Origin of the sequence: Agreia sp. PsM10 (assembly GCF_030433855.1) — a bacterium.
Taxonomy (GTDB): Bacteria; Actinomycetota; Actinomycetes; order Actinomycetales; family Microbacteriaceae; genus Agreia.
Genome location: NZ_JARUXC010000021.1, coordinates 1 through 45,777, shown reverse-complemented (window position 1 = coordinate 45,777; position 45,777 = coordinate 1). Strand labels below are relative to the sequence as shown.

Annotated in this window: 37 protein-coding genes and 1 tRNA gene; 26 read left to right on the top strand and 12 right to left on the bottom strand. The window is 68.0% G+C overall.

The window, feature by feature from the left end; all coding sequences use genetic code 11:
- Window positions 1-123: 123 nt before the first annotated feature.
- Window positions 124-540, top strand: a complete 417-nt coding sequence (locus QCD70_RS18230; RefSeq protein ID WP_301218913.1) for an SRPBCC domain-containing protein — start codon at window positions 124-126, stop codon at window positions 538-540.
- A 12-nt stretch (window positions 541-552) separates the two neighbouring features.
- Here QCD70_RS18230 and QCD70_RS18225 read toward each other — a convergent pair whose 3' ends face one another.
- Window positions 553-852 carry a DUF4229 domain-containing protein gene (locus tag QCD70_RS18225; RefSeq protein WP_301218911.1) on the bottom strand — a complete coding sequence of 100 codons (300 nt, stop codon included), beginning with the start codon at window positions 850-852 and terminating at the stop codon, window positions 553-555.
- A gap of 73 nt (window positions 853-925) precedes the next feature.
- On the opposite strand from QCD70_RS18225, the gene QCD70_RS18220 reads away from it, so the two are divergent.
- The 6 genes from QCD70_RS18220 (at window position 926) to QCD70_RS18195 (ending at window position 6,453) form a co-directional block, all read left to right on the top strand.
- Window positions 926-1,321, top strand: coding sequence for a PLDc N-terminal domain-containing protein (locus QCD70_RS18220; protein ID WP_301218910.1), 396 nt, complete (start codon window positions 926-928; stop codon window positions 1,319-1,321).
- Window positions 1,321-3,045: a 2-succinyl-5-enolpyruvyl-6-hydroxy-3-cyclohexene-1-carboxylic-acid synthase gene (menD, locus tag QCD70_RS18215; RefSeq protein ID WP_301218909.1), complete on the top strand. Its 1,725-nt coding sequence runs from the start codon at window positions 1,321-1,323 to the stop codon at window positions 3,043-3,045. Before QCD70_RS18220 ends, menD begins: the two co-directional genes overlap by 1 nt.
- A 221-nt stretch (window positions 3,046-3,266) precedes the next feature.
- Entirely contained in the window at window positions 3,267-4,364 is a 1,098-nt protein-coding gene (locus QCD70_RS18210) for an ImmA/IrrE family metallo-endopeptidase (RefSeq protein WP_301218908.1), read from the top strand.
- A complete protein-coding gene (locus QCD70_RS18205) occupies window positions 4,364-4,843 on the top strand; it encodes a DUF4411 family protein (RefSeq protein ID WP_301218906.1) in 480 nt (159 codons plus the stop codon). Before QCD70_RS18210 ends, QCD70_RS18205 begins: the two co-directional genes overlap by 1 nt.
- A gap of 44 nt (window positions 4,844-4,887) precedes the next feature.
- Window positions 4,888-5,550 (top strand): dihydrofolate reductase family protein, encoded by a 663-nt coding sequence (locus QCD70_RS18200; RefSeq protein WP_301218904.1) that lies wholly within the window; start codon window positions 4,888-4,890, stop codon window positions 5,548-5,550.
- 42 nt (window positions 5,551-5,592) lie between these two features.
- Window positions 5,593-6,453 (top strand): PPK2 family polyphosphate kinase, encoded by an 861-nt coding sequence (locus QCD70_RS18195; protein ID WP_301218903.1) that lies wholly within the window; start codon window positions 5,593-5,595, stop codon window positions 6,451-6,453.
- A gap of 3 nt (window positions 6,454-6,456) precedes the next feature.
- On the opposite strand, the gene QCD70_RS18190 is transcribed toward QCD70_RS18195, so the two are convergent.
- Together QCD70_RS18190 and QCD70_RS18185 are read right to left on the bottom strand one after the other, a co-directional pair.
- On the bottom strand, window positions 6,457-7,236 hold the full coding sequence (locus QCD70_RS18190) for a hypothetical protein (protein WP_301218902.1): 780 nt from the start codon (window positions 7,234-7,236) through the stop codon (window positions 6,457-6,459).
- Between the two features lie 10 nt (window positions 7,237-7,246).
- Window positions 7,247-8,509, bottom strand: coding sequence for an isochorismate synthase (locus QCD70_RS18185; RefSeq protein ID WP_301218901.1), 1,263 nt, complete (start codon window positions 8,507-8,509; stop codon window positions 7,247-7,249).
- 42 nt (window positions 8,510-8,551) lie between these two features.
- On the opposite strand from QCD70_RS18185, the gene QCD70_RS18180 reads away from it, so the two are divergent.
- The 12 genes from QCD70_RS18180 to QCD70_RS18125 all read left to right on the top strand — a co-directional run bounded on the left by QCD70_RS18180 (window position 8,552) and on the right by QCD70_RS18125 (window position 27,878).
- Window positions 8,552-9,271 (top strand): helix-turn-helix transcriptional regulator, encoded by a 720-nt coding sequence (locus QCD70_RS18180; protein ID WP_301218899.1) that lies wholly within the window; start codon window positions 8,552-8,554, stop codon window positions 9,269-9,271.
- Window positions 9,272-9,359: 88 nt separating this feature from the next.
- On the top strand, window positions 9,360-9,734 hold the full coding sequence (locus QCD70_RS18175) for a VOC family protein (RefSeq protein WP_301218897.1): 375 nt from the start codon (window positions 9,360-9,362) through the stop codon (window positions 9,732-9,734).
- Window positions 9,735-9,803: 69 nt separating this feature from the next.
- On the top strand, window positions 9,804-10,517 hold the full coding sequence (locus QCD70_RS18170; RefSeq protein WP_055924606.1) for a demethylmenaquinone methyltransferase: 714 nt from the start codon (window positions 9,804-9,806) through the stop codon (window positions 10,515-10,517).
- 9 nt (window positions 10,518-10,526) lie between these two features.
- Window positions 10,527-11,645 (top strand): polyprenyl synthetase family protein, encoded by a 1,119-nt coding sequence (locus QCD70_RS18165; RefSeq protein ID WP_301218896.1) that lies wholly within the window; start codon window positions 10,527-10,529, stop codon window positions 11,643-11,645.
- A 16-nt stretch (window positions 11,646-11,661) separates the two neighbouring features.
- Entirely contained in the window at window positions 11,662-13,014 is a 1,353-nt protein-coding gene (locus QCD70_RS18160) for an FAD-dependent oxidoreductase (protein ID WP_301218895.1), read from the top strand.
- A 77-nt stretch (window positions 13,015-13,091) separates the two neighbouring features.
- The gene (locus QCD70_RS18155; RefSeq protein WP_301218893.1) at window positions 13,092-14,618 is read left to right on the top strand and encodes a L,D-transpeptidase family protein; all 1,527 of its coding nucleotides are present in this window, start codon (window positions 13,092-13,094) and stop codon (window positions 14,616-14,618) included.
- A 270-nt stretch (window positions 14,619-14,888) separates the two neighbouring features.
- The gene (locus QCD70_RS18150; RefSeq protein ID WP_301218892.1) at window positions 14,889-22,472 is read left to right on the top strand and encodes a DUF5979 domain-containing protein; all 7,584 of its coding nucleotides are present in this window, start codon (window positions 14,889-14,891) and stop codon (window positions 22,470-22,472) included.
- 9 nt (window positions 22,473-22,481) lie between these two features.
- On the top strand, window positions 22,482-23,843 hold the full coding sequence (locus QCD70_RS18145; RefSeq protein ID WP_301218891.1) for an FAD-binding oxidoreductase: 1,362 nt from the start codon (window positions 22,482-22,484) through the stop codon (window positions 23,841-23,843).
- Window positions 23,844-23,910: 67 nt separating this feature from the next.
- Window positions 23,911-24,921 carry a FecCD family ABC transporter permease gene (locus QCD70_RS18140; RefSeq protein ID WP_301218889.1) on the top strand — a complete coding sequence of 337 codons (1,011 nt, stop codon included), beginning with the start codon at window positions 23,911-23,913 and terminating at the stop codon, window positions 24,919-24,921.
- Window positions 24,918-25,985, top strand: coding sequence for a FecCD family ABC transporter permease (locus QCD70_RS18135; RefSeq protein WP_301218888.1), 1,068 nt, complete (start codon window positions 24,918-24,920; stop codon window positions 25,983-25,985). The genes QCD70_RS18140 and QCD70_RS18135 overlap by 4 nt, the downstream gene beginning before the upstream one ends.
- On the top strand, window positions 25,982-26,782 hold the full coding sequence (locus QCD70_RS18130) for an ABC transporter ATP-binding protein (protein WP_301218887.1): 801 nt from the start codon (window positions 25,982-25,984) through the stop codon (window positions 26,780-26,782). The genes QCD70_RS18135 and QCD70_RS18130 overlap by 4 nt, the downstream gene beginning before the upstream one ends.
- Window positions 26,783-26,873: 91 nt before the next feature.
- Window positions 26,874-27,878 (top strand): iron-siderophore ABC transporter substrate-binding protein, encoded by a 1,005-nt coding sequence (locus QCD70_RS18125; protein ID WP_301218886.1) that lies wholly within the window; start codon window positions 26,874-26,876, stop codon window positions 27,876-27,878.
- Between the two features lie 79 nt (window positions 27,879-27,957).
- Here QCD70_RS18125 and QCD70_RS18120 read toward each other — a convergent pair whose 3' ends face one another.
- Window positions 27,958-28,647 (bottom strand): NUDIX domain-containing protein, encoded by a 690-nt coding sequence (locus tag QCD70_RS18120; RefSeq protein ID WP_301218885.1) that lies wholly within the window; start codon window positions 28,645-28,647, stop codon window positions 27,958-27,960.
- Window positions 28,644-29,132 carry a YajQ family cyclic di-GMP-binding protein gene (locus tag QCD70_RS18115; protein WP_055924583.1) on the bottom strand — a complete coding sequence of 163 codons (489 nt, stop codon included), beginning with the start codon at window positions 29,130-29,132 and terminating at the stop codon, window positions 28,644-28,646. Before QCD70_RS18115 ends, QCD70_RS18120 begins: the two co-directional genes overlap by 4 nt.
- Window positions 29,133-29,187: 55 nt before the next feature.
- Between QCD70_RS18115 and QCD70_RS18110 the strand changes: the two genes are divergently transcribed.
- The 3 genes from QCD70_RS18110 (at window position 29,188) to QCD70_RS18100 (ending at window position 30,928) form a co-directional block, all read left to right on the top strand.
- On the top strand, window positions 29,188-29,919 hold the full coding sequence (locus tag QCD70_RS18110; protein WP_301218883.1) for a lytic transglycosylase domain-containing protein: 732 nt from the start codon (window positions 29,188-29,190) through the stop codon (window positions 29,917-29,919).
- 76 nt (window positions 29,920-29,995) lie between these two features.
- Window positions 29,996-30,080: transfer RNA gene (locus QCD70_RS18105), tRNA-Tyr, on the top strand.
- A gap of 65 nt (window positions 30,081-30,145) precedes the next feature.
- Window positions 30,146-30,928, top strand: coding sequence for an alpha/beta fold hydrolase (locus QCD70_RS18100; protein ID WP_441004957.1), 783 nt, complete (start codon window positions 30,146-30,148; stop codon window positions 30,926-30,928).
- Window positions 30,929-31,037: 109 nt separating this feature from the next.
- Here QCD70_RS18100 and QCD70_RS18095 read toward each other — a convergent pair whose 3' ends face one another.
- Window positions 31,038-32,711, bottom strand: coding sequence for a 2-isopropylmalate synthase (locus tag QCD70_RS18095; RefSeq protein WP_301218882.1), 1,674 nt, complete (start codon window positions 32,709-32,711; stop codon window positions 31,038-31,040).
- 138 nt (window positions 32,712-32,849) lie between these two features.
- Between QCD70_RS18095 and QCD70_RS18090 the strand changes: the two genes are divergently transcribed.
- The gene (locus tag QCD70_RS18090) at window positions 32,850-33,530 is read left to right on the top strand and encodes a FadR/GntR family transcriptional regulator (protein ID WP_301218881.1); all 681 of its coding nucleotides are present in this window, start codon (window positions 32,850-32,852) and stop codon (window positions 33,528-33,530) included.
- A gap of 100 nt (window positions 33,531-33,630) precedes the next feature.
- Here QCD70_RS18090 and QCD70_RS18085 read toward each other — a convergent pair whose 3' ends face one another.
- The 6 genes from QCD70_RS18085 to QCD70_RS18060 all read right to left on the bottom strand — a co-directional run bounded on the left by QCD70_RS18085 (window position 33,631) and on the right by QCD70_RS18060 (window position 42,257).
- A complete protein-coding gene (locus QCD70_RS18085; RefSeq protein WP_301218879.1) occupies window positions 33,631-35,631 on the bottom strand; it encodes a beta-galactosidase in 2,001 nt (666 codons plus the stop codon).
- Entirely contained in the window at window positions 35,628-36,572 is a 945-nt protein-coding gene (locus QCD70_RS18080; RefSeq protein WP_301218878.1) for a carbohydrate ABC transporter permease, read from the bottom strand. The genes QCD70_RS18085 and QCD70_RS18080 overlap by 4 nt, the downstream gene beginning before the upstream one ends.
- Window positions 36,569-37,522 carry a carbohydrate ABC transporter permease gene (locus tag QCD70_RS18075; protein ID WP_301218876.1) on the bottom strand — a complete coding sequence of 318 codons (954 nt, stop codon included), beginning with the start codon at window positions 37,520-37,522 and terminating at the stop codon, window positions 36,569-36,571. The genes QCD70_RS18080 and QCD70_RS18075 overlap by 4 nt, the downstream gene beginning before the upstream one ends.
- Window positions 37,523-37,608: 86 nt before the next feature.
- Window positions 37,609-38,964: an ABC transporter substrate-binding protein gene (locus QCD70_RS18070; protein ID WP_301218874.1), complete on the bottom strand. Its 1,356-nt coding sequence runs from the start codon at window positions 38,962-38,964 to the stop codon at window positions 37,609-37,611.
- Between the two features lie 50 nt (window positions 38,965-39,014).
- Entirely contained in the window at window positions 39,015-41,111 is a 2,097-nt protein-coding gene (locus tag QCD70_RS18065) for a beta-galactosidase (protein WP_301218872.1), read from the bottom strand.
- 147 nt (window positions 41,112-41,258) lie between these two features.
- Window positions 41,259-42,257, bottom strand: coding sequence for a LacI family DNA-binding transcriptional regulator (locus QCD70_RS18060; protein WP_301218870.1), 999 nt, complete (start codon window positions 42,255-42,257; stop codon window positions 41,259-41,261).
- 94 nt (window positions 42,258-42,351) lie between these two features.
- Between QCD70_RS18060 and QCD70_RS18055 the strand changes: the two genes are divergently transcribed.
- The 3 genes from QCD70_RS18055 to QCD70_RS18045 all read left to right on the top strand — a co-directional run bounded on the left by QCD70_RS18055 (window position 42,352) and on the right by QCD70_RS18045 (window position 45,330).
- The gene (locus QCD70_RS18055) at window positions 42,352-42,642 is read left to right on the top strand and encodes a chorismate mutase (protein ID WP_301218868.1); all 291 of its coding nucleotides are present in this window, start codon (window positions 42,352-42,354) and stop codon (window positions 42,640-42,642) included.
- Between the two features lie 215 nt (window positions 42,643-42,857).
- Window positions 42,858-43,682: an inositol monophosphatase family protein gene (locus QCD70_RS18050; protein WP_301218866.1), complete on the top strand. Its 825-nt coding sequence runs from the start codon at window positions 42,858-42,860 to the stop codon at window positions 43,680-43,682.
- A gap of 214 nt (window positions 43,683-43,896) precedes the next feature.
- Window positions 43,897-45,330, top strand: a complete 1,434-nt coding sequence (locus QCD70_RS18045; protein ID WP_301218864.1) for a M23 family metallopeptidase — start codon at window positions 43,897-43,899, stop codon at window positions 45,328-45,330.
- The last annotated feature ends 447 nt before the right edge of the window (window positions 45,331-45,777 follow it).

Here is a 45,777-nt window from a genome sequence, read left to right as displayed (position 1 = left end):
CGCATCTTCCACGACCTCACCACCGACCTCCGAACACCCCACATCACCACTTGACATCCATAGGACCATCCGGCGCAACCGTGGGCGGCGCAGGGGAGGCCCCGCAGCGCCTAGAGTCGAGGGATGGCTGACTTCAGGGGACCGAACACATCCGCCGGCTGGGATGTCGGCGTCAAGCAGACGGTTCCCGGCAGCCGCAAGGCCGTCTGGGCTTTTCTGATGGGCGAGGGTCTGCCGCTGTGGCTGGGCAGGACGTCGAAGCTTCCGCTCGTGAAGGGCGCGGCCTACGAGACCGACGACGACATCACGGGTCGCGTGCTCAGCGTGCAGCCGGGAGTCGACCTGCGGGTGAGCTGGCGGCCGGGTGAGTGGAACCACGATTCCACCCTGCAGCTGAGCCTCAAAGAGGCCGACGGGGCCACGTTCATCTCATTCCATCAGCAGAAGCTCACCAGTCGCGACGAGCGCAAGATGATGCTCGGCCGTTGGAAGGGCGCCGCGAGCGACCTCGAGAAGGCCCTCAAGCGCCAGACGAAGTAGGAGCGCGCGCGGCTACTTCGCGGTCGTGGAGCCGTCGACGGCCGCGTCTTCGCTGTCTTCGTCGTCGCCCGACGCCGTCGACTGCGAGCGCTTCGTGCTGGCCCTCGCCTCGTAGAGGCTCTTCGCCGCCTCCTCGCGCTGCCTGCGAAGGAAGATGAACGAGAGGCAGAACGCGATGATCGCCGCGAGGAGCGCCGAGATCCATGCGGGCACCCCGCCCGGGGTCAGAAGCAGCAGGAGAATCGCGAGCACGACGGCAAACAGCCCGATTCGGATGAGCGAGAAGAGCAGCCAGGTTCGACGAGGATTCACGGCATTCAGTGTAAGCGCTGCACAGCAGGCAACCCCCGGGCAAACGTACGGTTAGCGCGCCTATCATGGGTGCATGGCCCGCTTGCTGTTCGTCCTCGGTATCGTCGCCGTGACGTTCATGATCTACTCGATCGTCGACGCCGCCCTTCGTCCTGTCCGTCTTATCCGCGGTCTTCCCAAATGGGCCTGGCTGCTCGTCATCATCGTGATCCCGATCATCGGTGGGGTCCTCTGGTTCGTGATCGGTCGCGGGCGCGAGCAGAACGCAGCCGTCTACCGCACCGTCGGGCCCGACGACGACCCCGACTTCCTGGGCAAGCTGGGCTACACCACGCCGCGCGACCCCGAGGCGGAGGCTCGCACCGACGAGCAGATCCGTGACCTCGAGAAGCGACTGGCCGAGCAGGCGGGCGACAAGCCGTCCGACGACCCGAAGTCAGGCCGCGGCGGAAAGCCCGGCCCGGCATAGTGAGTCCGGCAACGGACTTCTCCGTCGCCCTCCTCACGCACCTGGTGGCACGAGGGCTTGGCCACGTCGTACTCACCCCCGGCTCGCGCTCGCAGGCTCTCGCCCTGGCAGCCGCTGAGCTCGATCGTCGCGGCATCCTGAATCTGACCGTGCGCCTCGACGAGCGATCCGCGGCCTTCACCGCGCTCGGAATCGCGCGCGAGACCGGCCTGCCCGTGGCCGTCGTGACCACCTCGGGCACCGCTGTGGGCAACCTTCTCCCCGCTGTGATGGAGGCGCACCACAGTGGTGTTCCCCTCATCGTGCTCTCCGCCGACCGCCCCGCCGAGCTGCGCGGCACCGGCGCGAACCAGACCACCTGGCAGCCCGGCATCTTCGGCGCGTTCGTGCGGCTCGAGGTCGATGTGGATGCTCCGTCGAGCCCGGCAGACGAGCCGGTCGACGAGGTGCTCGGTCTGAGCCCAGACGCCGCAGAGCTGGCGGCGCAGGCGGCGGATGCGTCGCTCGGTGTCGCGGGCACGGACGGCATGCCCGGCCCCGTGCACCTCAACCTCCAGTTCCGAGAGCCCCTGTCAGGAGACGTCCCCGAGATCGCCGTACCGCACCTCGACGTCCCGGCCCCGTCGCATCCACTGCCCGCCCACCTGCTCGAACCCGGACTGCGCACCGTCGTCGTCGCCGGCGACGGTGCGGGCGCCGATGCCGAGGAGCTGGCCCACGCGGGCGGCTGGCCGCTGATCGCCGAGGTCTCGAGCGGCGCCCGATTCGGGCCGAACCTCATCGTGGCGTACCGCGCCCTGCTCGGGGGCGAACTGGCCCGGCACGTCGAGCGCGTGATCGTTTTCGGCCATCCGACGCTCAGCCGCGAGGTGCCCGCGCTGCTCGCGCGAGCAGACGTGCAGATCGTCGTCGTGGCATCCGGGGGCGAGCGCATCACGCCGGGTCACGAGGGCCGGATGCTGGTCGACCGCGTCGAGGTCGGCCCCGAGGCCGTCGCCGCGAGCCGCGAACCGGATGCCCGTGCCTGGCTCGGGCGCTGGGTCGTCGCGAGCCGCGCCCAGCTCGAACTCGACGATCCCGAGCTGCCCGCGCCCGACGTCGAGGCTCCGCGCTCTGGCGACCTGAAGCGTCGGCGCGAGTACGCCAAGGCCGAGCTCGCGGCCGCGCGCGCGTCGATCTCGCGGCCGATCCTCGCGCTGTCGGTGTGGCGCGCCACGTGGCCGCACGACCGGCTGGTGCTCGGTGCATCCCGTCTCATCCGCGAGGCCGACAAGGTCGTTCCGGGCAAGAAGATCACGGTGCACGCCAACCGCGGCCTCGCCGGAATCGACGGCACGATCTCGACCGCGATCGGCGTGGCCCTGGCCAGCCAGTCCGATGCGAAGGGCGGCATCACGCGCGTTCTGCTCGGAGACCTCACCCTGCTGCACGACGTGGGCGGGCTGTTGATCGGCGACGGCGAGACCCGCCCTCGGGTTCAGCTCATCGTGGGCAACGACGGCGGCGGCACGATCTTCGATTCGCTCGAGGTCGCGTTCTCGGCGGATCCGGATGCCTTCGCCCGGGTCATGCGCACCCCGCAGTCGGTCTCGGTCGAGCAGCTCGCCGCCGCCTACGGCTGGAGCTACACGCGGGCCACGACGCGCGCCGAGCTCGACCGTGTGCTCACGAGCCCGGAGGGGCCGCTGAGCATCGTCGAGGTTCCGCTCGTCGACGTGGACTGATCTGACGTCTCTGTCGCCAATTGGCCGAGCTAACGATTGAGACGAATCTCGACGGATGTCGGCAGCCGAGTGTAGAAGTGACTAGGTCACGATCAACGAAATGTCGGGGCGTAGGGGGCAGTCTTAGGCAATACTGAGTTGAATTGTTGAGAGGTATAACCGTGGTGGTACGTATACCTGTTGAGCCCGCTCTACTGGAATGGGCTGTTGATCGAGCTCAAATGAGCCCGGCGGACATTCACCGACGGTTCCCCAAGTTTGATGAATGGAATCGCGGCTCCGAGCAGCCGACGCTGAAGCAGCTTGAAAAGTTCGCCAATGCGACTCACGCGCCTTTGGGTTTCCTCTTCCTCGCTGATCCACCGGTCGAGGTGTTACCGATCCCCGACTATCGAACGATTGGCAACCTGCCGGTCCGCCGACCCAGTCCAGACCTGCTGGACACGATCTACATCTGCCAAGAGCGCCAGGATTGGTATCGCCAGTTCGCAATCAACCGAGGCTATGAGCCCTTGCCCTTTGTGGGTACCGTGCACGTCGGAGACCCGGTCGAAGTCACAGCAGACGAGATTCGTCGTGCGCTTGGCTTCACCATGCCTCAGCGCGGGGGCTTCCAGAATGGCGACGACGCATTTCGACGACTAATCGACATCGTCGAGGGTGTCGGCATCCTCGTGATGATCAGCGGGATTGTGGGCGGGAATACTCACCGAGTGCTTAATCGAGATGAATTCAGGGGGTTTGCGCTCGCAGATAGTGTCGCACCGCTCATTTTTGTGAACGGAAGCGATACTAAAGCCGCGCAGATGTTCACATTGGTCCATGAACTCGTGCATATATGGGTTGGTGAGACAGCTCTGAGCGACGCAGCAATGGCGCTGGATAGCTCGAACGCCAATGAGGTCTGGGCGAATCAAGTGGCTGCAGAAATTCTGGTACCAATCGCCAGCATAAGAACTGACTTCAACGGAACTGTCGACGCTGCTGAGCTTCGCAGGTTGGCCAACCGATATCGGGTTAGCACGCTCGTTATCCTCAAGAGACTTTTCGATGCAGGTTTTCTGCAGTGGGCGGCGTATCAAGATCTCTACGCGGATGAACTTGACCGCCTCACTGCAATTCTTGCGCGGCAGCGGCAAGGGCCCGGGGGCGGCGATTTCTACAACACCCAGCCGTTGCGAGTTAGCCAGCATTTCGCCCGAGCCGTCATCGTTGATGCGCTAGAGGGCGGAACCCTGTTTCGCGATGCGTATGGATTGGTTGGTGCGGCCAAGCATGAAACTTTTATAAAACTCGGCGAACATCTGGGGGTGACCTGATGTACCTCCTCGATGCAAATATTTTTATTCAGTCGAAGAATCTGCATTACGGGTTTGATTTTGTACCCGCGTTCTGGGATTGGATTGATCAAGGGCATGCGTCTGGCGTTCTGTGCAGCATCGACAAGGTCGCAGCAGAGTTGAGGGCGGTCGACGATGACCTAACGACGTGGGCTTCGACGCGCAGGACGCTTTTTCGGGCAGTGGATGCTGCCACTGCGCCCAGCCTCGGTGTCCTGGCAGCCTGGGCGGCGTCGGGTTCATACAGAGCGTCGGCCATCAGTGCCTTCCTCGGAGGTGCTGACTATCAGATCGTCGCGTATGCACATGCTCACGGACACACGGTCGTAACGCACGAGAAGTCGGCGCCTCTGTCTCTCACGAATATCAAAATGCCCGATGCTTGCCTAGCCTTGGGAGTGCCGTGCATGGACCCATTCACGATGCTCCGAAACGAACGCGCCCGGTTCGTTCTCTGACCGCTGCTTTCGGCCCGACCTCGCGCGGTTGCTATATTGCCCCCGTGACGAAACTTCGAGTGCACAACCTGGCCGTCTCGATCGACGGCTTCGCGACCGGTGAGGGCCAATCGTTCGAGACGCCGTTCGGCCATGCCGGGCAGAGGCTCATGAGCTGGTTCTTCCCGACTCACGCTTTCACGAGCATGACCGGGCACGACGCTGAAGCGATGGGCCGCGGAACCCGGGGCGTCGACGACGCGTTCGCTGCGACGACCAATGCGGGCATCGGCGTGGAGGTCATGGGCCGCCGCAAGTTCGGCCCGCAGCAGGGACCGTGGGAGGACGAGTCCTGGCGCGGCTGGTGGGGCGAGGAGCCCCCGTTCCACTCGCCGGTGATCGTTCTGACTCACCACGCGCGTCCTGATCTGCAGGTGGGAGAGACCTCGTTCCTGTTCCGGGATGCGTCCCCGCGCGAGGCCCTCGACCTCGCGACCGAGCTGGCGGGCGGCCTCGACGTGCGCCTCGGCGGCGGGCCGACGGTGGTGCGCGAGTTCCTCGAGGCCGACCTCGTGGATCACCTGCACATCGTCGTCGTGCCGATCGTGCTTGGTCGCGGAGTCCGTCTCTGGGACGGCCTGGAGAGCCTCGAGGAACGCTTCGACGTCGAGGTGACCGCGTCGCCGTCGGGCGCCGTGCACTACGTCTTCACCCGCAGGGCGCTGTAGCGCCGTCTACAGTGGGTTCACGCTCGGCGAAAGGGAACAATGATGGCCAAGAACGACGACTCCTTCTTCTCGGGCAGTGCCCGCGAGCTGCTCGCCGCACGCGAGGGCTTCGTGCTCGCCGATCTCGACCCCGAGAGCACACCCGGGGTCTCGGCCTCGAAGAAGCAGGGTGAGAAGGCGCTCGCCGCCGGCGCCCCGACCCTCGACGACCTGCAGATCAGACTCCACGCCAACAGCCTCTCCGGCGACAACCGCAGCGTGCTGCTCGTGCTGCAGGCCATGGACTCCGCGGGCAAGGGCGGCATCGTCAGTCACGTGATCGGCACCGTCGACCCCGAGGGCGTTGCGCACACCTCGTTCAAGAAGCCGACGCCCGAGGAGCTCAGCCACGACTTCCTCTGGCGCATCCGCAACGCCCTGCCGAAGGCCGGCCAGATCGGCGTGTTCGACCGCTCGCACTACGAGGACGTGCTCATCGCGAGGGTGCGCAACCTCGCCGCCCCCGACGTGATCGAGCACCGCTACGAGCTCATCAACGAATTCGAGCGCCAGGTCACCGAGTCGGGAACGGCCATCGTGAAGGTGATGCTGCACATCAGTTCCGATGAGCAGAAGGCGCGACTCGCTGCACGCCTCGAACGCGAGGACAAGCTGTGGAAGTACAACCCCGGCGACGTCGACGAACGCCTGCTCTGGCCCGCCTACCAGGAGGCGTACCAGCTCGCCATCCAGAACACGTCGACCGACGTCGCTCCGTGGTTCGTGGTGCCGGCCAACCACAAGTGGTACGCCCGGGCCGCCGTGCAGCAGCTCCTGATCGAGACGATGGCGGCGTTCGGCCAGGGCTGGCCCCCTGCCGACTACGACATCGAGGTCGAGAAGGCGCGGCTCGCGGCCAGCTAGGCGTCAGGGCACATCGTCAGACCGGGTCTCGAGGTCGAAGCCGTCCCAGAAGACCGTGAGCGATGTCGTGCCCGTCGTCGTCATCTCCAGTCCGGACGCCGTGAAATCGTCGGGAGTCGCGCAGCTGAAACCACCGACTCCGCTCGTCTCCTCGAACGCCAGCACGCACAGGTTGCCTTTCAGATCCTGTGCCACCCAGACCTTCCACCCTTCGACCGAGGAGCCGACGGCGCGCGTGGACGACAGATCGAGGTCTGGGGCCATCACGATCGCCATGTCCGCGTCGGTCTGTTCGGCGTCGAACCAACGTTGGGCCGACGCGGCGCTGCCCGTGGTCACCACCCCCGCCGGAACGCGGGTCGGCAGGGGAGCGACCTCGCGGTGGCCGAGCTCCATGGTGTCGACGAACGGCTCGCCGTCGCGCGACGCGGGAGGGGAGAGCAGCATTGAGGCGCCCGCCGCGACGAGGCCCAGCGCGGCCAGCACGCCCGACACCCGAACGACGCGAGACCGGATGCGATGGGCCCGGCGCTCGCGGGCATCCTCGGCATCGAGGGCGGCCCGGTAGAGGGCCGCGCGCTCGGCGGCCTCGCGGAGGTCGAGTTCGTGCAGCTCGAGTGCCGCGGCGGCGGCCCGCGTCTCGTCGTCGGGCGTCGACGTGCGCCCGTAGGCGGCACGCGCGAGGGCGAAGCGCTCGGCCGACGTTCCCTGAGCTTGTCGAAGGGATACCTTCGCGCGCGGCCCTTCGACGGGCTCAGGGAACGAGCTGGGAGAGCGACGCACGGTTCATCTCCTAGCCGAAGGCCTCGACGATGGGACGGAACTTCATCTTCGTCTCGATGAGCTCTCGGTCGGGGTCGGACTCGGCGACGATGCCCGCGCCGGCGTAGGCGGTGATGTCGCCGTTCTCGGCGATCTGGGCGCAGCGCAGCGCGACGGCCCACTCGCCGTCGCCATCCGCGCCCACCCACCCGACGGGGCCGGCGTAGCGACCCCGGTCGAACGGCTCGAGCTCGTCGATGACGGCCAGGGCGGTCGCCGTCGGCGCGCCGGCCACGGCGGCCGTCGGATGCAGGGCGGCGATCAGATCGAGCGACGTCGACCCGTCGGAGAGGATGCCCTCGACATCGGTTGCGAGGTGCCAGAGATTGGGCAGCTTCAGGGTGAAGGGGATCTCGGAGGTGATGAGCGTGCGTGTGTGCGGTTGCAGCGACTGCACCACGCTGGCAACGGCGAAGCGGTGCTCGTCGAGGTCTTTCGCGCTCGTGGCCAGCGCGATGGCCGCTTCGTGGTCGGCCTCCGCGTCGCGGCCGCGCGAGACCGTGCCGGCGAGCACTCGTGCGCTGACCGTTCCGTGGTCGACGCGCACCAGGGTCTCCGGGCTCGATCCGATGAGGCCGTCGACGGCGTAGGTCCAGCAGTCGGGGTAGCCCAGGGCGAGGTCGGTGAGGGTGCGGCGCAGATCGCTCTCCGCGGGCAGATGGCCGACCAGGTCACGAGCGAGCACGACCTTGTTCAGCTCGCCCGCCGAGATGCGTACCACGGCGGCCTCGACCGATGCCCGGTAGTCGTCGGGCTTCACCTGGCCGGGCAGCAGCGACAGCCGGTACTCGGCCCCGAGGGGGCGCGCCACCGGGGCGGGCAGGGGCGGCGCGATCGGATCGCCGGACTCGGAGAGCGCGGTGATGCGGGTGATCCAGTAGACGCCCGCGCGCTTGCCGATGACGATCTCGGGAACGATGAGCGTGGAGATGAGGGCCGAGGTGGCGGAGAAGGCGAATGCGCCGAACGCGACGAGTCCTGTGCCCGGCGACTGCAGAGGATCGGTCACCTGCGCGAGCCGGGCGACCTCTCGCCACGTCTGGCAGGCATCCACGAATCGGCTCTCGCCCGAGAACTCGAGCCGCAGCGCCACGCCCGCGCCGGCCATGCCCTCGCCCTTGCGCATCCAGAGCAGCGGATGCCGCGAGTCGAGCAGCGGCACCAGAAGTCGGATGTCGTCGACGCGGGTGGTCTCGACGACCAGACGGGGGAGGGTTCGTGACGTTTCGCTCACCTGTTCAGCCTAGTTCGGCCAGGGGCTGGCTAGGGTCGAGTTGTGAACCGCACCGATCGCCTCTACGCGCTCGTCGAGGAGCTTCGCGCGGTCGCGCCGCGGCCACGCAGCGCCCGGTGGCTCGCCGACCGGTTCGAGGTCAGTTCGCGAACCATCGAGAGAGACCTGTCGGCCCTGCAGCAGAGCGGCGTGCCGATCTGGGCGGAGCCCGGGCGCACCGGTGGCTACTGCCTCGACGCGTCGCACACCCTGTCGCCCCTCGGCTTCACCGTCGACGAGGCGCTCGCGGTCGCGATCTCCCTCGAGATGCTGGCGACCAGCCCGTTCCGGGCGGCGGCGAGCTCGGCGCTGCGGAAGGTGGTCGCGGTCATGGACGACCGGCACCTCGCCGAGACAGTGGAGCTGTCCGCTCGCGTGCACCTCCTGACCGACGGGCCTGTCGCCGAGTCGTCGGCGGAACATGCGCCGGAGCTTGCGCGGGCTCTTCGCACGGGGCAGGTGCTCCGCATCTCGTATGCCGACAAGAACGGGGCGCGCTCGACGCGGGAGATCGAACCCATGGGACGGGTGGGCCGGGGCCAGCACTGGTATCTCGTCGCCTGGTGCCGTGATCGCGAGGCGATTCGCGCATTCCGTGGAGACCGGATCGCCAGCGCGGAGCCCACCGGGGAGACTCCTGCCCGCCGCACTCTCGACGCCTCGGACCTCGACATCTCGTTCGGAGAGCTGCGCAAGGTCACGACGACCGGGACCGCATACTGAAAAGCGCCTGTAAACACCGACAGGACGGTGTCGCCGACGAGCCTCAGCATGGAGACGTCGAGCCGACCGGCCCGACGGAAAGGCCATCGTGAATCTCACATCCATCCGCCTCATCACCGACGACGTCGACCGTCTCGTCGAGTTCTACGAGACCGTCACGGGCGTGGTCGCCGCTCGGCCGGCGCCCGTGTTCGCCGAGTTCCGAACCGAGACGGGCACGTTCGCCATCGCGAGCAGCGCGACCGTCGCGATGCTCGGCGACGCGGCCCCGAAGCCCGGACCCGACGGCTCGATCGTCGTCGAGTTCATGGTCGCCGACGTCGATGCGGAGTTCGACCGGATTCGCCCTGCGATCGACGACGTCGTGCTGGCGCCGACGACGATGCCGTGGGGCAATCGCTCTGCGCTGTTCCGCGATCCGGACGGCACCCTCGTGAACCTGTTCTCGCGGCCGCTGTCCTGAACTCGAGGTGCGCTCTGCACAGCTGGTCAATCCCAGCCGCCATGCGGGCAGCGCAACTACACTGGACGAGTGAATAAGGCAGACCTTACTAAAAAGCCCCAGGCGGTCTCCGCGATGTTCGACCAGGTCTCCACGCACTACGACCGCACGAACGCGGTCCTCTCGGTGGGCAACGACCAGCTGTGGCGCGCGGCCACGGTTCGTGCCGTCGACCCCCGGCCAGGCGATCGCATCCTCGATCTCGCCGCGGGAACGGGAACGTCGAGCGCCGCCCTGGCGGCCAAGGGCGCACACGTGGTCGCAGCCGACTTCTCGCCCGGCATGATCGAGGTCGGCAAGCGGCAGCAGGCGGGCAACCGCAACGTCGAGTTCGTGCAGGCCGACGGCATGGACCTGCCGTTCGCCGACGACGAGTTCGACGCCGTCACCATCTCGTTCGGGCTGCGCAACATCGTCGATCCGCACGTGGCCTTGAAGGAGCTCTATCGGGTGACCAAGCCGGGCGGACGCATCGTCATCTGCGAGTTCTCCAAGCCGCCGGCCAAGCTCGTGCGATCGGGCTACTTCACCTACCTCAACAGGGTCATGCCCACCCTCGTGAAGCTCGCGTCGTCGAACGCCGAGGCCTACGACTACCTGGGCGACTCGATCAAGGCCTGGCCCGACCAGAAGACGCTCGCCGAATGGATGCGTGAGGCCGGGTTCTCGAGGGTCGCGTACAAGAACCTCAGCCTCGGCATCGTCGCCCTGCACCGGGGCATCAAGCCCCGTACGGGTCAGTAGGCTGAACCTGTGACCCCGAAAACACCCGCTGCAGGCACGCGCGCGCCCGCAGGCAAGGCCCGGCGCACCCAGAGTCTCTCGTCGTCGCTCAACCTGCACGACCGACTCTTCTCCACCAGTCGCGACCGCGAGGTGGCCCGTGCGGTCGACGACGGCATCGAGCGCCTCGAGGCCCGGCTGTTCGCCGAGGTCAAATTCAGCGACGAGCTCGCCGACGTGGCGGCCCGCTACCTGCTCGAGGCCGGCGGCAAGCGCGTGCGGCCCATTCTGGCCATGCTCACGGCCCAGCTCGGCGACGGCGTGACCGACCAGGTCATCATGGCCGGCGCATCCATCGAGCTCACCCACCTCGCGTCGCTCTACCACGACGACGTCATGGATTCCGCTCCGGTCAGGCGGGGCGTTCCGACCGCACAGAACGTGTGGGGCAACTCCATCGCCATCCTCGTGGGCGACCTGCTGTTCGCGCGGGCGTCGAAACTGCTGTCCATCCTGGGCGAGCGCGCGATCCAGCTCCAGGCCGACACGTTCGAGCGCCTGTGCCTCGGCCAGCTGCACGAGACGATCGGGCCCAAAGACAACGAGAACCCGATCGAGCACTACCTCCAGGTGCTCAGCGACAAGACCGGCTCCCTCATCTCGGCCTCTGCGCAGATGGGCGTCATCTTCTCGAACGCCCCCGCCGAGTACGAGCAGCCCGTGATCGAGTTCGGCGAGAAGATCGGCGTCGCGTTCCAGCTCATCGACGACGTGCTCGACATGTCGCCGCCCGTCGAAGACGGCAAGGCGCAGCCCACCGGCAAGAAGGCCGGAACCGACGTGCGCGCGGGCGTGGTCACCCTTCCCGTTCTCTATCTGCGCAAGCGCGCGAAGCGCAACCCCGAGGCCGCGGCGCTGCTCAAGCGCATCGACGCCGTCGCCACGGCGAAGCCGGGCGACACGGTCGACGAGGCCGCCGTCGATGCCGTCATCGCCGAGCTGCGCGCGCATCCGGTCACCAAAGCCACCATCGACGAAGCGCACCGCTGGGCCCGCGGCGCTGTCGAGGCCCTCGCTCCTCTTCCCGACGGAACCGTCAAGAAGACCCTCAGCCGATTCGCCGACACCGTGGTGGATCGAACAAATTAAGGAAACACCTCCCTCCATGACCACGTTGCGACTGGCCATCGTCGGAGCCGGCCCCGCCGGCATCTACGCTGCCGACCTTCTGATCAAGGCCGAGCGTCACTTCGACGTCTCGATCGACCTCTTCGAGCACCTGCCTGCTCCGTACGGGCTTGTGCGCTACGGCGTCGCTCCCGACCACCCGCGTATCAAGGGCATCATCACCGCGCTGCGCGAAGTCCTCGACCGCGGAGACATCCGCTTCTTCGGCAACGTGCGCTACGGCGTCGACGTGACGCTCGACGATCTCAAGAAGCACTACAACGCGGTGATCTTCGCCACCGGCGCCATCACCGACGCGCCGCTCGCCATCCCCGGCATCGAGCTCGAGGGTTCCTACGGTGCGGCCGACTTCGTGAGCTGGTTCGACGGCCACCCCGACGTGCCGCGCACCTGGCCGCTCGAGGCCGAGTCGGTGGCCGTGATCGGCAACGGCAACGTCGCTCTCGACGTGTCGCGCATCCTCGCCAAGCACGCCGACGACCTGCTGCCCACCGAGATCCCCGACAACGTCTACGAGATCCTCAACTCGTCGCCCGTCACCGACGTGCACGTCTTCGGCCGCCGCGGCCCCGCTCAGGTCAAGTTCACCCCCCTCGAGCTGCGCGAACTGGGCGAGATGCGCGACGTCGACATGATCGTCTACGACGAGGACTTCGAGCTCGACGAGGCGTCGAAGGCCGCCATCGCCAGCAACAAGCAGGTCTTCGTGATCAACAAGGTGCTCAACCAGTGGCGAGAGCGCCCGGTGGGCGAGGCGTCGCGCAGGCTGCACCTGCACTTCTACGCCAAGCCGCTCGAGATCACGGCGGATGCCGACGGCCGGGTCGCGTCGATCCGGTACGAACGCACGCGGCCCGACGGCGCCGGCAGCGTCGAGGGCACCGGCGAGATCCGCGAGATCGAGATCCAGGCCATCTACCGGGCGGTCGGCTACTTCGGATCGCCGCTCCCCGACATCCCGTTCGACGAGCGCCACGGCGTGATCCCCAACCACGAGGGCCAGGCACTGGCCGACGACAACTCGGTGCTTCCGGGTGTCTACGCCACCGGCTGGATCAAGCGCGGCCCGGTGGGCCTCATCGGCCACACCAAGTCCGACGCCATGGAGACCGTCCAGCACGTCGTGAACGACCAGGCCAGCTGGTGGACGCCGTCGCACCCCGACGAGCAGAGCATCATCGACCTGCTCACCTCGCGCGGCGTGGAGTTCACGACCATCGACGGCTGGCACCAGCTCGACCAGCACGAGCTCGCACTCGGCGAGGCCGAGGGCCGGCTGCGCAAGAAGGTCGTTCCTCGTGACGAGATGATCAGGGTTTCCAACGCCTGACCCAGATCGTTATCGGCCGTACCGATTTCGTGACATAGCATGTGTGGAGCGAGTTCTCTGCGACGGGAGGTGGTGGCATGACTGAGCTGGCTGCTCGACCGAGCGTGCCCGATGTCTCCGCCGACCCCTCCGCAGGCGGCGCAGATGCCCTGCCATCGACGAAGCGGTGGGTCCTCCCTGCGCCGGCGAAGAAGAAGCGTCACCTCGGTCGATGGATCGGCATTCCGGTTGCCGCGCTCGCTGTCTCGCTGGCCGTGGTCGCCTCGCTCGTCTTGATCGCACCGGGTACGACCGTGGCCGGCGTCGACGTCGGGGGAATGACCGAGGGCTCGGCGGCCGACGCCGTGAGCCAGAGACTCGCCGACACCACCGTCATCATCACGGGTGCCGACGGCACTGCGACCATCCGCGGCGGTCAGCTCGGCGCCAGCCTTGCGAGCGCGGCGGCGGATGGCGCCGAAGCCGAACTCAGCGGCGGCGACCTGGGCGCGTCGGTAGACGCGCAGGCGCTCGCAGAGCAGGCGCACGCGCAGAACCCCCTATGGAAGGTGACGGCGTGGAACGCGAAGGCGCCCGTCACGCCGACCGTCGCCCTCGACGAGAAGACGGCGACCGCGGCTCTGCGCTCCGTTGCTCCCGCTCTGTTCGTCGAGCCGGTGAATGCGACCATGGCGTTCGACTCCGGGTCGGGTTCCTACACGGTCACGCCCGCCGTCGACGGCGCCGGTGTCGACCTCGAGTCGATCCGCGATGCGCTGCAGGGCGCCCTCGTCTCGGGTGAGTCCAGCGTCGAGGTCGACGCGACGCCCACCGTGGTCCCCGCATCCGCCTCGACCGAAGCGGTCACCGCCACGGCCACCCAGCTGAACACGATCCTCGACGGTGCCGGCTTCTACGTCGGCGACGAGCGCACCGTGCCTGTCGATCGCGCCGTCGTGGCATCCTGGATCACCCTCTCCACGAACGATGACGGCACCTACAGTTACACCGCAGACAAGGCGGCGATCCAGAAGGTCGTCGACACGCTGCCGGCCGCGGTCAACCGCGACCCGGTCAACGGCGCCGTGATCACCGACACCGGGGGCGAGACGCTCGATACGATCGCAGCGGGCGTCGACGGCCGTGCGCTGGGCGATACCAGCGGAGTCGCCGCCGCCTTCGCGAGCCAGTTGACCGGAGGCGACCCCGCGTTCGTCCTCCCCGTGACCGTCACGCCCGCCCAGGTCACGAAGACGTCGCGCAACATCGTCGTCAACCTCAGCGAACAGCGCGAATACCTCTTCGAGAACGGCCAGGTCGTCGACAGCTTCCTGATCTCATCGGGTGTGTCCGGGCACGATTCGCACACGGGAAGCTTCCGCATCACGGCGAAGCTGACCTCGCAGAACATGGGCAATCCAGACCTCACGCAGGCGCCCAACTACTACACGAAGAACGTGCCCGACGTCATGTACTACAACGGCGACGAGGCTCTGCACGGTGCCTACTGGCACAACAACTTCGGCAACGTCATGAGCCACGGCTGCATCAACATGCCGCTCGACAAGGCCGCGAAGGTCTTCGACTGGGCCCCGATGGGTACCGAAGTCACCGTCACCTACTGACGCGCCGAGCGACCGCGAGGTCGGGGTGGCTGCGCTGTCGAGGTGGCTGTGCTGCCGAGGTGTCTGTGCTGTCGAGGTGGCTGCGCTGCCGAGGTGAATGTGAGGGTGAAAACCACTCTTCGCACCCCCCTCGAAATGAGAATTTCCCACTTCCCGTGAAAACATAACTGAGCTTCAGTTATTTACGTCGTAGAGTGATCTATCCCGACGATGGTGCTGAAAGCATCACCTGGCGTCTATGCGCCGATCCAACTTCGTGGGGAAATCACCATGGCATCGCTCCGTCTTCAGCCCGGCACCAGGCTGGCCGCCATCGCCGCGACTCTCGTCGCCATTCTCATCGGCTCGGTCGTGGTCGCGACTCCCGCCGTCGCCGCCCCGCAGGGCCTGTTGACGATCGCCAAGATCGTCAACGGCGAGCAGGCCGTCGAGCTGGCGCCAGGCGACGAGTTCGACTACACGATCACCGTCGGATGCGACGACAACGACTGCCTCGACGCGACGCTGGTCGACGCCATGCCCGCCCAGTTCGACGGGTTCGGGCTGCGCAGCACCACGGTGCAGCCGAGCTCGCAGGCGAGCTCCATCTCGTGGAACGGCTGCTCGACGGTCGTGACCGCCGCGTGCGAGCTCGACGTCGCGTTCGAGCAGGATCTGGGAGACGGAGCCGTCGGCATCAAGGCGGGCCTGACCTACCAGGTCGTCATCGGGCTCACGGTTCCCGAGAACCTCCAGCCGACCTGGCCGTCGAACGGAGTCGCCGTGACGAACACGGCAGAGGCCTCCTCTACCTCCGCCGACACGGTGAGCGATGGAGCCGACGTGACGGTGGTCATCCCCTCGGTCGTCGATGTCGCCGTCACGAAGACGTGGCAGCCTGGAAGCCAGCTCTTCACCCCGGGCTCGGAGTCGACGATCGTCCTGTCGGTTCAGAACACCTCGAACGTCGCCGCCGGCTCGATCGAACTCCTCGAGCCGAGCTCCGCCTCCGCGTCGTCGGCCGTGCTCGCCGCCGACAACCCGTACTCTCTGGTCGACTTCACCGGCTTCGGCGCGGTCACCCTGCCCGAGGGCGCGGACTCCGTGCGGGTCGACGCCTACGTCTTCGACACGGCATCGGGGAACTACGAGTGGGTTCCGGGATCGCCTCGCGCGCCCGGCGACATCGCCCTGCCCGACACCGTCGCGGCGGCCGACGTCGCCGGCCTGCGGATCGCCTTCCTCTCGGGCGACGGCGACGAGATCGTTCCCTCGGGCACCGCGGGCAGCGTCGCCCTCGCCGTGGCGCAGCGGGCCACCGACCGGCGCGACGATGCGCCGCTGTTCACCGGAGCATCCATCACCAACCAGGCCTCCGCCACGATCACGGTCGACGGAGCGGAGCCGGTCACCAGGCAGGCCTCCGCGCCGTTCGTCATCGATCCGCTCTCGGTCGCGGTGTCGGCAGGCAAGTCGATCACGCCGTCCCGCATCCCGGGAGGCACCAGCGCTGACGCCTCGATCTCCGCGAAGAACGAATCGTCCGGACCGGTGACGACGCTCACCCTCACCGACGACGACTTCTTCACCGAGGAGCTGACCTTCGACGGCTTCTCGTCGCCGATCTCGTACCCGACCGGGGCGACGGGCGCGACGATCACCTGGCTGTTCAGCGGCGGTTCGGGCAGTCCGACGCAGGTGGCCGAGGGCGCGACGCCGTCTGCGCCGACGCCGCCCGCCGGGCAGTTCATCACCGGTTTCGAACTCTCCTTCACGGGCAGCATCGCGTCGGGCGCCGTGGCGAGCGCCGCATTCGGCATCGCCGCGTCGGCCACGATCGTGACCGACGACGCGAGCCCCCTTCGCGTGACCAACACGGTCGACGTCGAGGCGCAGAACGCGCGCGGCTCCGCCACAGCCTCCGCATCGGCTCCGCTCGACATCTTCTACCCGCACATCGACGTCCAGCTCGAGAAGACGATCTCGCCGGCCGGCTCCGTCGCGGCCGGTGCCACCGTGGTGGTGCAGCTGCCGACCTCGACGACCGTCGACTCGGCCTACGTCGATCCGAACAAGGTCGTCGTCACCGACCTGTGGCGTGGCACCGTGAGCGACGATTTCTGGAACGCCTTCGATCCGATCGCCGTCGCGCCGACGCAGGTGCTCGCCGGGTCGACGTTGACCATCGACTACTCCATCGACGGAGGCGCGACCTGGACGCAGTTCCATGTCGTGGATGCGACCGCCAAGACCACGGTGTACTCCGGCAACCTGCCTGCCGGTCTCACCTCGACGATCACGGGCCTGCGGTACACCTTCGAGAATCCTGCCGGTTTCTCGCAGGGAACCGAGGTGACGCCCAACACGGTGTTCCAGGCCCGCGGGCAACTGCGCGACGGCAGCGGACCGACATCCGTCGCCGACGCCGGTGCAAGCACCTACACGAACGTCGGCACCGCTGTCGCCGAGGGTCAGGTCGAGGGCGTTCCCGTCGTTCGCAGCGAGACCGTCGATGCCACGGCCCCGGCGGCCATCCGATCGAACTCGGGTCCCGGCTCGTTGATGGCGTCCAAGGCGTGGCTCACCCCCGACTTCTCGGCCGATCTCTCGCTGCTGAGCTCCCAGTCGGGTGACCGCGCGGGCACCGTGCTCGGCTGGGGTGTGACCTCCACCGGGTACGACTCCGTGACGATCTCCGACCCGTCGAGCGATCCGGGCACCGTCGCCCAGACCGTCTTCCAGGCCTTCGACCTGCTGCAGATCGCCCCCGTGACCTTCGCCCAGGATCCGCTCCTCCGCTGGGACACCGTCTCGCAGGTCGAGCTCTACAGCGATGGCGACTGGCAGGTCGTGACGGCCCCGTCGGGCGGGTGGATGACGGCAGCGGGCTTCGCGGGCCACACCCTGACGCCGGCACAGGTGGCGTCGACGACCGGTGTGAGACTCACCGTCGTTCCCAACGATGCGGCCAGGGCCGCGAGCTCGAACCCCCTCGCGCCGCCGGTCGGCACGGGCGTCGCCAGCAGCGCGAACGATGCGACCCGCTCCATCGGGCTCGTCTGGCAGCTGCGCAACACGGTGCGCGACACGACCTCGAACCCGAACCGGTGGGTCACCGCCACGCACGGGTACAACGACGCGAACCCCAGCACCGTCATCAACACGGTCGACGTCTCGGGAATCCTGAACGGCGAGCCCGTCGGCCCGCGCAGTGCCCAGGACAACATCGCCCTCATCGACCAGCCGCCGGCCGTCACGGTCTCGAAGAAGTCGAGTCGGTCGAGCATCGTGGTTCCCCAGCCGGGCGACGTGCCCGCGACGGGCTACCCGCGCAACGACTTCACCATCACCGCGACGAACCAGTCGAGCTCGCGTGCCTCGTACATCAGGGTCTCCGACCCGATGACCTGCTCCGTCGAATCGATCGGAGACTGCGTCTCGCCCGCAGACGGGTGGGATGCGAACCCCTACGCGTCGGCGAGCTACGACCCGGCCACCAACCCGTTCGAACGCTTCGACCTGACGGGCGTCGCCTTCTCGGCTCCCGACGCCGGTATCGATCCGGTGGCCTCGACGGTCACCCTGTGGAAGCGCACCGACGCCGGTGTCCTCTCGTCGTCGACGGCCACCCTCCTGGCGACGCTCGCGATGCCGTCCTCCGCCCTCGTCGACGTCGTGGGGATCAGCGTGCTCTACCAGGGCGCAGACCCGGAGACGGACGGAGGATCGATCACGGTGGGCGACCCCATCGCGTTGACGCTGAAGACCCAGCTGCGCGTGTCGCTGCGGAGCGATGCGTCCGCCTTCGTCACACCGGTGACGGTCGACAACGACACCTTCACGCAGGGCTATGACCCCGTGCTGTATCCGACGGGCATGCAGAGCACGCCCAACGCCACCGCGCAGGCCGCCGTCGTGCTGCAGCAGGGGGCGCTCGACGTCACCGCCGCCAAGACCTTCTCGCCGAAGACCCTGATCGAGAAGGACCGCGCCAACCCGGTCACCGCGACGCTCCGCGCCACACAGGGCTCGGCCTCCGTCGCCTCCAATGAGGTGAGCATCGAAGACACCGACCAGGACTTCTGGAACGTCTTCCGGCTGACCGGTCTGTCGGCGAGCGACGTCACGCTTCCGGCCGGAGCCGACCGGGTGCGTGTCGATGTGCAGCTGAACGGTACGTCGGACTGGGTTCCGGGCGCGGCGGCAGCGACCGCCGCCCTCCCGGCCGTCGATCCGGCCTCGGTCACGGGCATCCGGTTCGTGTTCAGTCGCGCCGACGGCGCCCTGTTGTCGCGCACCGCGCCGCCGGCCAACTTCACGGCGACCGCCATCCTGCGTCTCGCGCTGCTGGATGCGGCCAGGGCGGACGGCTCGGCCGTCGTGTTCCCGAGCACCGTCTCGAACGACGTGACGACACGGTCGCACCGGACCGACGACCCGGTGATCTATGCGGATGCGACGGCCGTCGCGACCGACAGCATCCAGCTCGGCACCGGCTCGTACACGCTCGACGTGGCGAAGAGCCCGCAGAACGGTGCCCACTCCCTGACCCCGGGCGACCCCAACCAGTGGAGCCTCGTGTTCACGAACACCGGCTCCGGCTTCCTGACCGTGCCGAGCGTCGTGGACGTGCTCGACGACCACCTGAGCTGGGACGGCGAGACCCCGACGTTCACCACGTCGACGGGCGGACTCCTCTCCACCGACGTGCAGACCTCGTTCGACGCCGCCACCGGCACGATCTCGTTCGCGTGGCCCGAAGGCGGACAGCGCATGGCGCCGGGGGAGAAGTTCACGATCTCGCTCGGGATCGTTCTCGAGGCGGGTCTCGTCGGCGGACAGCGAGCGACGAACCGGTTCACCGTCGAGACAGCACAGACATTGACGGCCTGCACCAACACGTCGGGCAACGGGCAGGGCACGCTGTCGGGCCTCGCCGCGAACGAGTGCGGCACGAGCAACTACGTGCAGCCCGTTCTGGGCGCGTCGCTGCTGACCACGAAGGCGGTCAAGGGCGATGTCGTCGACCGCACGGTCTCCGGCGCCCGCAACATCACGACGCCCGGCGGCCCGTGCATCTCGGATGCCGACGGATACTACCGATCGCCGTGCGCCGCCAACACGATGGTGGGTGGCACCGACGAGTGGAAGCTGCGCGCCGTGAACAGCGGAACCGTGGCCTACACGAAGCTCACGTTCGTCGAGCCCCTCCCCGTGGCGGGAGACCGACTGCTCGCAACCGGCGGCAGCCGCGGGTCGACCTACCGGCCCGTGTTCGACGGCACGTTCCCGTTGGCCGTCGACGCTCCGGCCGGCACCACCATCACCTGGCAGTTCACCGCGGCGTCCGACGTCTGCGTCGGTACCGGAGCGACGGCCTGGCCGAGCGACCCGGGCTGCGCTAACCATCCCTCGGCATCCGCCTGGACCGACGGCGCCACCTTCGCCGGCGACTGGTCGACCGTCACGGGAATCCGCGTCGTGCTCGACTTCGCGTCGACGGCGGGTGCGGTCCTGGCGCCGGGCGGATCGGCCCAGGTCCTCTACCGCACGGTCAATGCTCCTGCCACCGAGGCCGAGCCGGATCGCGCGCCGGTGACCGTTCCGGTCGGCGACCCGATCGCCTGGAACCAGTTCGGCGCCCTGGCCTCGCTCAGCACGGGCGGAACCCTGTCGCGTGCGCCGATCAAGGCGGGCGTCGTGCTCGATTCCGGTTCGCTGCAGGTGACGAAGTCCGTCACCGGCGAGGGCGCGGCATTCGCGCCCGACACCTTCGAGGCCACGGTCTCGTGCACGGTGGCCGGTGCCCCGGTGCAGTTCGCCGGCGGTGGGGTCGTCACGCTCGACGCCGCCAACGGATACACGACCCGGGTCGACGGCATCCCCCTCGGCGCCGAATGCGGCATCACCGAGAACGGAGACGAGGGCGCGTACGGCGAGACCACGCGCACCGTCACGCCGTCGACGGTGACGATCGACGTCGCCTCGGATGCAGACGGTGAGGTGCCCGCCGAACAGCGCGTCGCCATCACCAACGACTACGCGGTCGGATCGCTCGTGGTCTCCAAGGCGGTCACGACGCAGGCCACGGTCGGCTCGTTCGGGCCGTTCGACTACACGGCTGTCTGCGCGGCCTACGACGGCGCTCCCGTGGCGCTCGCCGACGGTGACGCCGCCTTCTCGCTGGCCGCCGGAGAGTCGCACGCCATCGCCGGGCTTCCGGTGCGTGCCGACTGCACGATCACCGAGACCGACACCGATGGGGCCGACGCCTCGCCCAACTCGGTCACATCCAGCACCGACGGTGCACCGGCTGTCGCTGGCGCGTCGGTCGACGTCACCGTGGGAACCGACACGACCACCCTCGACTACACCAACGACTACGCCGCGGGCACGCTCTCGGTCACGAAGACGCTGGCCGGAGAGGGGCAGGAGGAGTACGGCGACGGACCGTTCACGATCGCGGTGCTCTGCACCTATGACGGCCAGCAGCTCTTCGACGGCTCGATCGAGCTGACCGGAGGCGAGACGAGGACTCTCGACGACATCTTCCCCGCCGGCACGGAGTGTGCCGTCTCGGAGACCGTCGCAGGGGGCGCCAACGAGACGACGATCGACTCGCCGACCGTCATCGTTCCCGGTCCGGCCGATGGGGCGACCCTCGGAGCGGTGACCGTCGACGTGACGAACACCTTCAACCTCGGCACCGTCGATGTCACCAAGGTGCGCGACGGAGCGGGGGCCGAAACCTACGGTGCCGGGCCCTTCACGGTGCAGGTCACCTGCACCTGGCAGAAGGACGGCGAGACCCTCACGATCCCGCTGCCCGACGGAGGCGTGCTGCAGCTCTCCGAGGAGAACGACTACCGTGCCACGGTGTCGGGCCTCATCGAGGGCGCTCTCTGCGACACCGTCGAGACCATCGACGGCGGAGCATCCTCCTCCGCCGTGACTCCGGCCGGCGGGGTGACGGTGCCGAACGGCGAGGCCGCCGAGGTGACCGTCACCAACACCTTCGATACGGGCGACCTCGTCGTGGTCAAGAACCGCGTCGGCGACGGAGTGGAGGCCTTCGGCACCGGTCCGTTCACGGTGCAGGTCACCTGCACCTGGGTGAAAGACGGAGTGATCACGGGCATCGATCTCGGTGACGACGCGAAGATCGAGCTCTCGGAGGCGAATGACTACACGGCCACGGTCACCGGCATCATCGCCGGCGCCGACTGCGAGGTCGTCGAGACCGACCGCGGCCTCGCCACGGCATCGGAGACCGACCCGGCCGACGGCCGCATCCGGATTCTGGCCGACGGCGACGACGCAGGACCGGCGACGGTCACGGTGACGAACACGTTCGACGTCGGGCAGCTGTCGGTGCACAAGACGGTCGACAAGGCAGCCGCCGTGGTGGGTGACACCGTGCAGTACACCATCGTTGTCCAGAACGTGGGCCAGATCGACGCGCAGGATGTGCTCGTCTCCGATCGACTGCCCGAGGGGCTGTCGTCGGTGGTCGCCGATCCCGCAGCGGATGCCTCGACTCCCGGCTTCCTGACCTGGACGGTCGCATCGTTGCCGGTGGGCGACTCCGCGACGTTCCATGTGAGCGCGATCGTGGATCGTGCGGGAACGATCGTGAACCGCGCCTCGGTCGAGACACCGGACGGGCCGTGGGTCGACCCGGAGGTCATCGGCTCGTGCGTCGACGATCACGACGAGTCCTGCGCGGACACCGTCGTGACCGTGCCCGCGCTGGCCGGCGACTCCCTCGCCTCCACGGGTCTCGGCAGCGTCGAGCGTGTGCTGCTGTTCGCCGTCCTCACCCTGTTGATCGGACTGGGACTCGTGACTCTGGTGCGGAGGGCGCGACGAGCCTAGTCTCGTCGCATGGACGCATCCGTCGCAGAATCCGCAGCAGAACTCGCGCGGTCGTGCCTCGGTCCCGTCTTCGTCTCCGGCGAAGACGGGATCGAGCGTGAGCTCGAGGGCTCGAATCTGATCATCCACCACCGCCCCGACGTGGTGGTCGGTGCCGCATCCGAGGCCGATGTGGCCCTCGCCGTGCGGTTCGCCCGAGATCATGGGCTGCCGATCACTGTGCACGCCACCGGCCACGGCGCCCATGCCTCGGTCGCCGGCGGTCTCATCATCACCACGAAGCGGCTGGATGCGCTGGAGGTCGACGCCGGCGCACGCACGGCGCGCGTGGGCGCCGGGGTGCGCTGGGGAGCGGTCGTCGAGGCCGCGGCGCCGTTCGGCCTCGCGCCGGTCTCCGGCGCATCCCCGAACGTCGGCGTCGTCGGACTGCTGGTGGGCGGCGGCCAGGGGCCCATCGGCCGCACCTTCGGCTACGGTTCCGACTGGCTGAGGAGCGCTCGGGTGGTGACGGCCGACGGCGACATCGTGACCGCGAGTGCGACCAGCGAGCCCGAGCTCTTCTGGGCGCTTCGCGGCGGAAAGTTCGGCCTCGGCATCGTGACCGAGGTCGTGATCGCGATGCCGCACGTGCCGTCTCTCTACGCCGGCTCCCTCTTCTTCGCCGACGACGCGATCGAGCCGGCGTTCCGCGCCTGGCTCAGCTGGCTCGAGACCGTTCCCGATGCGGTCTCCAGCTCTGCGGCGTTCGTCTCGTTCCCCGACATCGACGCGGTGCCCGGCATCTTCCGTGCGCGCTTCGTGCTCGCCATCCGGTTCGCCTTCGTCGGGCCGGCCGAGCAGGGTGAACGCTGGGCCGCCCCGCTGCGCGCGTCGGCGCCCGTGCTGGTGGATGCGATCGGTCCCCTTCCGCTCGACCGTGTCGCGAGCATCCACAACGACCCGACCGACCCGGCGCCGGGCTGGACCCGTGGCGCGTTCCTCGGTGCGGTCGACGCGCACTTCGCCGACGCTCTGCTCTCGGCCGTCGCCGGCGAACGCAGGCCTCCCTTCGTGGCGGTCGAGCTGCGTCACCTCGGCGGACGGCTCGCGCGAGACGTGCCCGAGGGCTCGGCGGTCGGAGGGCGCGGGGCGGAGTTCGCGCTCGTGCTCGTGGGCGTGCCCGATCCCTCGCTCTTCGAGCGCGTGCTGCCCGAGGCGGCCGACGCGCTGATCGGCTCGCTGGCCGCGTGGGTGCATGCCGAGATCAACGTCAACTACGCGGGGGAGCTCACGGCGCAGAGCGTCGAACGGTGCTGGCCCGCCGCCGTGCTCGAACGACTCGAGGCGGTGCGGCAGCAGTACGATCCGACGTCCACGTTCCGCCTGCCCTGATCGGGCAACGCGCCACCGTGTCCGTCCGAGCGCAGCGACGTCGAGGGCGCGCTGGCATACTTAGGTAATGCTTACCTCAACCCGGCGCGCGTCGAAGGCGCTGGGTCTCGTCGCACTCTGCGTGCTGGTGCTGGTCTCGGTGGTGCTGAGTCTGCTGCTGGGCAGCCGCTCCATCGACCTGTCGTCGGTGGTCGACGCCGTGCTGGGGCGAGGCGGCGACGCCGTCGAAGGCATGGTGGTTCTCGACCTTCGGGTGCCTCGAACCGTGCTGGGTCTCGTGGCCGGGGCTGCACTCGGGCTGGCCGGCACGCTGATGCAGGGGCTCACCCGCAACCCGCTCGCCGACCCGGGGCTGCTCGGCGTCAACTCGGGCGCATCGCTCGCGGTCGTCGTCGCGATCTCCGTCTTCGGCGTCACCACCCCAACGGGCTATGTCTGGTTCGCCTTCGTGGGCGCCGCGCTCGCGGCCGTACTGGTCTACATCGTCGCGTCCGGGCGCACGGGTCCGTCGCCCCTGAGCCTCACCCTGGCCGGCGCGGCCACGACGGCCGTGCTCACCTCGCTCATCACGCTGGTTCTTCTGCGCGATCTCGACACGCTCGGTCAATACCGCTTCTGGTCTGTCGGATCTCTCGTGGGCCGCGACCTCGGCACGGCCGCCACGCTCGCACCCTTCCTCGCCGTCGGTGCCGCGACAGCGCTGCTCCTGGGGCGCAGTCTCAACTCCCTGGCCCTCGGCGACGACCTCGCCCGCGGCCTGGGCCAGCGCGTCGGCATCGTGAGGATCACCGCCGGCATCGCCATCATCCTGCTCTGCGGGTCGGCCACCTCGCTCGCCGGTCCGCTGGTCTTCGTGGGTCTCGTCGTGCCCCACATCGCCCGCCGATTCGTGGGAAGCGACTACCGCTGGATCCTCGTCTACTCGATTCCGCTCGGAGCCGTTCTGCTCGTTCTCGCCGACACCGTCGGGCGCCTCATCGCTCCGCCGTCGGAACTCGAGGCGGGTATCGTCGTCGCGATCCTCGGCGCCCCGGTGCTCATCGCGCTCGTTTTACGAGACAGGGCGGTGACCCGATGAGTCGTCGCGAAGCGACCGGTCGTCGCCCCTCGACCGACGATGTCGCCCTCGTCGGTGCCGCCCTGCGGGCCGGGCGCATCCGGTTCATCGTCGTCGCGTCGGTGCTGGTGGTGCTGCTGGTGGTGTTCGCGGTGCTCGCCCTGATGCTGGGCGACCGCATCATCTCGCCCGGCGACGTGCTGGCCACGCTGTTGGGCGGCGGCAGCGGGGGCGATCGTTTCGTCGTTCTCGGCCTGCGTGTGCCGCGGCTCGTACTCGGGCTCATGGTGGGGGCGTCGTTCGGGCTCGCCGGCGCGATCTTCCAGAGCCTTCTCGGCAACCCGCTGGCCAGCCCCGACATCATCGGCATCTCCCAGGGCGCCTCCGCGGCGGCCGTCGGGGCGATTCTGCTCGCCGGGTGGAGCGGCCTCGCCGTGTCGTTCGCGGCGTTCGGCGGTGCCGTCATCGTCGCCGGGCTCATCACGATCCTCGTGGCACGGCACGGCATGGTCGGCTCGCGCTTCGTGCTGATCGGCATCGCGCTGGCGTTTCTCGCGCAGGCCGCCATCAACTTTCTGCTCACCCGGTCGGACGTGCGCGATGCGCAGTCGGCTCTCGTCTGGCTCGTGGGCAGCGTGGGAACAGTGACGACCGAGGAGCTGACCGTCACGGCCGTCGGCCTCGTCGTCTTCGTCGCGGCGCTGGTCGCCCTCGCGCCACGGCTCCGGATGCTGCAGCTCGGCGATGAGACGGCCACCGGCCTGGGCGTGCGGGTGACTCCCGCACGGCTGCTGATCACCCTCGTGGCCGTCGGCCTGGCCGCCGTCGCCACGGCGGCGGCCGGCCCGGTGGCGTTCGTGGCCTTCGTCTCCGCGCCGATCGCCCGGCGCCTGCTCGGGGGCACAGGGCCAGCCCTCGTGGCGAGTGCTCTCGTTGGCGCGGTCGTGGTCTCGGGCGCGGATCTGCTCGCCCAGCACGCCATCGCGGGACTCCAGGTGCCGGTGGGCATCGTCACGGGCATCGTCGGCGCCCCCGTGCTTCTGCTGCTGCTCGCGCGCAGCAATCGATCGAGAGGAACAGCATGACGTCTCATGAACTGCGAGCGGATGCCCTGTCGCTCGGCTACGACGGGCGTCGCGTCGTCGACGGCCTCGACGCCGTCATCCCGGATGGCCGCGTGACGGTCATCGTCGGTCCGAACGCCTGCGGCAAGTCGACCCTGCTGCGTGCGTTCGCCCGGCTGCTGCGCCCGGAGGCGGGCATCGTGACGCTCGACGGCACCGACGTGCACCGCTATCCGAGCAAGCAGCTCGCGACCGTGCTCGGGCTTCTTCCCCAGCAGCCGATCGCGCCCGACGGCATCACGGTGGCCGACCTCGTGGGCCGCGGACGCTTTCCGAGGCAGGGCCTGTTCCGCCAGTGGAGTGCCGACGACTCGGCCGCTGTCGCGGAGGCGCTCCGCTCGACCGACACGGCCGAGCTCGCCGACAGACGCATCGAGGAGCTCTCCGGCGGCCAGAGGCAGCGGGTCTGGATCGCCATGGCGCTCGCCCAGCAGACCGACATCCTGCTGCTCGACGAGCCGACCACGTTCCTCGACGTGACGCACCAGATCGAGGTTCTCGACCTGCTGCACGAGCTCAACCGCGAGCGGGGAACGACCGTGGTCATGGTGCTGCACGACCTCAATCTCGCCGCGCGCTACGCGGATCATCTCGTGGTCATGTCGTCCGGCCGCATCGTGGCGGAGGGCGCGCCCGCAGACGTGATCTCGGCCGATACCGTGGGCGCCGCATTCGGGCTCGAGGCCGTGATCATCGACGATCCGATCAGCCATTCGCCGATGGTCGTGCCGATGGGGCGTTTTCATCACGCGGTGTGATGCATTAACGTGATCTGAGGAAGTGAGCTTAGGCTTGCCTAACCACAAGATCCACAGTCCTTGCCCCCTGCATCATCATTGGAGAATTCCCGTGCCCCGAAGAATGAAGTTCGCCGCGATCACCGCGACGGCGGTCACCGCCGCCCTGCTGCTCGCCGGCTGCAGCACCGCCTCCTCCGACTCGTCGACAGATGCCGCGTCGGCCGACGGCGTGACCATCGAGCACGCGTTCGGAGAGACGACGGTTCCGGCCGACCCGAAGAACGTGGTCACGCTGGGCTGGGGAAGCACCGACGCGTCGATCGCTCTGGGTGTCATCCCCGTCGCGATCCCCTTCGACTCGTACGCCGGCGACGAAGACGGCGTGCTGCCGTGGGTCTCCGACGCCATCGACAAGGCCGGCGCCGAGATGCCCACGATCCTTCCGGAGTCGACTGACGACCCGCCCTACGAGGCGATCGCCGATGCCGACCCCGACGTCATCCTGGCCGTCTACTCCGGCATCACCGAGGAACAGTACGAGAAGCTGTCGGAGATCGCCCCGACCGTGGCCTACCCCGACCAGGCGTGGAGCACCCCGTGGCGCGACGTCGTGACCACCGTGGGCGAGGCCCTCGGCAAGAGCGACGAGGCCACCGCCGTGCTCGCCGACATCGACGAGCAGATCGCCGCGAAGGCCGAGGAGCACCCCGAGTTCGCCGGCAAGACCATCGCCGCCGTCGCCGACAGCGCGGGCACGTTCTACGTCTACAAGAAGAACGATCCGCGGGTGGAGTTCATGTTCGACCTCGGCTTCGTGAACGCGCCCGCCGTCGACGACCTGTCGAGCGGCGATGGCACGTTCTTCTACACGCTCAGCTACGAGCAGCTCGACAAGCTCGAGGCCGACGTGGTGCTGAACTACGCGACCACGCAGCCCGAGGCCGACGCGTTCCTCAGCTCGCCGCAGACGTCGGTCATTCCGGCGGTCGCCGCCGGGCACGCCGCCCAGCTCGTGGGAGCACAGAACATCTCGGCCGTGTCGCCGCCCACCGCGCTGTCGCTTCCGTGGGGCCTCGACAACCTCGTCGACAACCTGGCCGCCGCCACGAAGTAGCGCGTTCCCCGCGCCGCTCCCTGAGCTTGTCGAAGGGCTGTACTGCCCCTTCGACAGGCTCAGGGAACGGGTCTCAAGCTCAGGGAACGCGGCGGAACGGCCCGCTCAGTGCCGCCCACTGCAGCAGCATGACCGTCTTCGCGTCGATGATGTCGACGCCGATGCGCCCGAGCGCCTCGTCGATGTCGATCTCGAGCAGCTCGATCTCCTCGCCTTCGTCGGCGAGCCCGCCACCGGCATCCGCTCGTGTGTCGGGCGAATAGGGCGCAGCGAAGAAGAAGAGCTTCTCGGTGACCGAGCCCGGGCTCATGTAGGCCTCGAAGACGGAGACGACGTCGCCGATCTCGTGCCCGGTCTCTTCGCGGGCCTCGCGCCGGATGGCGGTGAGCGGATCGTCGTCGTCGAGCAGGCCGGCGGCGGTCTCGACGAGGGTGCCGTCGGGATGCCCGTTCACGTACGCCGGGTAGCGGAACTGACGGGTCAGCAGCACCGTGCGCTTCTCGATCGAGTACAGCAGGATGGTGGCCCCGTTGCCCCGGTCGTAGGTCTCGCGGTGCTGGGTCTCCCACACGCCGTCGGCGCGCTGGTACTCGAGCGTGTTCGCCCGGAACACATGCCAGTTCGACGAGAGCAGGCGCACGTCTTTCACGCGCACACGCGGGTTGCCGGTCAGCTCGCGGCCCGTCTGGTCGAGTCCGGTGCGACCGCGGGCGTCGGGGATGTCGACGCCCGGCCGGCCGGGGCGCGTCTGGTCGATCGGGTCGGTCACCGGAAGTTGATGAACTGCAGGGCGACGTCGAGGTCGGCGCCCTTGAGCAGCGCCATGGTGGCCTGCAGGTCGTCGCGGCTCTTCGATGAGACGCGCAGCTCGTCGCCCTGGATCTGGCTCTTGACGCTCTTGGGGGCCTCGTCGCGGATCAGCTTGCTGATCTTCTTCGCGGCGTCCTGCTCGATGCCGTTCTTCATGGATGCCTCGAGCCGGTACTCCTTGCCGGATGCGTAGGGCTCGCCCACGTCGAGGCTGCGCAGCGAGATGCCGCGCTTGATGAGCTTGGCCTCGAACACCTCGAGGATCGCCTTCACGCGCTCGGCGGAGTTGGCCTTCATCAGGACCTTCTCGCCGCTCCACTCGATGGAGGCACCGATGTTCTTGAAGTCGTAGCGCTGCTCCACCTCTTTGTGCGCCTGGTTGAGGGCGTTGTCCGCCTCCATCTTGTCGACCTTGCTGACTACGTCGAAGCTTGAATCTGCCATGCGCACCAGTTTAGCTTCGAGGCCGCTGTCAGAGCCGATCCGTACACTGGGGGCCGTGCGTCGATCCCTTCTTGTTGCCCCGGTTCTCGCCGTCGCGTTCGCCCTCGCCGGGTGCACGACGACGCCCGAGCCCAGCGAGCCCACCACCGCCGAGGCTCCGGCGAAGGCCACACCCGACGCGGCCGTGGCCCCCGTGGTCGAGCCCTGGGCGGGCCTGCCGACGCTGGTCGACGCCGACTGGGCGGCGAAGGCGGCCGCGGCCACGGGCATCCCGCAGCGAGCCATGCTCGCCTACGGCGGCGCGGCCGTCTACTCGGCCAACCAGAACCCGGGCTGCAACCTCGGGTGGAACACGCTCGCGGGCATCGGCGAGATGGAGAGCCACCACGGCACCATCGACGGCTCGTCGATCGGCGCCGACGGCCTCGTCACGCCGCCTATTCTCGGCATCGCCCTCGACGGCGCGACGACGAACGCCATTCCCGACAGCGACCAGGGCACCATCGACGGCGACGCCGAGTGGGACCGCGCGGTCGGCCCGCTGCAGTTCATTCCCGACAGCTGGCGCAACTGGGGCGCCGACGGTTCGGGCGACGGAGCGGTCGATCCGCAGAACTTCGACGACGCCGTTCTGGCCACGGCCAACTACCTGTGCCACGCCGGCGGAGACCTCTCGATCGCCGACAACTGGCGCACGGCCATTGCGGCCTACAACGACGCAGCACCCTATGCGGTGGGCGTCTCGGAGTACGCCATCCGGTATTCGAACGACGTGTCGTCGGGCTGATTTCGCCGAAGCCGGGATGGCGGGTAATGTGTACTCGCGCCTTCGGTTGTGTGTTTCACGTGGTCGGGTGCGCCCTGGCAAGTTACCCAAGCGGCCAAAGGGATCTGACTGTAAATCAGCCGTCTTAGACTTCGGGGGTTCGAATCCCTCACTTGCCACCAGGGAAGCCCTGCAAATCACCGTGTTTGCAGGGCTTTTTGGATTCGGATTCTGGGAGACTGACCGCGTGAACTCACTGATTCCAGCCGCGCCCCGCCCACAGAAGGTCATGTCCTCCGACGGGCTGCAGCTGGCGACGTACGAGTTCGGCGATGCGGATGCGCCGACCGTTCTCGCGGTGCACGGCTTCGCCTCGAGCGCGCTCGTCAATTGGCATGCGACGGGGTGGACCCGCGACCTGACCCGCGCCGGCTACCGGGTGATCGCCCTCGACCAGCGAGGTCATGGCGAGAGCGACAAGCCGCACGACCCCGCCGCCTATTCGATGGAGCAGCTCGTCGCCGATCTCGTGATGGTGATGGACACCTACCTGATCGACGAGGCGGTCTACGCCGGCTACTCGCTCGGTGCCCGGGTCGGCTGGCAGGCCACGCTCGAGCTGCCCGGCCGCATCACGCGAGCAGTTCTGGGCGGAATCCCCGACGGTCAGCCGCTCACGCGACTGCGCACCGACGAGGCCAGGGCGTTCATCGAGACCGGCGCGGCGGTCGAGGATCGGATCACCCGCGCATACGTGACGATGGCATCCGCCATTCCCGGCAACGACCTCGAGGCGCTGATGAGCCTCGTCGACGGCATGCGCGACGGAATCCAGCCCGACCCGGCCAATCCGCCCCGGCAGCCCGTGCTGTTCGCCACGGGCAGCGACGACGCGATCCTCGAGCGCTCGAAGGGCCTGGCCGAGGCCACGCCGAACGGCGTCTTCTACGAGATTCCCGGCCGCAACCACTTCAACGCGCCCACGTCACGCCACTTCCGCGACGCGGCCATCACGTTCCTGCGCGCCTGAGAAGCGCCACGGCGCCGAGCGCGCGACTTCGCGCCGAGCGCGGTGGTGCAGCACGCGCGCGGCACAGCAACGCCCGCGCTCGAGTGGCCCCGATCCAGATGCGGAACAGTCAGGGGCGCGCGGCCGCGGCGAGCACGGCGAGAATGCTCGCTTCGAGCACTGAGCGGTGTCGCCCTGCCGCCCACCCCGTCGACGCTCCGCGCCGGTACTCGAGCAGAGTCAGTGCGTCACTGTTGTTGCCCGCCGAGAGCGCTGTCTGGTGCAGCGACAGGATCTGGACGGTGATGCCGTTCGCGTCGAGCAGCAGAGTGACGGCTTCCACGGGCCCGATGTCGTCGAAGGTCTGCGTGCGTTCCGTGCCATCCATCGCGATCCGCAGTGTGGTGCGGGTCGTGCCCCCTGCCGTGACGACGTCGAGCTCGCGTAATTCGATCGCCGCAGCCGCCGACGTCAGATAGCTGCGCTCGAAGATCGCCCAAAGCGCGGCCGAATCGAGTTCGAGACCTGTGTCGTCGGCGTGCTGCTGTACGCGACGAGAGAAGTCGATCTGCAGTCGACGCGGCATCTCGATGCCGTAGTCGCGCTCGAGCAGATAGGCGATGCCGCCCTTGCCTGACTGCGAATTGACTCGGATGACGGCCTCGTAGCTGCGCCCCAGGTCGGCGGGATCGATGGGGAGGTAGGGAACCCGCCACGGCAGTTCCTCAGGCGGCGTGCCCGTGTCTGCAGCGCGCAGGGCGTGCTCGGCGAAGCCCTTCTTGATCGCGTCTTGGTGGGTTCCGGAGAACGCGGTGTGAACAAGGTCGCCCACGTAGGGGTGCCGAGGGTGGGTGTCGATTCGGTTGCTGTGCTCGACGACCCTCCTGATGTGATCGATGTCTGAGAAGTCGATCATGGGATCGATGCCCTGGGCGTGCAGATTCAGGGCGAGGGTGGCGATGTCGACGTTGCCTGTGCGCTCGCCGTTGCCGAAGATGCAGCCCTCCACACGCTGGGCGCCGGCAAGCACGGCGAGCTCCGCGCACGCGACGCCTGTTCCCCTGTCGTTGTGCGGGTGCACGGACAGGATCACCGAGGAACGCCGATCGAGGTTTCTGTGCATGTATTCGATCTGGTCGGCGTAGACATTGGGGGTCGCGGCCTCGACGGTCGCCGGTAGGTTCAGAATGACGGGTCGATCGGCGGAGGCATCCCACAGTGTCGTGACCGCGTTGCAGAGTTCGAGGGCGTAGTCGGGCTCGGTGAGGTTGAAGACCTCGGGCGAGAACTCGAACCGTACGCGTTCGAGGTCTCCGGCGAATCGCAGCACCTCCCTTCCGCCATCGAGGATCAGTTCGCGCAGCGACGCACGATCGTGGCCCAACACCACCTCACGCCACAGGGGTGCGGTCGCCGTGTACATGTGAATGACGACGTCGTTCCGGATGCCTCGGATCGACTCGACGGTGCGCTCGATGAGATCTCGCCGCGCAGGTGTGAAGACGACGATCGTGACGTCGGACGGAGCCATGTCGGACTCGGCGATCAGCCTCACGAATTCGTAGTCCGTCTGCGAAGCGGACGGGTAGCCGACCTCGATCTCCTTATAGCCCATCGTGACCATCAGCTCGAAGAAGCCCCGCTTGCGATCGGGGTCCATGGGCTCGGCGAGTGCCTGGTTGCCGTCGCGCAGGTCGACCGGAACCCACAAAGGTGCGGCGGTGAGGCGACGCGACGGCCACTCGCGATCGAGCAACGGCAGCTCGACTCGAGAGAAGACGTCCTGATAACGCGATGACGGCATCTGGGAGTGGCGTTGCCGATTCCACGTCGGAGAGTGCTCGGGCACCGGACCGCGCGGGGAAGAAAGCTGGGAGTCGGAGGAGATCACCCGGCAACGGTAGCACAACTCCTCAGACAAGCTGAGGAGTATGCTGTGAGTATGGTTTCCGTCCAGCGAGAGTCATTGTCCGAGCAGGCGGCACGTCTGCTTCTCGATCGCATCCAGGCGGGCGAGTGGGAGGTCGGCCAGAAGCTGCCGGGTGAGACCACGCTGGCGCCCCAGCTGGGTGTCGGGCGGTCCACCATGCGAGAGGCCATCCGCCAGCTCGCCGGTCGGGGAATTCTGACGACCCGCCAGGGATCAGGCGTCTTCGTCCACGCAGTCGTCCCCGTCGGCGACTGGGATTCGTTCGTGATCCGGGCGACCATCGCATCCATCCTCGAGGCGCGCATCGCCATCGAGTGCGAGGCGGCGGCACTGGCCGCCGAGCGGCGCACGCGTGACGACCTGCTGGCCATCCGGACCGCCCTTGCGCGCCGAGGCGGCGAGGTCGTCACGATCGATGCCAGGGTCGACGCCGACATGGCCTTTCACCGCAGCATCGTGACCGCCAGTCAGAACGAGTTGCTGACCGAGCTCTTCGACACCTTCGCGGCGAGAAGTCGTGAAGCGATGGTGCAGATGCTCGAACTCAGTGGCGAACCGGCCACACAGGCCGACCAGCTCGTGCACGCCGAGATCGTCGAGGCGGTCGCGGCCCATGACGCCGTGGTCGCACGGGATCTCAGCCGGTCGCACCTCGAAGCTCTTCGCGCTGCGATAGCTCAGCACCGCCCGTGACGACTGTGCCCGTTTGCCTCCGATCGTGCGATCGAGCGCCGACAGAACGGAGGTAAACGGGCACGGTCATCGGCGTCCGCGGCAACACGGAGCCCCGACTCTATGCCACAGGCAGCCTCACCAGGTCGTGAGCCGCGATCGTCACGGTGTCGTCTCCGACCGTGACCGTTGCCTCGGCGCGTCCGAAGTTGAGCACCCAGCGGGTTCCCGCGCGCTCGACGACCTCGACGTCGGGGTTCGAGCCGTCGAGCAGGGGGCGGATGCCGGCGCGACCGAGCGCATCGAGCAGCAGCTCGTACACCGTGGCCGTATCGGGGCGGGTCGCCACGTACCAGGCCGTTCCACCCGCCGCATCCTGCGCATCCGGACCGCCCGCCGCGCGCCGCGTGATCGCGGGCGACCCGTCGGCCAGCCCCTCGGTGAACGTCGCCAGAACCTCGGCGTCGTCGGCGTGCAGAAGCTCGGTCCAGACAGAGGCGGCGCGCACGGTGTCGCCGAACCGGATGGCCGTGGTCGGCACGGGCGCGGTTCCGGTGCCCCGCAGATCGGGGCCTGCGAGGGGCGCGAACTCCTCGACGCGCACGCCGAGTGCGGCCTGCAGCGGGCCGAGGTAACCGCCCTGCTGAACGTGCAGGTTCTCGTCGAGGATGCCGGTCTGGTAGCTCACGATGAGCTGCCCGCCGCGAGCGGGAACCGCGGCCAGCGTCTCGAGCGCTGACCGTGGAACGGCGAAGAGCGCCGGCGCGATGACGAGCGAGTACCCGTCGACAGAAGCGCCCGGCTCGACGAAGTCGACCGTCACGCCGAGCGCGCGCAACGACCAGTGCCACGACATGATCTCGTCGAGATACACCAGCTGCGCGGGTGACGCGGCCTGCTCGAGGGCGTTCCACGAATCCCAGTCGAAGACGATCGCGACAGAGCTCGCAACACGGGAGCCGACGACGTCGCCCATGGTCGACAGCTCGGCGCCGAGGGCGGTCACCTCGCGGAAGATGCGCGTCTCCTCTCCGGCGTGCGGCACCATGGCCGCGTGGAACTTCTCGGCACCGGCGACGGACTGCCTCCACTGGAAGTACAGGATGCCGTCGGCGCCGCGGGCGACCGACTGCATCGAATAGAGCCGGTTCTCTCCCGGCAGCTTCGGGGCGTTTCGCGTGCGCCAGTTGACGGCGCCTGTCGTCTGCTCCATGAGCATCCACGGCTGGCCTCCGCGCAGCGAACGCATGAGGTCGCGGGTCATCGCGGCGAACGCGGGGGAGAGCGGGTCTGCGGGGTCGGGGTAGGAGTCGTCGGAGACGAAGTCGACCTCCTTCGCCCACTTCCAGTAGTCGACCGGCTTGAAGAAGCCCATGAAGTTCGTCGTGACCGGGATGTCCGGCGTCACCTCGCGCAGCACGGCGAGCTCGGCCCTATAGCACTCGAGCAGCGCGTCGGAGGAGAAGCGATGGAAGTCGAGCATCTGCGTCGGATTGGGGAACGACGGCATCGCGCGGGGCGGCCCGACCTCGCTGAACTCGGCGTAGTGCTGCGACCAGAACGCCGTGCCCCACGCGTGGTTCAGGGCCTCGATGCTTCCGTACTTCGCCTCGAGCCAGGCCCTGAACGCGGCCGCCGACTCGTCGTCGAACGACTGCGCCACGTGGCATCCGTATTCGTTGTTGATGTGCCAGGCCGCGATGGCCGGATGCGCGCCGTAGCGCTCGGCGAGGGCGCGCACGAGGCGGGTCGCGTACTGGCGGTACACCTGAGAGCTCGGGCTGTACTGCTGGCGGCTGCCGACACCGAGGCGTACTCCCTCGGCGGTCACGGGCAGGATCTCCGGATGCGCGGCGCTGAGCCACGGCGGGGGAGAGGCGGTGGCCGTGGCCAGGTCGACCTTCACGCCGCCCGCGTGCAGTCCGTCGATGACCCGGTCGAGCCAGGCGAAGTCGAACTCGCCGTCTCGCGGTTCGAGCTTCGCCCACGAGAAGACGCCGACCGTGGCGATGGTGACCCCGGCCCTCTGCATGAGCCGCACATCGTCGGCCCACACCTCCTCGGGCCACTGCTCCGGGTTGTAGTCGCCGCCGAACCACACGGGCGCGTTGTTGCCGATCATCCTTTTACTGCTCCTGTTCCGAGACCTGACTGCCAGTACCGCTGAAGGAAGAGGAAGGCGATGACGAGGGGGATGATCGACACGAGCGAGCCCGTGATGACCGTCGAGAACAACGCCTGCGATCCACTGCCGGCCGCCGCCGTCGCCTGCCACTGTGCGAGCCCCACCGTGAGCGGGTAGAGATCGGAGGTGTTCAGCATGATGAGCGGCAGGAAGTAATTGTTCCAGGTCGCGACGAGCGAGAAGAGGAACACGGTGACCACGCCCGGGCCCAGCTGCCGCAGCGCGACCTGCCAGAAGATGCGCATCTCGCCCGCGCCATCCATTCGTGCGGCCTCGATCAGGCTGTCGGGAACCGACTCGGCCGCGTAGACGCGCATGAGGTAGACGCCGAACGGGCTGACGAGCGACGGGATGATGACGGCGAACGGGGTGTTCGTGAGCCCGGCCGAGCTGAACAGCAGGTAGGTCGGGATCGCCAGGGCGGTGAGCGGGATCATGATCGATCCGAGCACGACGCTGAAGATCGCCCGCGCGCCGGGGAACCGGTACTTCGCGAAGCCGTAGCCGGCCATCGTCGCGAGAAGCGAGGCGCCGAACGCGCTCACTCCGGCATAGACCACGGTGTTCAGAACCCAGCGCAGGTAGACGCCGTCTTTGAACGTGAACACTTGGGCGATGTTCGTGAACAGGTTGAAGTCCTTGCCGAACCAGAACCCGAACGACGAGAACAGGTCGGCGTTGCTCTTGGTCGAGGCGATCAGCAGCCAGAGCAGCGGCAGCAGGAAGTAGGCGGCGCACGCCCAGAGCAGCACGGTGAGCAGGGTGCTGCGGCGACCCTCGCGCATGATCTGGCGGCGGTGCCGCTTCGCGCGGGGTGTGGATGCCCGGGGCGCGTCGAGCGCGGACGGTGTCGGTGCTCCGATGGTCGGGGCGCTCATGAGAGGTTCTCCTTGCGCTGGGTCGAGAGTTGCACGACATACGAGACGATCATGATGACGAGGCCCAGCAGGAAGGCGATCGCCGCGGCGTAGGGCACGTCCTGATTCACGAATGCCACCGTGTAGGCGTACTGGTTGGGGGTGAAGTCGTTGCCGATCACGTTCGGTGCGAGCCGGTACAGCAGGTTCGGCTCGTTGAAGAGCTGGAACGACCCGATGATCGAGAAGATGACGGTGAGCATGATGGCCGGCCGGATGGCGGGGATCTTGATGCTCCACGCGACGCGCCATTCGCTGGCACCGTCGACCTCGGCCGCGTCGAAGAGCTCGGTGGGGATCGTGCGGAGGGCCGCGTACATGATGATCATGTTGTAGCCCACGAACTCCCACGTGACGATGTTCATCATCGACCCGAGGATGGTGTCGTTGGCCAGCAGGTTCGGCGCATCGATACCGAGTGCGCGGAAGGTCTGCGCGATCGGGCCGAAGTCGTTGCCGTAGAGGTAGCCCCACATGAGCGTGGCGACCACGCCGGGAACCGCGTACGGCACGAAGATCGCGAGTCGAGCGGCCTTGCTTCCCCTGACCCGGGAGCTGTCGAGCGCCAGGGCGAAGAACAGGGCGAGAACGAGCATGATCGGCACCTGGATGAGCAGGAAGAGCCCCACCCGCCCGAGGCCGCCGAGGAAGCTCGGGTCGGTGAGCGCCTGCACGTAGTTGGAGAGGCCCACGAACTCCTGTCCGCCGATCAGCTGCGTGGCGAAGAGGCTGAGGTATCCCGAGTAGAAGAGGGGAACGATCAGCATCGCGACGAAGACGACGAGGAACGGGGTGATGAGCAGGTAGGCGGCCCGCGTCTGGCGACGGGTCGACTGCGTCGAGCGCTGCCGGGGCGGGCGTCGGCTTCGGCTGTTCGGTGGTGCGGATGCGGATGCGGCGAGGACGGCCACGGTTCTTCCTTATCTCGTCATTGAAATCTCAGGGGAAGGGGGGGAAGCGGGTGCCGCCCGCGTCGACGGACGGCACCCGCTCGTGGCTACTCGACCGTGAAGCCCTGCTTCTTCGCGTAGGCGGTGACCTCGTCGTCCCAGGCCTGGAGGGCCGTGGAGAGGTCGGTCTTGTCGGCGATCGCCTTGCCGAGCGTCTCGTTGTAGCTCGAGTAGACGTAGTCCATGAAGGGCAGCCACTCGAAGGAGACGTCGACGGTGTCGGAGACTCCGGCGAAGAGCTCGTTGACCTTCTGGCCGCCGTAGAACTCGGACTGCTGGTCGACGAACGCGGGGTCGGCCAGGGTGTCGGTCTTGGTCGGGAACAGGAACTGGTCCGTTGCGAACTTCAGCGTCGACTCCGGGTCGTTGTTGATGAACTTGGCGAGTTCGTACGCGGCGATCGGATTCTCGCTCGTCTTGAGCACGGCATCCGACGACCCGCCCCAGTTGCCCGACACGTCGTCACCCTCGTTCCACTGCGGGATCTTGGCTGCGGTCCACTTACCCGAGGTGTTGGCCGCGGTTCCCTGCAGGAACACGGGAGCCCAGGCGGCGGTCACCCATCCGGCGTACTTGCCCGACGAGAGGCTCTGGTAGAAGCTGTCGTTGAAGTCGGGGTCGACCGAGACGAGGTCCTTCTGGATGAGGTCGTTCCAGTAGTCGACGACCTTCTTCGTCTCGTCGCTGGCGATGTCGACCTTCACGGTCTTGTCGCCGTCGTAGCCGAACGGCTTCGCGCCGGCCTGCCAGAAGAGTCCGACCATCTGGCCGGGGTCGTTGCCGGGCATGTTCGAGATGTAGGAGCCGGTCGCCGCCTTGATCGTCGCGGCGTCCTCGGCGTACTGCGCCCACGTGGTGGGGGCCTCGGTGATGCCGGCCTGCGCCAGGATGTCGCTGCGGTAGAGGTTGCCGAGGGGGCCGGAGTCCTGCGGGATCGCCCAGACCGAGCCGTCCTCCGTCTGAACCTGGTTCCAGACCCACTCCACGTACTCGTCCGACAGGTCCGCCGCGCCGTACGGCGTGAGGTCGGCGAGGCTGTCGGTCAGACGGAACGACGAGAGGTACTGGTATTCGATCTGCGCGACATCCGGGGCGCCCTTGCCCGCCTTCAATGCCGTGCGCAGTTTCGTGTACTCGTCTGCGCCCGAGCCGACGTTCACGACCTCGACGTCGATCTTCGGGTACTTCTTCTCGAAGAGTGCGACTTCGTTCTCGATGTCGGGAACCCAGGTCCAGAAGGTGAGCTTGGTGGGGGTGTCGAGGGCCTTGTCGATGTCGGCCTGCGACACGGTCGCCTTGTCGGTCGTCGAGCTTCCGGGGCTGGTGCAGCCCGTCAGCAGGAGTCCGGCCGTGACGACGATGGTGCCCAGCGACAGTGCTGTGCGGCGTGCTGTGGTTCGCATGTGACCTTTCCTTTTGTGTGAGTGGTTCACGTTCGCCCGGCGGCGAACGATCAGTCCTCGCTGAGAACCCGGACGGACCAGGGGGCGAGGAGAACGTCCGACCCGTGCGCGACGGCGGCGCCGTCGACGAGATCGGTGAGGGATGCCGGGGCCGGCACGGTGACGGCATCGGGCGACCAGTTGTGCACGAACCAGATGGTGTCGTGCGTGTCGCTCGAGCCGGAGACGACCGACACCGCGGCCGGCACCTGCCATCCGGTCTTCGCGGTGTCGCCCTTCACCCAGCGGGCGACGGATGACGAGAGCCCGGCGTCGGGCACCGTGCCCACGTAGGTGATGCGTCCGGCTCCGAACGGGGTGCTCGTGACGGCGGCGAACCGCCCGAGGAAGTGGTGCTCGTAGGTGGCGAGCACCTCGGCCCCGTCGGCGATCACGCCGTCGGCCCAGGCCGTGGCGCTCGCGGAGGGAGCGAGCTCGAGCTGCCCCGTCGAGACGACCGGTACGGGCGCATCGAGGTTCGAGTACTCCTCGTACCAGGCGCCGGCCGCGTCGGCGAGCCGGTCGGGGGCGACGCCGCGGCGGGCCCGGGCGAGCTCGTCTCCGTATGCGGTGCGGGGGCCGAGCACCAGGTGTCCCCCCGCGTCGGCGTAGGCGCGCAGCCGATCGAGCAGCGCATCGTCGGCCACATACACGGCGGGCGCGAACAGAATCGGGATGTCGCGGGCCAGCTCGGCCGGATCGAGTGCGGCGAACTGACGGTCGTGCAGCACCCGCAGTTGCAGTCCGGCGTCGTGCGCGCCCCGGTAGAAGCTGTCGTAGATGCGCTGATACGACTCGGGGTCGCGCTCGCCGTCGGGCTTCGCGAGGGGCGGGTACGACTGGAACGACCACCGTGTGTCGGTCGACCAGATGATCGCGGCATCCGCAGTCGGGGTGTAGCCCTCGAGCTCGGAGCCGAGCGTGCCGAGGATCGATCCGAGTTCGGCGACCTCGCGGTAGATGCGGCCGGGACGCTGGCTGTGCGGAAGCACGCCGCCCCAGTAGGTCTCGACGCCGAAGTGCAGCGTGTGCCAGTGCCAGTACTCGATCATGCGGGCGCCGCGCGAGACCAGGGCGAGCCCCGCCTGCACGATCTGGCCCGGATACGGGGGCTGATTCTGCCAGTGGCCGCCGATGGACTGCGCGTTCGTCTCGGTCACGAGGAACCGGTTCTGCGAGGTCGAGTACATGCGATCGGCCTGCCCGAACAGGGCCCAGGGTCCGGATGTCCACCACGGGGCATCCGCGCGGGTCTCGACCACGTTCGAGAGGCCGTCCTGCATGCGGTAGTAGGGATTGCCCGCCGTGATGTCGAGCCGCTCGACGAGTTCGTCGTCGCTCACCGGAGGGCGGTTGTAGCTGATGCAGGTGGTCACGAACTGCTCGTCGTTCGCGTACTCGCGCACGATGTCGGCCTCCCAGCCGATGAACTCGGTCACGAGCGCCGAATGGTAGCGGCGCCACTCCAGCGCGTACTGAGGCTGCAGATTGCCTTTCGGGGTCCAGAGGTCGGCCCATTCGCTGAGACGGTGGGACCAGTAGACGAGGCCCCACTGCTCGTTGAGGTTCTCCAGGGTGCCGTACTTGGTGCGAAGCCACTCGAGGAAGCCCTGCATGACGTGGTGGTTGTGGGCCAGCTGCTGGCCGGGCTCGTTGTCGACCTGGTATCCGATCACGGCCGGGTGCCCGGCGTAGCGCCCGACGACGGCGCGGATGATGCGCTCGGCGTACCAGCGGAACGTCGGGTGCGAGTAGTCCATCTCCTGGCGCTGGCCCCAGCCGACCGTCGAGCCGTCGGCGTTCTCGGCGGCGATCTCGGGGTGGATGCGTTGCAGCCACGGCGGAGCCGCGTAGGTCGGCGTTCCGAGGATCACCGAGATTCCGCGAGCGTGAGCCCCGTCGAGCACCGGCAGGAGCCACTCGAGGTCGAACTCGCCGTCTCGCGGCTCCCAGGTCGACCACACCGACTCGCCCACGCGGATGACGGTGAATCCGGCTTCGACCATCAGGTCGAGGTCGCGGTCGAGGGTGCCCGAGCGCTGGTACTCGGCGTAGTAGGCAGCGCCGAAGAGGATGCGATCGGTCAGTGCAGGGAAGCGTCGTTGCATGTCTGTCTGTGACTCCGTTGTCGAGGTGAGCGGCCAGATGCTGCAACAAATGTTGTCGACAACATCGAGCTGGTAGAAAGCTACGACACCGAGGCGAGCGGCGCAAGAACTATTTCGGTAACAAAATGAACAGCCTGATCAGAGGGGCTAAAACCGACGAGCCGACTCGCGTGTCACGAGGCGCGGCATCGGTGCCCGCTCTCGCTTCGGGGGCTCGGTCGACTCGATTCGCGACACGAGCCAGTCGATGGCGAATCGGCCTTCGGCCTCGAAATCGATCGCGATCGTCGTGAGGGGCGGCGTGAGGAACCGGGCCTCCGGAATGTCGTCGACGCCGACGACGCTGAGATCGCGCGGAACCTCGCATCCGCGTTCGTGCAGGGCCCGGATCGCGCCGAGGGCCATGTGGTCGTTCTGGGCGAAGACGGCTGTGATGCCCGACTCGAGGTCGAGGTCGAGCGCGATCCTGTAGCCGGACTCGGGACTCCAGTCGCCGTACTCGATGACGGTCTCGACCCCCGCGTCTCTGCACACCGATTCGAATCCCTCGAGTCGCTCCTGGGTCGACAGCCAGTCGCGCGCACCCGCGATGACGAGGATACGGCGGTGGCCCAGTTCGATCAGATGGCGAGCGGCGATGCGTCCCGTGTCGCGTTGCAGGCCGTGCCGGCCGGCCTCGTCGTCGACGTGTGAGCCCACCTGCATCGGGGCCTTGATGGGGATCGAGAGAAAGATCTGGCGCATCTGCTCGGTCTGGGCCGTCACCAGGATGCCCGCGACGCGTTCGCGCTCGAGGACTCCGAGGGCGTCGCGGATCGATCGATCGTCGTAGCCGTCGACGATGACGATGTCGAGAACGTAGCCCGCTTCGTGGGCGCGGCGGCTCGCCCCCTGGATGACGGCGGACGGACCGCTCTTCGTCATCTCGTGCGCCAGTGCGCCGATGCGATTCGACCGGTTGGTGCGCAGCAGTCGGGCGGCCTGATTCGGGCGGTACTCCAGGGCCTGGATGGCCTCCTCGACCCGAGCGCGCGTGGCGGGGCGGATGCCTTCGAAACCGCTCAGAAGGCGCGTGACGGTCTGGTGGGAGACTCCGGCATGGCGCGCGACGTCGTAGATCGTCGCGGGCCTGCTGTCACTTTTCATGAGCCTTCCTCCGGGAACGACACTAGTGTCTACTCCCTCGCCTGCTGGCGTTCGGTTCGCTCTGTGCGCTTCGAAGCTCTCTAGACTCCTGAGCATGCAGAACACCACGATCGACGAGGTGCGTCGACGCATCGACGACATCGACCGCGAGATAGTCGGTCTCATCGGTCGCCGCCAGGCCTGGGTGGTCGAGGCCGGAAGGCTCAAGACCGACACGGCGGCGGTGCGTGCCCCCGATCGCGTGGAGGCGGTGATCGAGAGAGTGCGTTCCCTGGCCGCCGACGCGGCAGCGTCGCCTGAGGTCGTCGAGAGCACCTATCGAGCAATGATCGCGGCCTTCATCGACCTGGAGTTGCACGTTCACGAGGCGCGTATCGAGCAGTGAGGTGGTGCCGCTGATCGGCGCCCCGCTCCGACTGCAACATTTTCTCGATATTTCTTTCACAGTGGCGTAATAGATGCGCGTATGACGTGTCTCACTTCATGAGGGCGTCCGCGTGCGGATGTTCCTTCGGCGGTGGCCGCGACGTAACCCCCAATGTCGTCGCGGTCACCGTTGCCCGTTCCGGGGGCCCGCGCCCGCTGTGTCAGGCTCTAACCATGACGATCGCTGCGAACACCGACCTGCTCACCATCGCCCGCCGAATCGGCCTCGAAGCGGGAGCCCTCGCCGCTCGCCGCCGCGCCGAAGGAGTCGAGGTCGCGGCCACCAAATCCTCGATCGTCGATGTCGTGACACTGGCCGACCGCGAGGTCGAGGCCTACGTGCGCGCCGCCATCGCGGACGTGCGGCCGGACGACGGCTTCCTGGGCGAGGAGTCCACGGGTACGACCGGCGGCTCCGGACTCACCTGGATCGTCGACCCCATCGACGGCACCGTCAACTACCTCTACGGAATCCCGCAGTACGCGGTCAGCATCGCCGTCGTCGAGGGAGGCGCCGACCCTGCCGAGTGGAATACGCTCGCGGGCTGCGTGGTGAATCCCGCGAACGGTGAGGTCTTCACCGCTGCCCAGGGCGGAGGGGCGTACCTCGGTTCGCAGCAGCTGCAGGTCAACTCCGGAGTCTCGCTCGAGCAGACGCTCCTCAGCACGGGGTTCTCGTACAGCGCCGAGACGCGCTCGCGGCAGGGACAGGTGCTGGCAGGAATCCTCGGTCAGGTCCGCGACATCCGTCGTGCGGGGTCGGCCTCGCTCGACCTGTGCTGGGTGGCGGCCGGACGCCTCGACGCCTATGCCGAACGGGGCCTCAATCCCTGGGATCACGCGGCCGGCGCGCTGGTCGTCCGCGAAGCGGGCGGCCATGTCGGTGGCTTCGACGGCGATGCCGAGAGCATCCGCTTCCTCCTCGCCGCCGAGGCGACGCTGGCCGGTGAGCTCGAGCCGATCCTGCGCGATCTCTACGCATCCGCCGGCCTGATCTGACCTCACTCGGGCGCAGACCGTACTGAATCGTCTCACTCTGCGGGAATTTTCAGACTCTGCCGTTAGTGTCGACAGTCGCGTCTTCCGCTTACCCGAGCAGGTAGCGAGGCGCCCATCGACTGAAAACCCGAATCGGTATTGGAATTCTTGCGCCTTGGCTCGTCACAACCCCCGTCCAGATGATCTCTCGTCTGAGGCCGACGGTTCGACGCCAGTGACAGACGCAGCACCGCAGTCGCGCAGGTCGAGAAGGCAGGCTTCGGCCGGCCTGTCGATCGCGTCGCCGCCGATTTCCTCCTCGTCGACACAGACACCGGATGCGCCTGCGGCCGCCGCGCCGCTCACCCGCAGGGCGGCTCGCGCCGCCGGGGCCGCCGCCCCCGTCGTCCTCACCGAGGCCCAGGAGCGCGAAGCGGAGCGCATGGCCTTCGAGAACGCCGTGCGTCCACGCGGGCGCCGCGCCGCAGCGTCGACAGAAGAGCTCGCGTCGACCGTCGCCTTCGCCACCACGGAGCCCGAGCAGGTCGCGGCGGGCGTGGCGCAGGCCGTCGCCGCAGTCTCCGCGGTCGACATCACGGTCGAACGGCCCGATTCCTCTGCAACCGACTCGCCCGTCGACCTTCTCGTTCCGCACGCTGCGGCATCGACGGGCACCGCGGCATCCGGCCCCAAGGTCATCGGCCCGGCCGACGTGCTGGGCGAGGTCCCGGCTCCGCCGCAGAGCCGCCGGCCTGGCCGCCGCGCCGGGTCCGACTCCTCCGACGACGAGAACACCGCGCCCCGCGCCAAGGCCGGTCGCCGAGCAGGCAGCGCCCCGGCCGAGCGGCCGCGCGTCAGCTCGCCCAAGTCGGCCTCCGCCGCTTCCGGTGCCGGAGCCGGCGAGCCCGCTATCCCGCAGCGCCGCCGCCGTCGCCCGTCGACCAAGGCGATGGCCAAGAAGAGCTTCGGCATGTTCGCCTTCCTCGTCGCCGGTGGAATCGCCGTGGCGACATCGCTTCCGGCCGAGGCGTACTTCGCCGCGACACCGGATGCCCCGATCTCGCAGAGCGTGCAGGTGCAGGCCCAGCAGAACATCATCGGCGAGACCGCCAAGCAGCAGCTGAAGACCGACGCCGAGGCATCCGCGTCACAGGTCGATCGCGACTCCTACACGGTCACGAGCGTTCCCAAGGTGTCGATGACCGGCTTCAACACGGCCGACACCTTCTCGAACGACACGAGCGGCACCATCCAGTGGCCGTTCCCCACGGGCGTTCCCATCAGCGACGGATTCGGCTACCGCTCGTCGCCCGGCGGCATCGGCAGCACGAACCACCAGGGAATCGACTTCAACCCGGGAATGGGCGCTCCCATCCAGGTGGTCGCCGACGGCACCGTGCGTCTCGCCCAGAAGAGCGACGCCGGCGGCTACGGCTGCTACGTCATCGTCGATCACAACGTCAACGGCATGAAGTTCGCGAGCCTCTACGGCCACATGCAGTGCGCCTCGGTCGCCATGAGCAAGGGCGAAGACGTGAAGGTCGGCCAGCAGGTCGGCAACGTCGGCAGCACCGGAACCTCCACGGGTGCCCACTTGCACTTCGAGATCCACGACTCCAGCGATACCCCGATCGACCCGATGCCCTGGCTCAACCAATACGCCAACTAGGCGCGCCCTCTCCCGCTGCGCTCTTCTGCGCAGCTCGAGTAGGCCGCCTGCGGCCGTATCGAGGCCACCCGTGATGGTCTCGATACGTCGGCTCCTTCGTCGCGCTACTACTCGACCGGCGCTAACTGAGGACAGGCTGCTTGCGCCGAACAGGCCGCGTGATTCGGCCCTGGATTTGCGCGCCGGGGAGCGAGGTCGAAACAAAATGTCCTCAGTTGGCCGTCGGACTCGTAGGTCACATCGTGCTCATGCGCCCTACAGACGCACAGATAGAGCAACATGCCGCCGTCGAGGCTGGAGTGACGGCGTGTCGACCGATCTGTGCTTCTTTGGCGCCCCGAAAGCGATTATTCGACCCGCGCACTCAGGATGCGCCGGATGGTCCTATGGATGTCAAGTGGTGATGTGGGGTGTTCGGAGGTCGGTGGTGAGGTCGTGGAAGATGCG

Coding starts and splice junctions, on each gene's coding strand:
- QCD70_RS18230 (WP_301218913.1), top strand. CDS start 124: ATGGCTGACTTCAGGGGACCGAACACATCCGCCGGCTGGGATGTCGGC.
- QCD70_RS18220 (WP_301218910.1), top strand. CDS start 926: ATGGCCCGCTTGCTGTTCGTCCTCGGTATCGTCGCCGTGACGTTCATG.
- QCD70_RS18210 (WP_301218908.1), top strand. CDS start 3,267: ATGAGCCCGGCGGACATTCACCGACGGTTCCCCAAGTTTGATGAATGG.
- QCD70_RS18205 (WP_301218906.1), top strand. CDS start 4,364: ATGTACCTCCTCGATGCAAATATTTTTATTCAGTCGAAGAATCTGCAT.
- QCD70_RS18195 (WP_301218903.1), top strand. CDS start 5,593: ATGGCCAAGAACGACGACTCCTTCTTCTCGGGCAGTGCCCGCGAGCTG.
- QCD70_RS18160 (WP_301218895.1), top strand. CDS start 11,662: ATGACCACGTTGCGACTGGCCATCGTCGGAGCCGGCCCCGCCGGCATC.
- QCD70_RS18155 (WP_301218893.1), top strand. CDS start 13,092: ATGACTGAGCTGGCTGCTCGACCGAGCGTGCCCGATGTCTCCGCCGAC.
- QCD70_RS18150 (WP_301218892.1), top strand. CDS start 14,889: ATGGCATCGCTCCGTCTTCAGCCCGGCACCAGGCTGGCCGCCATCGCC.
- QCD70_RS18145 (WP_301218891.1), top strand. CDS start 22,482: ATGGACGCATCCGTCGCAGAATCCGCAGCAGAACTCGCGCGGTCGTGC.
- QCD70_RS18140 (WP_301218889.1), top strand. CDS start 23,911: ATGCTTACCTCAACCCGGCGCGCGTCGAAGGCGCTGGGTCTCGTCGCA.
- QCD70_RS18135 (WP_301218888.1), top strand. CDS start 24,918: ATGAGTCGTCGCGAAGCGACCGGTCGTCGCCCCTCGACCGACGATGTC.
- QCD70_RS18130 (WP_301218887.1), top strand. CDS start 25,982: ATGACGTCTCATGAACTGCGAGCGGATGCCCTGTCGCTCGGCTACGAC.
- QCD70_RS18115 (WP_055924583.1), bottom strand. CDS start 29,132: ATGGCAGATTCAAGCTTCGACGTAGTCAGCAAGGTCGACAAGATGGAG.
- QCD70_RS18095 (WP_301218882.1), bottom strand. CDS start 32,711: ATGCCGTCATCGCGTTATCAGGACGTCTTCTCTCGAGTCGAGCTGCCG.
- QCD70_RS18090 (WP_301218881.1), top strand. CDS start 32,850: ATGGTTTCCGTCCAGCGAGAGTCATTGTCCGAGCAGGCGGCACGTCTG.
- QCD70_RS18085 (WP_301218879.1), bottom strand. CDS start 35,631: ATGATCGGCAACAACGCGCCCGTGTGGTTCGGCGGCGACTACAACCCG.
- QCD70_RS18080 (WP_301218878.1), bottom strand. CDS start 36,572: ATGAGCGCCCCGACCATCGGAGCACCGACACCGTCCGCGCTCGACGCG.
- QCD70_RS18070 (WP_301218874.1), bottom strand. CDS start 38,964: ATGCGAACCACAGCACGCCGCACAGCACTGTCGCTGGGCACCATCGTC.
- QCD70_RS18065 (WP_301218872.1), bottom strand. CDS start 41,111: ATGCAACGACGCTTCCCTGCACTGACCGATCGCATCCTCTTCGGCGCT.
- QCD70_RS18060 (WP_301218870.1), bottom strand. CDS start 42,257: ATGAAAAGTGACAGCAGGCCCGCGACGATCTACGACGTCGCGCGCCAT.
- QCD70_RS18055 (WP_301218868.1), top strand. CDS start 42,352: ATGCAGAACACCACGATCGACGAGGTGCGTCGACGCATCGACGACATC.
- QCD70_RS18050 (WP_301218866.1), top strand. CDS start 42,858: ATGACGATCGCTGCGAACACCGACCTGCTCACCATCGCCCGCCGAATC.